General features: G+C 39.6%; 35 protein-coding genes, 1 tRNA gene and 1 pseudogene (2 of these 37 cut by a window edge). 12 read left to right on the top strand and 25 right to left on the bottom strand.

What is annotated here, in order from left to right; all coding sequences use genetic code 11:
• Nucleotides 1–1,005: the 3' portion of a hypothetical protein gene (locus LEP1GSC190_RS04420; protein WP_002745534.1), read on the top strand. It extends 963 nt beyond the left edge of the window; the window shows 1,005 of its 1,968 coding nt (coding positions 964–1,968); its start codon lies off the left edge, out of view; its stop codon occupies nucleotides 1,003–1,005.
• 323 nt (nucleotides 1,006–1,328) lie between these two features.
• On the opposite strand, the pseudogene LEP1GSC190_RS20700 reads toward LEP1GSC190_RS04420, so the two are convergent.
• The 6 genes and pseudogenes from LEP1GSC190_RS20700 to LEP1GSC190_RS04395 form a co-directional block, all read right to left on the bottom strand.
• Nucleotides 1,329–1,425 (bottom strand): annotated as a pseudogene (locus tag LEP1GSC190_RS20700) (histidine kinase); the annotation flags it as partial.
• A 197-nt stretch (nucleotides 1,426–1,622) separates the two neighbouring features.
• Entirely contained in the window at nucleotides 1,623–2,717 is a 1,095-nt protein-coding gene (locus LEP1GSC190_RS04415; RefSeq protein WP_002744987.1) for an IS110 family RNA-guided transposase, read from the bottom strand.
• A gap of 316 nt (nucleotides 2,718–3,033) precedes the next feature.
• Nucleotides 3,034–3,438, bottom strand: a complete 405-nt coding sequence (locus LEP1GSC190_RS04410; RefSeq protein WP_002745562.1) for a hypothetical protein — start codon at nucleotides 3,436–3,438, stop codon at nucleotides 3,034–3,036.
• Complete coding sequence (locus tag LEP1GSC190_RS04405; RefSeq protein WP_002745399.1) at nucleotides 3,408–5,609, bottom strand: LIC_12586 family protein; 2,202 nt, start codon at nucleotides 5,607–5,609, stop codon at nucleotides 3,408–3,410. Before LEP1GSC190_RS04405 ends, LEP1GSC190_RS04410 begins: the two co-directional genes overlap by 31 nt.
• 26 nt (nucleotides 5,610–5,635) lie before the next feature.
• The gene (locus LEP1GSC190_RS04400; RefSeq protein WP_036035792.1) at nucleotides 5,636–6,286 is read right to left on the bottom strand and encodes a tetratricopeptide repeat protein; all 651 of its coding nucleotides are present in this window, start codon (nucleotides 6,284–6,286) and stop codon (nucleotides 5,636–5,638) included.
• Between the two features lie 2 nt (nucleotides 6,287–6,288).
• On the bottom strand, nucleotides 6,289–8,313 hold the full coding sequence (locus LEP1GSC190_RS04395; protein ID WP_002745641.1) for an ATP-dependent helicase: 2,025 nt from the start codon (nucleotides 8,311–8,313) through the stop codon (nucleotides 6,289–6,291).
• A 558-nt stretch (nucleotides 8,314–8,871) separates the two neighbouring features.
• Between LEP1GSC190_RS04395 and LEP1GSC190_RS04390 the strand changes: the two genes are divergently transcribed.
• From LEP1GSC190_RS04390 to LEP1GSC190_RS04375, 3 genes are all read left to right on the top strand, one after another.
• On the top strand, nucleotides 8,872–9,450 hold the full coding sequence (locus tag LEP1GSC190_RS04390; protein WP_002745479.1) for an NUDIX hydrolase: 579 nt from the start codon (nucleotides 8,872–8,874) through the stop codon (nucleotides 9,448–9,450).
• Nucleotide 9,451: 1 nt separating this feature from the next.
• On the top strand, nucleotides 9,452–10,708 hold the full coding sequence (locus LEP1GSC190_RS04385) for an MFS transporter (protein ID WP_002745549.1): 1,257 nt from the start codon (nucleotides 9,452–9,454) through the stop codon (nucleotides 10,706–10,708).
• Nucleotides 10,709–11,167: 459 nt separating this feature from the next.
• On the top strand, nucleotides 11,168–13,783 hold the full coding sequence (locus tag LEP1GSC190_RS04375) for a M1 family aminopeptidase (RefSeq protein WP_002745555.1): 2,616 nt from the start codon (nucleotides 11,168–11,170) through the stop codon (nucleotides 13,781–13,783).
• 84 nt (nucleotides 13,784–13,867) lie between these two features.
• Here LEP1GSC190_RS04375 and LEP1GSC190_RS04370 read toward each other — a convergent pair.
• Together LEP1GSC190_RS04370 and LEP1GSC190_RS04365 are read right to left on the bottom strand one after the other, a co-directional pair.
• Nucleotides 13,868–13,949 (bottom strand) — tRNA-Leu (locus LEP1GSC190_RS04370).
• 191 nt (nucleotides 13,950–14,140) lie between these two features.
• Nucleotides 14,141–16,216: a thioredoxin domain-containing protein gene (locus tag LEP1GSC190_RS04365; protein ID WP_002745539.1), complete on the bottom strand. Its 2,076-nt coding sequence runs from the start codon at nucleotides 16,214–16,216 to the stop codon at nucleotides 14,141–14,143.
• 90 nt (nucleotides 16,217–16,306) lie between these two features.
• Between LEP1GSC190_RS04365 and LEP1GSC190_RS04360 the strand changes: the two genes are divergently transcribed.
• A complete protein-coding gene (locus LEP1GSC190_RS04360; RefSeq protein WP_002745621.1) occupies nucleotides 16,307–17,977 on the top strand; it encodes a TolC family protein in 1,671 nt (556 codons plus the stop codon).
• A gap of 600 nt (nucleotides 17,978–18,577) precedes the next feature.
• Here the strand turns inward: LEP1GSC190_RS04360 and LEP1GSC190_RS04350 are convergent.
• Nucleotides 18,578–19,201, bottom strand: coding sequence for an MORN repeat-containing protein (locus LEP1GSC190_RS04350; RefSeq protein WP_002745454.1), 624 nt, complete (start codon nucleotides 19,199–19,201; stop codon nucleotides 18,578–18,580).
• A gap of 56 nt (nucleotides 19,202–19,257) precedes the next feature.
• Nucleotides 19,258–20,463, bottom strand: a complete 1,206-nt coding sequence (locus tag LEP1GSC190_RS04345) for a metallophosphoesterase (protein WP_002745566.1) — start codon at nucleotides 20,461–20,463, stop codon at nucleotides 19,258–19,260.
• A gap of 151 nt (nucleotides 20,464–20,614) precedes the next feature.
• Here LEP1GSC190_RS04345 and LEP1GSC190_RS04340 point away from each other — a divergent pair, with 151 nt between their 5' ends.
• The 3 genes from LEP1GSC190_RS04340 to LEP1GSC190_RS04330 all read left to right on the top strand — a co-directional run bounded on the left by LEP1GSC190_RS04340 (nucleotide 20,615) and on the right by LEP1GSC190_RS04330 (nucleotide 24,749).
• Nucleotides 20,615–22,372 (top strand): GAF domain-containing SpoIIE family protein phosphatase, encoded by a 1,758-nt coding sequence (locus tag LEP1GSC190_RS04340; protein ID WP_002745592.1) that lies wholly within the window; start codon nucleotides 20,615–20,617, stop codon nucleotides 22,370–22,372.
• A 925-nt stretch (nucleotides 22,373–23,297) separates the two neighbouring features.
• Complete coding sequence (locus LEP1GSC190_RS04335) at nucleotides 23,298–23,582, top strand: LIC10816 family protein (protein WP_000991776.1); 285 nt, start codon at nucleotides 23,298–23,300, stop codon at nucleotides 23,580–23,582.
• 516 nt (nucleotides 23,583–24,098) lie between these two features.
• Complete coding sequence (locus LEP1GSC190_RS04330) at nucleotides 24,099–24,749, top strand: DsbA family protein (RefSeq protein WP_002745567.1); 651 nt, start codon at nucleotides 24,099–24,101, stop codon at nucleotides 24,747–24,749.
• A gap of 86 nt (nucleotides 24,750–24,835) precedes the next feature.
• Here LEP1GSC190_RS04330 and LEP1GSC190_RS04325 read toward each other — a convergent pair whose 3' ends face one another.
• The 3 genes from LEP1GSC190_RS04325 to LEP1GSC190_RS04315 all read right to left on the bottom strand — a co-directional run bounded on the left by LEP1GSC190_RS04325 (nucleotide 24,836) and on the right by LEP1GSC190_RS04315 (nucleotide 26,216).
• Complete coding sequence (locus LEP1GSC190_RS04325; RefSeq protein ID WP_002745497.1) at nucleotides 24,836–25,222, bottom strand: phage holin family protein; 387 nt, start codon at nucleotides 25,220–25,222, stop codon at nucleotides 24,836–24,838.
• A gap of 12 nt (nucleotides 25,223–25,234) precedes the next feature.
• Nucleotides 25,235–25,423 carry a hypothetical protein gene (locus LEP1GSC190_RS04320; protein WP_002745560.1) on the bottom strand — a complete coding sequence of 63 codons (189 nt, stop codon included), beginning with the start codon at nucleotides 25,421–25,423 and terminating at the stop codon, nucleotides 25,235–25,237.
• Between the two features lie 220 nt (nucleotides 25,424–25,643).
• Nucleotides 25,644–26,216: a leucine-rich repeat domain-containing protein gene (locus LEP1GSC190_RS04315; protein ID WP_002745564.1), complete on the bottom strand. Its 573-nt coding sequence runs from the start codon at nucleotides 26,214–26,216 to the stop codon at nucleotides 25,644–25,646.
• Nucleotides 26,217–26,482: 266 nt separating this feature from the next.
• Between LEP1GSC190_RS04315 and LEP1GSC190_RS04310 the strand changes: the two genes are divergently transcribed.
• Both LEP1GSC190_RS04310 and leuA2 read left to right on the top strand, forming a co-directional pair.
• A complete protein-coding gene (locus LEP1GSC190_RS04310; RefSeq protein ID WP_002745394.1) occupies nucleotides 26,483–26,740 on the top strand; it encodes a hypothetical protein in 258 nt (85 codons plus the stop codon).
• Between the two features lie 477 nt (nucleotides 26,741–27,217).
• Entirely contained in the window at nucleotides 27,218–28,525 is a 1,308-nt protein-coding gene (gene leuA2, locus LEP1GSC190_RS04305; protein ID WP_002745463.1) for a 2-isopropylmalate synthase LeuA2, read from the top strand.
• Between the two features lie 247 nt (nucleotides 28,526–28,772).
• Here the strand turns inward: leuA2 and LEP1GSC190_RS04300 are convergent, their stop codons facing one another.
• The 4 genes from LEP1GSC190_RS04300 to LEP1GSC190_RS04285 all read right to left on the bottom strand — a co-directional run bounded on the left by LEP1GSC190_RS04300 (nucleotide 28,773) and on the right by LEP1GSC190_RS04285 (nucleotide 32,778).
• Nucleotides 28,773–29,381, bottom strand: coding sequence for a TetR/AcrR family transcriptional regulator (locus tag LEP1GSC190_RS04300; RefSeq protein ID WP_002745495.1), 609 nt, complete (start codon nucleotides 29,379–29,381; stop codon nucleotides 28,773–28,775).
• A 547-nt stretch (nucleotides 29,382–29,928) separates the two neighbouring features.
• Nucleotides 29,929–30,627, bottom strand: a complete 699-nt coding sequence (locus tag LEP1GSC190_RS04295) for an Lcl C-terminal domain-containing protein (protein ID WP_002745528.1) — start codon at nucleotides 30,625–30,627, stop codon at nucleotides 29,929–29,931.
• 11 nt (nucleotides 30,628–30,638) lie between these two features.
• Nucleotides 30,639–31,391: an LIC_13076 family protein gene (locus LEP1GSC190_RS04290; protein WP_002745563.1), complete on the bottom strand. Its 753-nt coding sequence runs from the start codon at nucleotides 31,389–31,391 to the stop codon at nucleotides 30,639–30,641.
• A gap of 994 nt (nucleotides 31,392–32,385) precedes the next feature.
• Nucleotides 32,386–32,778 carry a hypothetical protein gene (locus LEP1GSC190_RS04285; protein ID WP_086004796.1) on the bottom strand — a complete coding sequence of 131 codons (393 nt, stop codon included), beginning with the start codon at nucleotides 32,776–32,778 and terminating at the stop codon, nucleotides 32,386–32,388.
• A 195-nt stretch (nucleotides 32,779–32,973) separates the two neighbouring features.
• Between LEP1GSC190_RS04285 and aroE the strand changes: the two genes are divergently transcribed.
• Together aroE and LEP1GSC190_RS04270 are read left to right on the top strand one after the other, a co-directional pair.
• The gene (aroE, locus tag LEP1GSC190_RS04275) at nucleotides 32,974–33,846 is read left to right on the top strand and encodes a shikimate dehydrogenase (protein WP_002745466.1); all 873 of its coding nucleotides are present in this window, start codon (nucleotides 32,974–32,976) and stop codon (nucleotides 33,844–33,846) included.
• Nucleotides 33,843–35,126 (top strand): folylpolyglutamate synthase/dihydrofolate synthase family protein, encoded by a 1,284-nt coding sequence (locus LEP1GSC190_RS04270; protein WP_002745638.1) that lies wholly within the window; start codon nucleotides 33,843–33,845, stop codon nucleotides 35,124–35,126. The genes aroE and LEP1GSC190_RS04270 overlap by 4 nt, the downstream gene beginning before the upstream one ends.
• A 412-nt stretch (nucleotides 35,127–35,538) precedes the next feature.
• On the opposite strand, the gene LEP1GSC190_RS04265 is transcribed toward LEP1GSC190_RS04270, so the two are convergent.
• From LEP1GSC190_RS04265 to LEP1GSC190_RS04230, 8 genes are all read right to left on the bottom strand, one after another.
• Nucleotides 35,539–37,122: a PEGA domain-containing protein gene (locus tag LEP1GSC190_RS04265; RefSeq protein WP_002745428.1), complete on the bottom strand. Its 1,584-nt coding sequence runs from the start codon at nucleotides 37,120–37,122 to the stop codon at nucleotides 35,539–35,541.
• Complete coding sequence (locus tag LEP1GSC190_RS04260) at nucleotides 37,119–37,880, bottom strand: ABC transporter permease subunit (RefSeq protein ID WP_002745583.1); 762 nt, start codon at nucleotides 37,878–37,880, stop codon at nucleotides 37,119–37,121. Before LEP1GSC190_RS04260 ends, LEP1GSC190_RS04265 begins: the two co-directional genes overlap by 4 nt.
• On the bottom strand, nucleotides 37,877–38,770 hold the full coding sequence (locus LEP1GSC190_RS04255) for an ABC transporter permease subunit (protein WP_002745661.1): 894 nt from the start codon (nucleotides 38,768–38,770) through the stop codon (nucleotides 37,877–37,879). The genes LEP1GSC190_RS04260 and LEP1GSC190_RS04255 overlap by 4 nt, the downstream gene beginning before the upstream one ends.
• A gap of 2 nt (nucleotides 38,771–38,772) precedes the next feature.
• Nucleotides 38,773–39,234: a PTS sugar transporter subunit IIA gene (locus tag LEP1GSC190_RS04250; protein ID WP_002745400.1), complete on the bottom strand. Its 462-nt coding sequence runs from the start codon at nucleotides 39,232–39,234 to the stop codon at nucleotides 38,773–38,775.
• A 79-nt stretch (nucleotides 39,235–39,313) separates the two neighbouring features.
• A complete protein-coding gene (locus LEP1GSC190_RS04245) occupies nucleotides 39,314–40,213 on the bottom strand; it encodes a hypothetical protein (protein WP_002745656.1) in 900 nt (299 codons plus the stop codon).
• Nucleotides 40,206–41,357: a hypothetical protein gene (locus LEP1GSC190_RS04240; protein ID WP_002745508.1), complete on the bottom strand. Its 1,152-nt coding sequence runs from the start codon at nucleotides 41,355–41,357 to the stop codon at nucleotides 40,206–40,208. Before LEP1GSC190_RS04240 ends, LEP1GSC190_RS04245 begins: the two co-directional genes overlap by 8 nt.
• Before the next feature lie 6 nt (nucleotides 41,358–41,363).
• Nucleotides 41,364–41,645, bottom strand: coding sequence for a hypothetical protein (locus LEP1GSC190_RS04235; protein ID WP_004459036.1), 282 nt, complete (start codon nucleotides 41,643–41,645; stop codon nucleotides 41,364–41,366).
• A 263-nt stretch (nucleotides 41,646–41,908) separates the two neighbouring features.
• On the bottom strand, nucleotides 41,909–42,329 hold the end of the coding sequence (locus tag LEP1GSC190_RS04230; protein ID WP_173380579.1) for a cellulose synthase family protein. It continues 1,133 nt past the right edge of the window; only the last 421 of its 1,554 coding nucleotides appear in the window; its start codon lies beyond the right edge, outside the window; the stop codon is at nucleotides 41,909–41,911.

Below are 42,329 nucleotides of genomic sequence, written 5' to 3'. Positions count from 1 at the left end.
TTCAATCTTTTTCTCTACAAAAAAAAGGAGGAATGGAAACGGATTACCCCCTCTTCGATTCGGGTAGTTTATCTGTATGCAATCGCTCCATCCTTGGTTTGGATTTTCGCCAACCCGGATAGAGTGATGAGTCTTATCAACGCACAGATGATCGTAAACGAATACGTGAAAAGTTTTACCTTCGCTTTATTCTCATCCCCGACGACTACGAGCCCAGTCAGCCACGTGTTTCAAGAACCTTGGATCTTTCGGTTCTTTTTTGTCGGGGTCATCGTTCTAATTTTCTCATTCTTCAGAAAAAGAATCAAGGCGGCCCCTGTTTCCTCGATCGCACAAACTCTCAAAGATCCGTTAGTTGCAGTGACAAGCATTCTATTTTTGCAGTACATTATCATCGACCTGACCACGGGCAACAAACAGTTACGACATGTGTTTCCTCCTTTGCCCGTTCTGTTTATGATTTTTTCCCTTTGGATCTTCCGTTTTATCGAAGACTCACTCAAATACGTTAGATACACCGCGATAGGATTTGGACTTTTCGTCTTTATATGGAGCGGAAGTCTTTATGTAAGGGAAGGAGGACTTTTAAGAGATAGCTTTGAAAAGGTTCAATACTTCTGCTTGAAGGGTTTTCAAACCGACCTATTTCAACCTGCAAGGGATTTAGCGGCTAAGATTTCTCCAGAGGGAAAATACATCGTGTTTAACGGATTTCATGAAGATTTCAATTTCGATAAAAAAGGAAGACTGATCGCTTCCGAAATCGACCTTCTCATGAGAATGAAAACTTTCATAAAAGGAAAATATCGAAACGACTCCAGACACAAATGGAAATCTTGGGACGAATTTTCATCCGCTCTTATTATCTCTCCTATCTGCGGTCAAAAAGAAATAATGAACAAGTTTGCAATTCGTTCCGCGGCGGTTGGGAAAAATACAACTTTCAAAAAAGAATACAAACACCCTTCCGGAAATTTTTGTCTAAGAGAGTATTCGATTCAGTAACAAAAACTAAGGCAGTTGTTTGGCCATCCCTACTATACGTTCGTATTTTTTTATATACTCAAATTCATCCGTTAAACTTCTACAACCAAATCGATATTGCAAAAGAAACCGGTCGATATTGGTTTTTCCTTTTTATCTGCGGTATATCAACCGTTTTACGATTTTTAAAAGCCTATCTTAAAAATCTCGGATATAGAGCCTCGACAAGAACTTAACAGTTATAAAATATGCTTGAACGCTCGTAAACTACCAAAGAAGCATAACTTGTGGGAACTTCTATATTTTATTACGAACTCACTGAATTATTGTAACTAAGGTTTTTAAGACAGGCTCTGATATGGCGCCCCCATCCGGAGCCGTAAATATTTTTTCGCATTTTTTTTTAATCACCCAATAATTTAACTCGTTAGAGAAAAGCATTCGCGACGATTGATCAGACTGATATTCGCGGGTTGGATACCGCAGGATAATCTATACATCGGGAGCTGTTCTTAGTCTTAAAACGAAGGTCAAATTTGAAATTCAAATTTGCTTCAACACTGAGCCAACAAGTATTCCTCCTTTATCGTACATCTTCTCTAACGAATTCAATTATTGGATGAAACATTACTCTAACTCTATGCAACCAGATTCATCGCCGCCCAAAGAAATCCGGATAACTCTCTTGAAACTGCCGTTATCATTACCTGAGGAGTTTTTCCTCTTTGCTGTAGATTACGAAACTTCTTGTGTAATCTGAGAGATGCTTTTTCCGCCAAAGCAACAACTAACGCAGGTTGTCCCGATCTACGTGCGGTTACAATCTTACTTCCCGTTCCAGGGAAACGATGTTGCCAAGCTGCTTCTGTCAAAATCCTTCGAAGTCTGGGACTTCCAGTTTTTGTTATCCCTGTTTGTTTTCTTTTGGAACCGCTGGAATATTCTCCCGGAACAAGTCCTAAAAAACTCATGAACGAACCGGCTGTTTTGAATCGTTTGAAGTCACAAACCTCACAAAGTAAAAACATTGCGGTTAGATAATCCACTCCTCGGAAACATCTTAATATTCCCACTTTCTCTCGATACGGTTCACTTTCCGCTATCTCTTGTATTCTCTTATCCATCGCTTTTAAATTCTCTTCTTGAACTCTTACCCGACTATAATAGTCGTTAAATGTCTCTTGAAGGATCTCATTGTTAAACTGTAGATTGTTCAACCATTTGTTATGACTGACTGTCCAATACTTTGTTGCTGAGTAAGTTATACCCTTTCTTAATAAGAATTTCATCAACCTCTGACGATTCCTTCCTAAATCCAAACGAAGGCTGTCACGGGATCTCAAATAATCCCTTACCGCTTCGTCCTCTTCACTCGGTACATGAATCGATTCTAATTCTCCACTTCGTAATAATTTTGCTAATTTGATCGCATCTCTTTTATCGGTTTTGATCTTATCCGAACTTTGTCTTGGTATCTTTCCGGGTGCTACAAGGATACAATTCACTCCCAAAGACTTTAGATATCTGTAAAGTGGATAACCGGTTACTCCCGCCTCGTAACAACTATGTATCTCGTTCCATTCTGATTTTAGTTTATTGACGAACTTTTTGATCTGAACCTCATTATGTTTTATCTGCTGTTCTTTTACTATTTCCTTTGTATTGTTCGTTAAACACGCAATTCTAATCGTTTCTTTGTGGACATCCATTCCTACATATATTTTTCTTTTCATTACGTTCCTTCTGTTGGTTTTCTTGTTTTGTGGTATATGCTTGCATCTAACCCACGGTTTTCAAGCCCAGAAGGGGCGCCATTTTGTCTTAGAGATTGTTTCAAAACCTGAAGAAAATTGGTTTTGATTATTCGACACATTGATAATACAACGCAGTAGTCCCCCTCCCGCACATTAAATCTCTTGGATAATTTATAGGTGTTTGAACATATTAAAAATCGTACGAGTTCCGACATTTCAAATTTTTTGGACGGTATCTTAATCAATTCTGATTTTTAATTTTATAAGAGCTTCTTTAGATATCAACTAACGTAAGTCAGTTTCCATCCGAAACCCTCTTTAAGACGACAAGGTCATCCCCCCAAAGACCCTGCCAAGCGCCTGCTTTCAATTCGCGAAACAAAAAATAACCGCTGGGAGTTTCTTCGCCTTTTTTTCTAAGCTGAAGACCTTCCGCATCTTCTGAAATGTATAATTTCGTTTCGGAGCTTTCTTCCAAAAGAATCGCCTCTCTTTCACTGATAAACCGGATATGAATCGTCGGAACAACCGGTGAAATTCTCCAGGTTCCAATAAGATCGATTTTTGTTTTCGAACCTGTACCGACTGGAACTTGGGAATCACCGAAAATAAAAAGATAAACACACCAAACGATTAAAACCGTTAAAAGAACTCCGGCCGTAATCAGAATTATCTGTCTCCGATCGATTCCAGTTTGCATTCGCCGGACTCCTCCTTAAACCTTCTACTGATAAAGGTATCGTTCAACTTCCCGTTCGCACTGATTCGAATCCGATTGTTTTCTACGGCTCCGTAACCGGTAAGATCTACGGTCTCATTTTTCCAAAAGACATTTCTATAATAAGACAATGTCGGTAAAAGATTGTGTTCGTATCCGAAATCAAAAGGTTCTCTAAGATTTAAAGGAAGAGATCTTTTATCTTGAAAACGGGAACGATTAAAACGCACGTTGTGCTGAACATTTAAAGAATTATGGAGCGCTAAAAAATCGTCTCCAAAAAGACGAATCGTGGTATCCGAAGTAATCGTTTCGGGAACAATCCAAGATCCGCAGAAACCATTTATAGGTTCTTCCCAAGGCATTTCAGTAACTTTCACTTTTAGATCCATATACGGATTGTCTTGCCCGAAAGTGAAGTTTGCAAACGCTTCCACGAATTGACTCTCATCTCGAAAACCTTTCATATCCAATTTGGAAAAGAATGGAACCACTCTTCCATCTAAAGTCACTCTTCCGAGATTTTTTTCTTTAAACCGAAACGATTTTAATTTCCAATGTAGAGTAAACGTCAAATATTCCATTAAATACTTGTAAAATGGAGTTCTCGTCCAACGGATTTCAGGAATCAATTTTTCCTGCCGGGTTTTGATATCGGTTCGGATCCAATTCCTCCAAGAATGATAAACCGGTAGAAAATCCCTTACTGAAACCCGATCCAATTCTAGATCCCATTTCCAATCGTTGTACAAAGGATAAAAAAACGCTCCGTTGGCTCTTGGAGATTTCTTCCAACCGGTCTTGCCGGTAATCCGAGTTACAATCGATTCTTGAAAAAGAGAACCTTTCGCATTAAAATTCAAAAAATTTCCGGGTGTGATATCAAGATTAGCCTGATCCAAATGAAAGTCGAAGAAAGGATCCTTCCAATGAAAACCAAGAACATTTAGAAATACGTTGCTCTTGATCCAATCTCCGTAATTACCGGATTCCTCCCATTTTCCCTTCAGACTCAATTGCCCTTCCAGAATTTCCAGATCGCCGGGAAACTGAAAGATGGACTTTAATTCTCGAATGTTTTTCCAATCCGCAAAAATCTCCCAAGTCGCAAGTTTCTTGGAATTCACATTGTATGTTAAACGAAATAGATTTTCCTCTTTTGAGAAGGTATGAATCTGTTTCTCACCGGTTTCGTCTAATGTTAAATCCATTTCATGAACGAGATCTGCGTCTTTAAGATCCGGAATTTTCAAACCCAAAGGTAGATCTTGAAGAATTTTTCCGGATACGTTCGTAAAACGGTTTTTTCCTTTTACGGAAACTTTTTTTCCGTTCAAAAGGATTTCGTATTCCCCTGAAATTTTACCAGAACCGGGAGCGATTTTTCCGAATAAGGAATAGATTCCCCGCACTTTCTCCGCTCTAACATTCTGAAAACGGAATATACTTATGGATTCCTCCGAATTAAATTTGGTTTCGAAAGTTCCTTGAATGAACCTGGAATACGGAAAAGGAAATAAGGAATCTCCGACCGCAACAATTACACCTTCGGGTCGTTTGGTGATGATAATGTCGACTCCCTTAAGGGCATTGAGAACCTCTTCTCCACCCCGAAAAACAGTAACCGTAGTGTTCATCAAACGGATTTCGGGAATATTGATCTTCTGAATGTAAGAAATAAGCTCGCCAGAAATCTGATCCTCTAGATCGATATTGATCGAAGAATCTTTTACGATAATTCCACGAACAAAAGGATGTCCCTTCCAGAGCCCGCCGAGCTGGAATCGGATTTTATTTGTTCGAAAGAGAATATGATTGAGTGCAAAGTCCTCATCGGAAGAAATCCGAAAATCCTCGAATACAACCGCGTTCGGAAAATCATATTCTACAACTCCGAGAGTCACCGCACGTCCGAGTTCTTTATTGATAAAATTTCTGGAAAGTTCCTTTAAACCTCGAAGATCCAAAAGATAATTCCGCACGTAATAACCGACGGATTCCACCACGATTGCATGGATCAAAATCGCCAAAAGAAGCAAGATCAATGCGATTTTTGTTTTTCGATTTCTTTTTAAAAAAAGGAAAAAGGATCCGAAAAAACGACCAAGATCGCCGGAAGTAAAAACGCCGAGCTTTTGTCGGACTCGGCGCAATTGATCGAATGTTCGATTGTGAGAAGTTATCTTGGAAGAACCTGAGAGAGTTGGTCTTGGATTTCTTTCAAAATCGGGCTTTCCGGAAATTTCTGAAGTCCCTCTTCCAGAACCATCTGACATCTTTTGAATTCCTTAATTCGCATAAAACTGTTGGCAACAGTTTCATAAAATAGAATATCCTTTTCAAAGTCTTTCTCTCTAGAAGCACGTCCTAAAATACCAAGTGCGAGACCATATTTCTCCTCTTGATAAAGAGCTTTTGCGTACATCTTCTTGCGAATTGTGGATTCGTAATTTTTATCGACGGACTCAGACTTTCTAAAATGAACGATTGCATTTTCGGTATCGTTGATCCCCAGATATGCAGTCCCTAAGTAGTGATCCAAGTGCTCTACGTCTTTTCCTTCTTTAGAATTTTGGATTTCCTTTAAAACGATGGTCGCTTCCTTATAAGCTTCAATTTGAAGCAGTAATTTCGCTTTTTCCATGAGTAAGGAAGAACGTTTTTTCTCATCCAAAGGAGAAGAGGAAAGTTGAAAATCGATTCCTTGAATTTTAGAACGGATCGCGGATTCCTGAGAAGGATCGGAATCCACGGATTTCTGACCGCTTATGCAGGCAGATAAAAGAAGGAAATTTATTGCTAAAGTAATTATTTTTATATTAAACGTCATGTCTAAGATCCAGTTTTCAATTTCTCAAGCTCGGCGAAGAAATCTTCAGTCTCTTGCTGTCGAACCTCGTCGTTAGAAACCCAATCCATAGTCTCCGGATCAATTTCCGCGAGGAATCGAGAAGCCTGGGTAGTCGTTTGCTCCCCAAATTTGCGTCGATTTGCGGCCCCTGTCAAGCATAAATGCTTCCTTGCGCGAGTCATAGCCACGTAGAGTAGACGCCTTTCCTCATCCACCGAAGATTCCTCCGTCAATACTCTGGAGTTAGGAAGAATTCCCTCTTCCATACCTGGGACATAAACCGATTCGAATTCCAGACCTTTCGATTGATGGATCGTGAGAAGTTGTATCCGATTGTCCTTCTTATCCTCATCGGAAGGACTCTCATCTTCCATGAGTAAATTCAGTCGGTTAATAAAATCGAACAGCGTCGGCTTTTCGGAAGAATCGTGATTCTCTTCGAAATAAGACATCATATTTACGAGTTCAGAAAGATTGAAAGACCGAGCCTTGGCGACCTTCTCGTCCTTTTCTTCGAGTAGAATTTCTTTTTCAATCCCTACTTCCTGAATGAACTCCCGGAATGCGAAATACATCTTAGGCGCCGTGGAAAATTTCTTTTTTGTCCTTTCAATGAGGTTTACAAAATTGTAAATTTCGGACTGAATCTTTTTTTGCAGACTCGGAATAAAATCGGGAGACTCACAAATTCGGAATAAAATCTCATATAAGGATTCCCCCATTTGGGAAGCCTTCTCGTGGATCAAAGAAACACTTCCCGGTCCGATTCCTCGTTTCGGATAATTCAAAATTCGGAGTAAAGAAGCGTTGTCCCTCGTATTCGCAATCAGCCGGATATAAGAGATCATATCCCGAACTTCCTTTCGATCGAAAAAGTTATATCCTCCCACAAGTTTATAAGGAATGGATCTACTTCTTAATTCTTCCTCAAAAGGTCGCGTTTGAAAATTGGTCCTGAATAAAATTGCAATCTGACTTCCAACTCTCGCATCCTTGATGACTTCCTCCCGAATACAATCCACAACGTAAGCTGCCTCGTCCTTTTCGTCCATTCTTTCCAAGTAACGGATCTTTTTTCCTCCGGGAATGGAAGAAAACAATTCTTTCGACCTTCGGGAAAGATTCTTTTTGATAAGCGAATTGGCTCCCTGAATGATCACTGAAGTCGATCTATAATTTTCCAATAGACGCACAACGTTAGCTTCGGGAAAATCTTTCTCAAAATTCAAGATAAGGCTGAGATCCGATCCCCGAAATGCGTAGATGGATTGATCGTCGTCTCCGACCACGCAAAGATTCCGATTATCTCCCATGAGAGCTCTTAAGAACACATATTGTGTTTGGTTCGTGTCTTGAAACTCATCCACCATGAAGTATTGAAACTTCTTATGGTATTCTTCACGGACTTCCGCAAAATCCTTAAGCAATATTCCCGGCAAAAGGATAAGGTCGTCGAAATCGAGCGAGTTCTGCTCCTTGAGCGTAACCTGATAACTGTCGTAAATCAGGTTAGCGATCTGATCGGATTCCAAAAGCGAAGAATCCAGATATTCTCTATACGTAGGACCCGAGTTTTTGATTCGAGATATCTTACCGAGAATTTCGGAAACTTTCGCTTTTTTTAGTTCGACTTTATTAGAAATCAATAATGTAGTTAAAAACCCTTCCTGATCGTTCTGATTCATCAATAGAAAAGGTTGTTTGTATCCCAATAATCCGATATGTTTCTTGAGCATATTCAAGCCCAGAGAATGAAACGTAGATAAAACAATCCCCTTGAGCTTTTGTTTCGGAATCATCTTTCGAACCCGTTCTTCCATTTCCCTGGCACTCTTATTCGTAAAAGAAAGGGCTACAATTTTACCTGCGGAAACCCCTACGTTTTCGATTAAATGCGCAATCCGATTCGAGATGACTCGAGTTTTCCCGGAACCAGCGCCAGCAAAAATGAGGATCGGTCCGTTTACGTGACAAACTGCTTTTTCCTGTTCAGGGCTTAGTTTCATGAGACATGTGACATAATTAGGGTAGGAAAGATTCTGTCAATCTTGTACGTCCGGAAATCCTCTCAAACCGCAACACAAAATACAATCCGTGTTCCTTGGATGCTCCCGTATCGCTCTGTATTTTGCTTTTGAGCACTGCTCTCGCTTTTTTTTAGTTCCCGAAAATGTGAGAACCTGATTTTTAGAAAAGATTCTTCAAATTCAAGAATTGGGAACTCATTCTTGAAGATTTAGAAACGCTTTTTCTAAGCCCCGAACGACCGATCTTTTAGCTTGCAATGAGGTTTTCAGTTTGCTGGAATTCTCTCTTGGAGAAAAAAACTACTTTGAAAGAATGGAATCTTTCCACGATGACTTAAAGAATAACCGAAATTTCGACGTCTTGCGTGATAGAAATTAGTCTCACCGGTATCGGAATTTCTGAAATAACCCAATGCCCCACCCTCTAAAAATCACTCTCGACAAAACTTTCTCTACTGAAAAAACCGAATCATGCAATCCCGTTCGAGTGCTACGACCGGACAATCATCAACCTATCCTTTTAAAAAAGGAGATCCAATGAAATCTTTTTATCCGGAAGAATACGATCCTCATTCGAATCTTTGGTCCAAAAGGGATCGAAGAGATCTAATCGCCACACCAATTTTCAACCTTGTCTCCTGGCATACCACCTCTCCCGACAAAAAAATTTCCAAAGACTTTTTTCATCTGGAATCCTTGGATTGGGTGAACGTAATCGCAACCACTCCGGAAAACAAGATTCTTCTTATCGATCAATACAGACATGGAATTCACCGTTTCAGCCTGGAGATTCCCGGAGGAATCGCAGAGAAAAAAACTCTTCTCGAATCCGCACAAGCCGAACTCGTGGAAGAAACAGGTTACGTGTCACAAGACTGGGAATATCTAGGTAAGGTCACGGGAAACCCTGCGATCCTAAACAACTGGTGTCATACTTTCATTGCCAGAAACGTTCGTAAGCTTTACGACCAGGATCTGGACGACAGCGAACAAATTGAAATTTTTGAAACCCCCATCCGGAACGTTCCCCGATTGATCGCCGATAACATTCTACATCACGGAATGATGGTCGCCGCTCTCGGAATGTATTTTATCAAAAACCCAATCCAGAACTAGAATGACTCAAGCCAAAACAAAACACGATCCTTTTCAAGCCTTGAAAATTTCCGATTACCGTTTCTTCCTTTTCGGTAAGTTTATGGTGACTCTTTCCATCAGCATCCAAACCACCGTCGTTGGTTGGCAAATGTATCATCTCACCGGAAGCAATTTGCACGTCGGTTTTATCGGTCTCGCGGAGGCGATTCCTTCCATCACGATGGCCTTGTTTTCCGGTCTTGTGATCGATTCCTTTCCGAGAAAAAGAATCGTCACGTCCGCTCTGGGTCTTTTATCAATCTGTTCGCTACTTCTACTAGCATTAGTATTCCCTAATATGTCTTGGATTCTTCGAGAATCCGGCGTATATCCGATTTACGGCGTGATCTTTCTTTCCGGAATCGCGAGAGGTTTTTTAAATCCGGCGACCGCCGCATTCCAAACCCAGCTCGTGGATAAGGAAACATTTCCAAACGCCGCGACCTGGAGTGGAATCGCCTGGCAGACCTCCTTGGTCCTCGGCCCCCTTATGGGAGGAATGTTGATCGTCCTTGGTCTTTACTTTGCATATTCGGTAGACCTTATTTTGATGAGTTTCGGTTTGATTTTGATGTTACTTGTAAAAGGAAAACCCGTTCCTGAAAAACCGGAATCAAGCGAAAACATCTGGGAAAGTTTAAGTTCCGGTTGGAAATTCGTTTCCACACACCAGATCATCCTCGGTGCAATCTCTTTGGATTTGTTTGCGGTCCTTTTCGGAGGAGCGGTTGCGCTTCTCCCTTCTTTTACGGAAAAAATTCTGGGACAAAGCCCCGAGATTTTCGGAATTCTTCGTTCGGCCCAAGGAGTCGGAGCTGTTTTATGTGCCTTTTTTATCGCCGCGAGGCCGCCTAAAAAACATTCCGGTTGGATCCTTCTGTCTTGTGTGTTTGGCTTCGGGATTTGTATCATTTTTTTCGGGCTTTCCAACGATTATAGAATTTCGTTTTTCTGTCTTGCAGCCGCAGGTGCGTTCGACATGGTCAGCGTAGTGATTCGTCACACAATTGTTCAGATGCACACTCCGGATCATATGAGAGGGAGAGTTTCCGCAGTAAATTATATCTTTATCGGTTCTTCGAACGAAATCGGAGAATTCGAATCAGGTGTTACCGCGGAATGGCTCGGAATCCGAAGATCAATCGTCGTAGGTGGAATTCTGACTCTCTTAACCGTGGGATTTGTAGGAACAATCGCTCCCCGGCTTCGAAAAATGCAGTTGAAGGATATTCTTTAAAGACCTAATATTAAAATCGGACAACCCAACAAACACAAACAACGGTTAGATGAAAGTTTTGTAAAAATTTTTATAAGTGGCTTTTCATTTGTAGACCCATGGTTCTTGTGACAGGAGAATTTGTCCGGAGATTTCATTCCGTAATAAAATTTACAGGGAGATGCCCACAGTTTTCGGAGAAAAACCCTTAAGAGGATCGTCATGGTCCCACTCTTTTGAAAGTAAAAATAAAAAAACGTTCAACAAAAAGTGTTTCATCGAGTTTAAAGAAGTTCGCCCGAGTCCACACTTAGAGTTTCTTTGCTTTACAAAGAGTCGTCCCATCGACTATGGTTATTTCATTCTCCGAATTCAAGCGCAACATTTTCTGCGGACCGCGTTGCAGCTGTTACAGAACGAGACCCAGAAACTAATTATATTTTAGAATATTCCTATTTTTGAATATTAAAGAAGGAACCGATGGATGCTCCCAATTTACTTACCCAAGCAGAAGCCGTCAAGAGGGCAGAGCTGATCGACCAGGTCAGTTACGAAATTCATTTAGACCTCGAAGCAGGTTCTTCCACATATCAGGGAGAAACTAAAATTTCATTTTTTTATACCGGAAAGGGGAAAGGAAAACTCAAAATAGACTTTGTCTCGAAGAAGATCGAAGTATTTTTGTTAAACGGAAAAGAATTGAAGGAGTTCTTCAATTACTCGAAAACCGATTCTTTCCTGGATCTTCCGCAAGAATCCTTAAAACCCGGAAAGAATGAAATTAGGATTCGTTATACAAACGACTACAACCACAGCGGTTCAGGATTTCATCAATTCCAAGATCCTTCCGACGGCTCCGAATATCTCCACACGGATTTCGAACCTTTCGAAGCACACCGAATGTTTCCGTGTTTCGATCAGCCCGACTTGAAAGCGACGTATGAGCTTTCCCTCGTCGGACCGAAAGAATGGAAATACGTTCACAACACTCTTCCTTCTAAAGAACAAATCGAAAAAGAAAAAATCGAAATTCGTTTTCAGAAAACCGCTCTGTTTTCCACGTATTTGTTCGCTTTAATCGCCGGTCCTTACGAGGTCTGGGAAGACCATTATAAAAACGTCCCATTAAGAATTCTGTGCAGAAAATCCCTCGCCAAGTATCTAGATGCGAAGAACCTTTTTGCGATCACAAAAGAATCCTTTGGATTTTTAGAATCTTACTTCGATCTTCCGTATCCGTACGGAAAATACGATCAGATTTTTGTTCCGGAGTTTAACATGGGCGCTATGGAAAACGTGGGAGCCGTTACCTTTTCGGAACATTACATTTTTAGAAGTCCCCGTATTTATTCCGAATATCTCGGAAGAGCCAATACAATCTATCACGAGATGGTTCATATGTGGTTTGGCAATTTGGTTACGATGAAATGGTGGAACGACCTTTGGTTAAACGAAAGTTTTGCCGATTATCTTTCCTATTACGCAATGTCTCACGGAAAATTATTTCCGGACGCTCTCGAACACTTTTATGTTCGAGAAGAATGGGCTTACAGAGAAGACCAACTCTCCACGACCCATCCCATAGCGGGAAACGCAGAAAACACGTTAGACGCAATAAGCAACTTTGACGGAATCTCCTATTCCAAAGGGGCTTCTGTACTTCGTCAGCTGATGTATTATATCGGGGAAGACACGTTTCGGAACGCGATGCGAAAATACTTTCGAAAATTCGCGAATTCGAACACAGTTCAAACAGACTTTTTAGATACGATGTCCGAAATTTCCGGAATCGATATCCGTGATTGGAGCAAGGAATGGCTCGATACGACCGGAGTGAACACGCTTCTTCCAGAATGGAGACAGGAACATTTGTTGATCCGACAATTACCCTCAGAAAAAAACGGTCTTTACAGAACACACGCTTTGGAAGTAACAATCTTTACCCTCAAAGGAGAATTTTTCGAAGCTGCCTGGAAAAGTAGGATCGATGTCAAAGGACAAGAAACTATTCTCCCTTATAGCTTGTTTCAAAATGCGGATTTTCATATAAGCAAAAACCCAAAGATGCAAAAATCCGTCGTAAAAACGACAAACCCCGACAAACATATATCTGGATCTTCCGAGATCGTAGTGTTAAATACAAACGACTACGCATATGCAAAGACCTATCTTTCGAAAGACGAAATTCTTCTCTTAAAAACTTCTTTGAATAAACTGAAGGACCGTTTTGCGAGAAGAATTCTCTGGGGCTCTCTGTGGCAGATGACGCGCGACGCGGAAATTTCTCCCAAGGATTTTTTGGAACTTGTGTTTCAACAGGGAATTCACGAAAAAGATCTTTCCGTTCGAAGCAGTCATATCTTGACCAAGGCCTCCTCCATCACCTCGAATTACCTGAAGAAGGAATACAAGGAAGAATGGTCCGCAAAGCTAAACGAACTAGCTAAGAACGGACTTGAAAATCCTTCCATCACGGAAGAGGAAAAAATCGTCTGGTATAGAATACTTGAAAGTACATCCAGAACTCCAAATCAACTTTCTTACTTAAAGGACCTTTTAGACGGAAAGATCATAATCTCCGGGATTAAAATCGACCAAGAAAGAAGATGGAGTATTTTAACGAGGCTTTCCGCATTTGGAGATAAGAACGCGTTAGACCTCATTGCAAAAGAGGAAAAAGCAGACACATCCGATCTTGGGGCGAAAAAAGCATACGGGGCTAGAGTCGCGTATCCCGATCCAAAATCGAAATCTGCCGCTTGGAAAGAATTTACCGATCCTAATACAAAACATTCCACGGATATGCTCCGCTATGGAATGAGGGGTTTTTATTGGGATCATCAGGAAGACATCCTAAAAGATTACGAGAATTTATACTTTGAATCCGTGATCAGAATTTATAAAGACCGCGATTCCCATTTTTCTTCCGCATTTGGAAATCTCTTATTTCCAAGTTTGGAACCGAATCAGACCCTCGTGGACAAAACGAATCGTTTTCTCAAAGAACAAAAAGAGATTCCCGCTCTTCTTAAAAAAGATCTCAAACAACATCGAGATGATTTGGAAAGAACCGTGAAAATTCTCGCCAAACAATGAATCCTTTTTAAATCGGAGAGTTTGTAAAGTTTCGACAAGGTTGAAGCGTATTCTTACAAAACGAAACAATTGAAAAAATAAAATTGCGAGTAGAGGGACTCGAACCCCCACACATTTCTGCACCAGAACCTAAATCTGGCGTGTCTACCAATTTCACCATACTCGCGCGTGGTCCTTCCAATGTTCGTGAATCTTCTTTGGAGTCAAGCGGTTTCGTCGGAAAGCTTTTTCAAAACGAGTCGCTTAGGTTATTCCGATACTTTGAACGTTTGTCAAAATGCCCGAGAGTTGTTGCCGTACATTGCCCGCAATTCGATGATTTCTTTCCAAATTTTTGAGACGATCCTAAATATCCAATCATTCGATCCACTTTTTCAGATCCGCAAGATGACTCACCGGGAGTTTACAGGAAAAATTCTCACAAATATAAACGAGTGCGTTTCCTCCGCTGTCTCTTGAGTCGAACAAAGTTGAAAGTTTTCTCGCCTCTTCCAACTCGTCCTCGTTTATAACAGCAAAAACCGAATCGGGTAAAAATTTGGTTTGAATCTCAGCTAAAAGATCCTTTCCGGAATCCGAATCCTTACGAATCAAAACGATTTCTTTGGAATGATGTCTGTAAGTCCAGTAAGCCGAAAGCAAATGTGGATAACTGAGAGAATTAGTGGATAATTCTTTCGTAAAATACAAAAAGATTGATTCGGCGAATTTACGATAACGAACCGAATCGATTCCGAACAAGGACAGTTTCACCAAAGAATAAGCAAGAGAACTGTTCGCGGAAGGTTCTACACCATCGTAACCGTCCACACTCCTCCGCAAAAGAACTTCGCCGTCGCTTCCTGCATCGAAGAACACACCCGCCGGGGAACGGAACAAACGAATCGCCTCTTCCATCCAAAGAACCGCGTTTTTCAAATAACGAATTCCACGCCCCGCTTCAAACAAAGCGATCGAAGAAGTGATCATCTCCGCGTAATCATTACTATATCCTAATATACCCGATTCTCCGTCCCTAAATCGACGTAACATTCTTCCGCTCGGATCGATCAGATTTCTTTCGATAAAAGAATACGTCTCTTCCGCGAGTCTCAAAAAGTCTTCCCTCTGAAACGCAACACCTGCCTTTGTAAGAGCTTTGATATAAAGTCCGTTCCAAGAAGTAAGAATTTTATCGTCTCGCAGAGGACGAACTCTTTTGTTTCTTCTTTCCAGAAGTTTGGCTCTACCTCTTTCCAAAACAGAATCGATCTGTTTCCATTCTTCTTCGGAAAGTTTTGTAGCTTCGCTACGATAACTTTCATACAGAATATTTTTTCCTTCGAAGTTTCCCTTTTCCGTTACATTCCAAAATTTCTCCAAAATTCGAGAATCCTCTCCGCAAACTTCCCGGAATTCTTCAAGACCCCAGATATAAAAAAGCCCTTCTTTGCCTTCGGAATCTGCATCCTCCGCACTACAGATTCCCCCGTCGACAATTCTCATATCCCGATGCAGATAGGAAATTACATCAAGTGCAAAGGATTTGGCAGAAATTTTTTTAGAAACCTGAGAACATTCCACTAGAGTTTCCAAAAAGAGAGAATTATCATAGAGCATCTTTTCAAAATGCGGAACCATCCAATAAAAATCCGTAGAATAACGACAAAGTCCACCTCCCACCTGATCGTAGATTCCTCCTTGTTTCATTGCAAGGAGCGTATTCTCCACCATCTCCAAAGCCCTTGGATTTCCGGAAGAACGATGATATCGAAGCAAAAACGAAAGTCCCATGCTTGGAGGAAACTTATTGACATGATTGGTTTTAAATCCTCCGAACTCGGCGTCATAATAACTTTCGTAAAGAGAAAATCCAGAATCAAAACAATTCTCCGAGGGTAGACTTCCTTCTTGCTTTTCTATGGTCCGTCTTTCTCCGGAATCTTTCAAATATTGAGATAGTTCGGAAGACGCTGCGATCAATTCCTGTCGTTTCTCATTCCAAACCTTTCTAAGAATATTCAAAACTTCTAAAAAACTTTTTCTTCCATACATGGGTTCGGGAGGAAAATAGGTTCCTCCAGTAATCGGCTTTCCATCCGGAGTCAAAAAAATATTAAGAGGCCAACCACCTTGTTGGTCCATAGCGTGTAACGCATCCATATAAATCCGGTCGATATCGGGTCGTTCTTCACGATCCACTTTGATTGATACAAAATGAGAATTGAGATAATCCGCGACCATTTGGTTCTCAAAGGATTCTTTTTCCATAACATGACACCAGTGGCAGGTCGCATAGCCTATGGATAAAAAAATGAGTTTGTCCTGTTCCTTTGCTTTGGTTAAGGCTTCCTCACCCCATGGAAACCAATCCACCGGATTATACGCATGTTGTTGGAGATAAGGACTTTTTTCTTTTGAAAGTCGATTCGGACTACGGGTGCTGAATTGCATTGAATTACTCTCTTTTAGACTCATAAAATCTATTTTTCGATTTCTAAAAATCTTCCTAATTCCAACCATGTCCATTAAGTGGGCGCTTACATGGAGCACAAAAAAGAAGGTACTTATGGAAAATTTGGAACTTTTCTTATTCTAGGAATCATTTTTTTTACAATAATTCAGCCTACATCTGGAGAAGATATCCTACCTAAGGAAGTCATTGTAGAAGAAAAAGGGAATCCCGGAGACTTCAAAAATGTACTTCGTCTGACTCTGAAAGACGCAGTCAATCATGTGCTCGAAAAGAACATTACGATTCAAAACGCAAAGATGGAGTACGTAAAAGCGGACGGAGGAGAGCTCAAAAACGAATCCCAATTTACTTGGAATCTGATCGGTGGAATCACTATCTTTAAAACAACTCTTCCCAACAATAGAAACAACATCTTTTTAGGAACTAAACAGAGCCAAGATAAGCTCAGCGTAGGTATCGAAAAAAATTTTAAAACAGGAACTTATGTGAAATTGGAAGCGAGCACCACTCGTTTCGATTCAAGCGCCTTCGAAGATCCTCGTACAACTCCTTCAAGCTTAGCTATACTCGCTATTCCCCCACAATATACGAGCGCTTTGACGATCACTCTTAGTCAGGAAATTTTAAAGTACAGCTTCGGAAAAACTCAGAAGGAAAGAGAGGCCATTTTAAGACAAAACACGGTGATCAAAAGAGAAGAGCTGATTTATATTCTTTCCCAACTCGTAGTTCAAACCTTAATTCAATACTGGAGTTTAAACATCTACGATTCGAACGTAAAAACTTTACAAGATCTAGAATCCAACACGAGAAACATACGCGATTTAACCACAAGAAAACGAAATTTAGGTCTTTCCGAAGGTTTTGAAGTCAACCTTTGGAACTCCATTCTTTCTCAAACTGCCGGAAATTTAGAAAAGGCGAAGGTTTCCCGTAAAGAAGCGGAAAGAAATTTGATTCGAATTTTAAACGCCGATCCCTCCTCTAAAATCGAAGGTGTTACCGACCTTCAAGAGAATGTTCCAACGGATTTTAACGTGGAAAAAGATTATATCTACGCTTTAGAACACAGAACCGATCTAAAAAACCTTAAGAAACAAAGGGAAATTGCGGAACTCAATTTGAAAATCAAAGAAGCCGAAGACATGCCTTCTTTGAAACTTTCAGGCGCCTATTCCACTAGAGGGCAAAACATCGTTTCTCCCCAGCAAAATGTCACGGATACAAATCGAGGAATTGCTTCCTTTAAATATCCGGAAGCATATGCGGCTTTTCAGTTTTCTTATCCGCTTTGGGATAAAGGCATCAAAGCAGATATTCGAAATGCGAAGTTGGATGTGGAAAATTTAGAAAAAAAAGAAGCGGAATTGAAACTTTCCATCAAAGAAGAATTAGAAAATCGTTATGCGGCGATCTTAGCAGGAAAAGATATTCTCGAAGGTACTAAAAAAAGAAAGGAAGAAGCCAATAAATTCTATAGAGGTCTTTCAGAACGTTTTCGTCAGGGAAGATTTACTGCAGTCGCAGTAAAAACCGCGTTGGATAACGTTATCCAATCCGAATTACAAGTAACTCAGGCTAAAATTCAACTGAACATAGATATTCTTCGTTACGAACTCGCAAAAAACCATATCTTCGAGAAATTTGGCGTGAACGTTAATGATATCATCGATCGATTGATGAAGATGACGGACACAAAACAAACAGACCTGAATACCGCTGCTTTAGAACAAAAATAGAACCCGGGTCTCAAAAATTTTCTACCTACTACTTAAAATCAAAGTTCAATTCTTCGAATTAAGAGCCTGTCTTAAAAACCTTAGTGACAATGATTCAGTAAGTTCGTAATAAAATATAGAAGTTGCCACCAATTTATGCTCCTTTGGTAATTTACGAGCTTTCGAGTATATTTTATAACTGTTAAGTTTTCGTCGAGGTTCCTATATTCTGAGGTTTTGAGACAGGCTATAAGTTCCATACAAAAGAGCTATTCAACACTTTAAGAAAAATCAGCTACAATCATTCGATAAATTTCGCAATAAAACTTCCCACAAATTACGTTCCTTTGGAAATTGATGGACTTTCTAACGGATTTGATTGTTGTTAAACTTTCTTAAGAGTTCTTACATTCTAAGGTCTTAGAACAAGCTCTAAAGTAAAAAAGTTGCATATATGATGCCAAAGTACAAAACAATCGATTAGAATACTTTGTTTTTCAATTTATCTGACAATCCATTTCAAAAACTGCGGTAGAGATCAAGCCGGATCAATCGACCGGAGGTGAGAGCAAACTCAAAAACCTCGCTTTTATAAATCGCTCGGTTAGGTTCGCCAAAAGTTTACCCGTGACAGTTTAGTTTGTTTCGGATAATGGAACATTCCTTCCTTTTCTTACCGATAGTTAAGTAACCTTCCGCACTTTCTCCATCGTCGTAGAATCTTCCGCTGAACACGGAACCGTTTGCAAACCAATACGTCCCCGTCCCCACCTTCTTATCGTTTTGAAAGTATCCAGAATATCTGTCTCCGTCTTGGTAGAGTATGTCTCCGTATCCATGTCGCTTATCATTTTTGAAACTTCCGGAATATACCTCTCCGGTATCATATACGTAAATACCTAGTCCGTTTTTACAATTCCCGTTCTTACATCCGGGAGTGGATCCGAGATAAGACGAAATCGATTTGGTTTCTTTCTTGGGAGATTGATAGGATTCCTTATACGATTTTTCCGGCTCCACGTACTTTTTAGGTTGGCCGAACGCGTCTTCTTGAAAGAATCTCCTTTCTTTCAGTTCAGGCTCCAAATCAAGATCACTCTTCTTTTGAGAGCTCGATGTTTTGGCATTTTCCTTTTTAGAAGTTACTTTGTTTTTCTTACCACAATCCGCTAAGACAAAGCATAAAAGCAGAATGACTCCTAACGTGAAAATTATCTTCCGATTGGATTCGAAGCCTTCCTCCATTTAAAGTCCCTTCTTTAAATATCGGAAATTGACTCCGGTTTCAAAAGATTTAGTTCTTAAGAATTTTTCTTCAATCGAATCAAACTGATTTCAGAAGGCGCCCCAAGTCGAATTGGAGGCCCCCAATACCCCGTTCCTCGGCTCACATAGATCCAAGTGTCCTTATGTTTATGGAGTCCCGCAACAAACTTCTGCGCGAGATAGATAAGTAGATTCCCCGGAAAATACTGTCCTCCATGTGTATGTCCCGACAACTGAAGATTGAATCCCGCATCGGCCCCTTCAAAGACGCTGTTCGGTTGATGTGCGAGTAGAATTTTGTAATCCGTTTTTTCTCCGCCCTTCATCGCCTGGTATGGATCTGTTTTATGCTCCACAAGGATAGATCCCGCTTTGAGATCGGTGACACCGGCGAGAGTTAGATTCGCTTTTCCATGTTTCAGAATTTGATTTTCGTTTAATAAAACCTGAATGTTATGTTTTTTCAATTCACGAATCCAAGAAAGAGCCCCTGAATAATACTCATGATTTCCGGTCACGAAAAAAGTTCCATGTTTGGATTTGAGATCGGCAAGAGGAGTGATATGATGAGCGAGTTTACTTACCGGACCATCGACCAGATCTCCCGTAATCGCAATCAAATCGGGCTTAAGTTCGTTCACGGCTTTTACGACAGATTCTAAAAAACGCTTTTTGATTGTAGGTCCGATATGAACGTCCGAAATTTGAACAATCCTGAACCCGTCCAAAGAAGAATGTAAGTTTTTCTCAAAGACATCCACCGAAATCACTTTTAGCTTTTTATGTGCCTGATAGAATCCAATTCCTGTAAGTCCTCCCGCAAGTCCAAGTACGGAGAAGCTCAGAAGTTGGTTTAAAAATTCCTTTCTTTGTACGAGTTCTCCCGCACCGCTATCGTTTGAATCGGAATCTGGAAAGAATTTTGTAAGCCCATACAAGGAGACCGCGGTGATGTCCTTCAACAAAACAAGACTGAATAAGATTGTAAAAAATCCTAACCCCGTGAACGCAAGATAGGAAAACGCGGTTTGAATCCCCTCGCGTTTGGAAGTCAAACTGATGTAATAGCTGACCGGAATACTTAAAGTACATAAAAAAATTAACGTCCATGCAAACCAAGAAATCCAATTTTGCGTGCTTAAACTTGGGATTAAACGAAAACCAGTATACACGTAACCCGATCCGATAATGAGGGTAAACACGGAAAGAAATACGAGAAAACGAGAAATTTGATTTTCCATGGCCTATATAAGACCGATGAAAATCCCCAAAGTTCCTTTTCGTATTAAATTTTTGATCTGTATAAGTTTTTCTTCGGTATTTTCAGTTTCTCGAATATTTCCCCAAACCCTTGACGAACCTTCGGTTTCTCTTAGCTTTGACAAAGTATCTATGCCTAAAAGTGTTTTAGAATCTCTAAAACTGAAAAGTATTCTCAGTACAAGCACGATTTTAAACGCAAATTTAGATCTCTATCAGCTATTACCCCTAATCATGCTCTACTCCAAAGATCTTCTGGAGGCAGAGGCGAGTTCCTTGTTCCTTCTCGATGAAGCGGAAGAATTTTTATACTGCGAAGTAGCACTTGGTGAAAAAGGTGAAATCATTCAAAAATATGGACGCCTTGATATAGGACAGGGGATCGCTGGTTGGGTGGCCAAAGAAAAAAAGCCGATCCTTTTAGAAGACGCGTATTCGGATTCTAGATTCAATCCATCCTGGGATCAAAAGACGGGTTATAGAACCCGTTCCTTGGTTTGTGTTCCTTTGTTCATCGAAAACAAGATTATCGGAACTCTTGAAATCCTCAATAAAACGCAAAACCGTTCGTTCGACGCCTGCGATTTGGACTATCTTACGTCCTTATCCGAAGTGGCCGCAATCGCGATCCAAAACGCGAAAATTCACGAAAATCTTAAAAAAAGAATTTTGGAACTTTCTCTCTTATACGAATTCGAAAAACTTATTGTTTCCGAAAAAAGCATTCATGAACTGGGCAATTGGGTACTGGAAAGGATTTTAGAATTCTTAGAAGCAAAAACCGGAACCATTTATCTCGCAGACCATACAAGCCAAACATTGAGAATTCTCGCAGCTAAAGGAATTCCGAAAGATGCGATTCATACGATCATAGTTCCTTTCGGTGAAGGCGTTGCCGGCTGGGTTGCTAAGGAAAGAAAAAATCTTCTCATACAAAACTTGGAAGAAGACAAACGTTATAATACGAAGTACAAGTTCGAAACAAACTCTCTTATTTCTTCCCCCTTGGTTTATAAAGACGAACTTTTAGGAGTTATCAGCGTCAATAACAAGAATTCCGGATTTGCGTTTCATAAAAACGATCTAGAAATATTGGGGGCAATTGCAAACCGACTTTCGATGACGATCAAGAATGCGGACCTCTCTCACAAAGTCGTAAATTCCGATCGGGAATTACAAAGAGCCAGAGAAGTCATGTCGAAAGTAATTCCGAATACGATCCCTTATATCAAAGGTCTGGAAATCGGAGCAGAACACATTCCTTACTCGAACGTGGGTGGTGATTTTTATAGTATATTCAAATTGGATCCGGAACGAACCGGATTTTTAGTCGCGGACGTTTCCGGCCACGGTCTTTCCGCATCGGTCATAGCGACAGTAATGAACACAATCATTTCCACGTATGATAGAGAAATTCTTTCTAGCCCATCCCAATTTTTTTCGGGACTCAATCACGCCCTCAATAACAAAATGGTCGGGAATTTCGTAACTGCATTCTACTGTGTGATCGACACGGAAAAAGATACGATTCTTTATTCCAATGCGGGACACAATCACCCTTTACTTTTACAAAATTCGACTGATAGTATGATCTCTCTGGAAACGAAAGGAAAACTAATCGGTGTTATTCCGGATCTTTTTTTCGAGGAGAAATCCATTCATTTCAGAACCGGTGATAGGTTGGTGCTTTATACAGACGGAATTTCAGAGCATTATTCCGACGACAGAACCAAACGTTACAGTGAAGAACTCATTTCTCTTTCGATCCATAAGTGCGCCTCTAAAAGCGCTCAGGAAACATCCGCACAAATCATCTCCGATAGTATTGAATATTGCAATTATTCCAAGTTCAGCGACGACGTAACCCTTCTCGTAATTGATCGTAAATAAATTCAACCTTATTTTTAAAGTATGATTTTGTTCGAAGTAAATAAGTGCATTTTATTCAAATCGACAACTACGAAAAATTAAAAACTTAATTTTATTTCCAACGCTAAAATTCATCCATTCAATACGGAATCAATTTGAAAAAATTTCAGATGATTGAATTCAACATAATTTCTTTTTTAGAATCGCATAAGAAAAGCCTGTTCCATTTTTTACGATTCTCCAACTGATTTTTAAAAGTCTGTCTTAAAAACCTCAGAATACAGGAGCCTCGACGGGAAGTTATCAGTTATAAAATATGTTCGAAAGCTCGTAAAATTACCAAAGGAATGTAACTTGTGGGAACTTCTATATTTTATTACGAACTTACTGAATCATTGTAACTGATTTCTTTTAAGGTTTTTAAGACAAGCTCTTACTGATCTCTATAAAATTAAGTACCGTAAATTTTAATTCCCAAGCCCTGTTTCAGTGTAAAATATGAGGCACTCTTTTATGCAGTTCTAAGTAATTGTTCAAAGATGAAATCAGAATTTGATTTTTCGATATCAAAAACGATATTATTCAATTTCCACATCTTGAAAAAAATGGCCGGTTACTTCTCTAAAAAAATCCTTTGCGGCTCTTTGATCAAAATAAATCAATTTCCGCCTCATTCAAATTCACTTCCTAAAATTTCATGTATGAAATTCATTTTTTACTTTATCAAAAAAGTCAGCTGCAAGGTTTTGTTTCGTGCAGGTTCCTATCTTGTTCGTTTGAAAGGCAACGTCATACGTCTTTATGATAAAATTCTTTAAACCAAAATCGCTATTCTTAAGTTGAACAAGCATTATATATAATCCCTTGAAATTAAAAATAAATTCCACTTTCCGAATGAAACAAAAAACTGTCGGAGTCTAACTAGATGAAATAAGGAGGATTCACAATGAATGCAATCACGATCTTTGCGCTTGCTTTGTTGGCAGTTCCTGTTTTTGCCCGTTTTGCTCGGGTGACGAAAGAAGCGATGGGTAGATATCACCTAATCGGCTTGGGAGGTTTGTTCTTGATTTTGGGAGAAGCGACCCGAATGACAGCAGACAAAATCTCTCCGATCGCGACACTCCTACCAGTCATCGACATCGTCACTGTGGTTTTAGCATATGCGGGGGTTCTCTTCGGGACACTGTGGTTATCAGTGTATTATATAAAGCACCCGAATGAAATTTGAAAATTCTTAAGCAAGAATGAGGAAAAAGGCGGGCTTGTTCCCGCCTTTTTTGCGTACAGAGAATCGATCGATACGGAAGAACCAACCGACTTTTTGAAAGTTTTATCGTGACATTAAAATTCTTACAGGTTGTCCTTTGATAATTTTACAAATTTTATGCGGGAACACTCTCATAGCTTCTTCTTAATCTAAGTCTCTGTGTGTTTGGTTTGATACTTTTGTATAAGATTCTCAGATTGCTCATTCAATAAATAGATTTGAACTATTTCTTTGTGCATATAGAATCAATCCTACACACCTATACTTTTCCTTTCGCTTTAGTTTCTTCTTGTCTTGTGGTTTTTCAAGTCCGAAAAAGGGAGACCATTCCTGCGCCGATTATTTTAATTCATTTACAAACTCAAACAACGTGACAAATTCCAAAGATCGGACAAAATCATCTTGCAAACCGAGAATGTAGGAACCCATACTATCTAAAAGGACCTTCGCAGGTAAAATGGAAAGACTTGAGACGGTATGAATCAAAGCGAACCAATCCGACATTCTATTCTTTACGCAGCCGATCCTCTTTGTCCCTGGTGTTACGGTTTTGGACCGGTCCTTCAAAAAATCCGGGAAGAATATAAAAACAAAATCCGATTTTCTTTGGTTTTAGGCGGCCTTCGCTTTGAGGACGGAGCCCAATTCCTAACGCCCGAATTATCAAGGATCTTAAAGCACGAATGGAAAGACGCAGAATTCATCACCAAACAACCATTTCAATCTAAGTTCCTAGATAAAAAGGATTTTCGATACGATTCTTTTCCCGCCTGTAAAGCGGTTATCAGTGTTCAAAAAATAAAACCGGAAATAGCATTCGATTATCTGAATATTCTTTCCAAATCCTTTTATTACGAAAATCAAGATCCGACCTCCTTCCAGACTTTTGTTTTTCTTGCGGAGAAGTTCGGTATTTCTTCCGAAAAATTTCAATCCGTATTCGAAGATAAGGACACCGATATGGAAACCAAAAACGACTTTTACTTCGGTTTTTCCTTGGGAGTAAGCGCTTTTCCGAGTTTAGTCTTTTCAGACGGATCTGAAAGTGGAATCCTAACAAGAGGCTATTACACGTACGAACAAGTGGATTCCATTCTTCAAGATTATTTCAGAGCGATAAGAGTCTAAAATCTATCTCATAGCCTTCCGCTTAGCTTCGCAACTTTGTTCCATGTCGTTACAAGTTATTTTAGAACAGGCTTTGATTTTAAATTTTAAGTATTCGTTCTTTCTTTCGTTCTTTCCTTGGCTTCCGTCTTGCCCACGTAATTTGCCAGAACCAAAAGTATTCCACCAAAAAACGCATACCAAAAACCTGGCACCGATAAGGTTTCCGGAAACCAATCCCCGATAATCAAGATTACCCAAGCATTGATGATCAACCCGATCAAACCTAAACTCAGATAATAGAATACGATTCCGATTCCAAGAGTCATGATTACCAATATAAGTCGTAAGATTGTGTTGATGATCACAAAAGCAATGACAACGATAATCGAATTGAGCCAGCCGCCTACTACATGAAAATCAGGATGAATCAAAGGAAAAACGAACTCCACGACGAGAGACATCAAAATCAGAGAAAATAAAAAATGGATCATTGCACTTCCAAGTTAAACATAAACGTCAATATTATTACCGACCGAAGGAGATAAGGCCCCCGGCACAACGACCTGCGTATCCGGATTTTCAACCTGATTGTCCTGAACCGCTACGACCTCCCTCGGAGAAGAACCAGTTGATGCGGGTGCAATCGAATCTGAAAATAAAATCTGTCTGGATCCTACCGCCATGTAAGACATAGTCTTTTGCTCCCAACCTGCAGATATTATAGTAAAATACACAAGATCTTCAAAGGAAATTTATTGAGCCGCTATAAAAAATTTCCGCGTCTTTCGGAAGCGCAGAATCACTCCGAATTGTTGGCCCCAGTTGCATAAAAGGAAAAACCATGTCCGGTTTTTCGGAGGAAGTTCGATACGATTTGTTAGCCTTAATCATCGTATTCGCCAAAAATAATATTTACCTTGGGAAGTAATTTTGTAATTCTCCGCTTTCATTCGGAAGAGTCATGAATTGATTGCCGTATAAATATAAATCTTCTAGGTTCTGCAATTCTCCGATTTCTTTCGGAAGCGTTTTGAGTTTGTTGTTGTCTAAAACTAATGATTTCAGCTTTTGTAAATTCCCGATTTCTTTCGGAAGCGCTTTGAGTTTGCCGCTTAAATGTAAATGTCGTAGGTTCTGCAATTGTCCGATTTCTTTCGGAAGAGTCATGAATTGATTGCCGGTTAAAGATAAATCTTCTAGGTTCTGCAATTGTCCGATTTCATTCGGAAGCGTTTTGAGTTGATTGCCGGTTAAAGATAAATCTTCTAGGTTCTGCAATTGTCCGATTTCTTTCGGAAGCGTTTTGAGTTGATTGCCCACTAAATTTAATACTCGAACATCCATTGGATTTTGAAGGGCCTCGGTTAGATTGCCGTAGATTCCTTTTTGTTTTTCTTTTTCGTATCTTTCATCTTCCCATACAATCAAAAAACAAAGAAGGATTAAAGTTAAAATTAAAATTAAAATTCCTATTTTTTTCATCATTTCAGAGCCATTTTAAAAATCTTTTCTGTTTTGTCATTCCTTGCATAACGTTATAACGTTATGCAAGCGTTCTTTCGGAAACGCAGAATCACTCCGAATTGTCGGGCACAATCATACAAAGGAAAACCATGTCCGGTTTTTCGGAGGAAGTTCCATGTGATTCGTTTCAATGGTGAGTATCGTTCTTTCCGAATCACTAAAAAACGGACTTGAACTGCGCACTATGGCAATTCTAGATTCTATTGTATTCCGAAGGAGAATGATCTATGAGTTTTTCGAAGATAGTCAAACGAGAATTGGAAGTCGCGTTTTCAAAAACCGGACAACCGCTCTGGTTCCGAATCGCTAAGTATTGCGTGTTACTGCTCCTTTTGTATTTGATCCGGGATTCCGAATATCTTTGGCATATTTTATTAAGCGTATTTGCAATTTCGTTTACGATCCATTTTTGGTTTAGATATAAAACGAAAGGATGGACGCGAAGTTACGGACCGTGGAAACACGATCAAAGTATAAAATCTTAAACTATCAATCCCAACGAGAACAACGACCGAGTCCGCTTCTACTTCGGGCCGTTTCCCCGACTTTTCCGTCAAACCAAAGAAACGAAGTGATTTTCCGGATACGATTCTCCTTTAATTTTTCAAAAACCCTAATATGCTTTTACCATAAACACGAATCGGTTCCATTTCAAAGCCATCGGCAAATTTTAAAACGAGATCGTATCCATAAAATTCGGACACTCGGCCGTTTTTGAAATTCGATTCCTAAGAAAAAAGTTCTTGAATTTTTTCAGAATCCTTACGAGCCTGATACTGCATGTTCCGCAATGTAACTCTACTACCTCTTCAGCTTCTTCTCCTCCTTAGTTAGGGGAGCCGGTAGAGTTGTAAAAAAATACACGAGCCCGCTCCTTTGAGTGGGCTTTTTTGTTTCCGGAAAATTCTCCTCACTCGGAAAAAAAAACCACTCCTGGAATCGGCCTCTAAAAGGAGAAAACAATGCAACAAAATTCGAAACAAGAAAACGAGTACGTCATTGAGGGCATTTCAATATCTGGAAATCAAAAATATATACAGTCCTTTTCGGAAATTCTTCAAAACCCTCTTCCCAAACATTCGCCCTTTTTTATGGACGTAACGTTGAGAGATGGCAATCAAGCTCTTCGTAAACCTTGGGATCTAGATCAAAAAGAAACAATCTTCAAACAACTTCTCAAACTCGGCGTTCAAGGAATCGAAGTAGGATTCGCGTCTTCTAATTCCCAAGAATTCAAAGCATGCAGTCACCTTTCTTCCATCGCGCCGGATAACGTTGTAATATCCTCTCTTTCCAGAGCGGTCGAAAAGGAAATAAAAACTTCTTGGAAAGCGGTTCGACACGCATCGAAGCCAAGGATTCATATCGTATATCCGATCTCCGCATTTACGATTCAAAACGTTTTGAAGTTAAGCCCTGAAAAAGTTTTAGAAAAAATTTCCGAATCCGTCTCTTTCGCAAAAAGCCTCGTCGGTTCTAAAGGTGAAATTCAATTTTCGGGAGAACATTTCGGAGATTCTCTGGAAAATTTGGATTTCGCCGTGGAAGCGTTTCGAACGGCGTTGCGCTACGGAGCCGATATCATCAATCTTCCGAACACGGTAGAACGTTATCGTCCTTGGCTTTTTGTTTCTATGGTACAAGCCGTTAGGAATATGCTCCCTGAAAACGCAAAAATTTCTGTGCATACACATAACGATTTGGGGATGGCAACCGCAACCACAGTTGAATCCTACTTTTCAGGCGCAGTTCAATTAGAGACCGCCTTAAACGGCCTCGGAGAAAGGGCCGGAAATACGAACACATACGAAGTTGCAATCGCTCTTCATAACTGCGGCGTCGACGTTCCACTGAACCTTTCGGCAATCTACGAAACATCTCGATTAGTCTCTTACCTTTCGGACGTTCCCATCTATGAAAAGGCTCCTTTGATCGGTGAAGACGTTATCTCTCACAGATCCGGAATTCATCAAGACGGTGTCGCAAAAACCCGACATCTCTCCAAAGGCGCCTATCGCGCGTTTGACGCAACTTTGATCGGAAGACCTGAAGGAGACCGAATCGAGTTTACAAGTCAATCCGGAAGAAGTGCGATTTTCTGTATTTTAAAAGACGCCGGAGAAGAGATCACCTTGGAACAAGCAGAAAAACTACAACCGATCTTAAAGAAGATTTCGGAAGATTCGGGAAAAGGGGAACTGACTCTGAGCGAAATTCGGCTCGTATGGAATCAGATGAAAGCGATTCCTCACAAAGCTTCTTCGGGATGAGTTTCCCGAAGAAGCTTTCATTCTAAAAATGATCGACTTTGAATTCAGATTCCGTCCCAAAACCTAGAAGTAGGAACTCTAACGAGAATTTAACAATTATAAAATTCGTTTGAAAGCTCGTAGGGACGCTCTGCGGGAATTCCTATTTTACTACGAAGTTACTCAATGATTGTAACTGATTTTTTTAAAATTTTGGAACAGAATCTTAGATCAAGTTCTATCGAAAGAAAGATAGATCTCGTTTCTTCTAGGATTGCCCGACAGGTTCGGAACTATTCATGATTCCGTAAAAAAGAATTCCATGAATTTCTCCCTGCAATTGCATCATCGAATATGAAGAATTTAAAAGAAGTTCCGGAGTCGCTGTCATTTCGATCGCAGAATTAAGAAGTGCGGCAAAAATCGTCGGGTCCAAATCTTTGCGAATCTCTCCCTTTTCGATTCCTTGTTCCACCAACGCCTGAACAGTTTTAGAAACAGACTCCATTTTTACTTCCTTTATATAAGCATAATGATCGGGAACCTGATCCCTGATTTCCATAATGAGCTCGTTTGCTCCCGCAGGAAACTGACTGAACTTGAATTCGCTGATCGCTTGGATTTTTTCATGCACTGGTAAAGAATCATCCTCGCTGATCTGTTCGAGTTTCGTATTCATCAAGTTATGTTTGTGAGAAAGAATTTCGTAAAGAAGGTGACTTTTATTTTCGAAATGTTTATACAAAGTTTTACGAGAGATTTTTAGAATCCTTGCGATTTCTTCCATTTTGGTTTTTGCGTAACCGTATTTTAGAAAAAGCTCAAGTGCCTTATCCATAATCCGATGTTTTACTTCATCTTGCTCCATCACTTTCATTTTTACGCACTTGCGCCATTTATGAAACTCTTTTTTTAAATTCGACAAGAATTCAAACTCAATCCGCTCAAATAAACCTCATTAAAAAAAATCTTTTATTTTCCGCTTCGTTCTCATTCAGAGAACTTTTTCCCACAATTCGTTTTAATTTTTCGACATAAGAAAACTTATCACCACTACCAAAGTAAAGTGTCTCTGGAAAAACCAATTTACCTACGATTAGTATTCACATACTCAGTCGATAGCGATAGATCTTGCGGATTTTTAAACGATCAAGAAAGGCGATTAAAGAACTTAAAGTACAAAAGACGACACGAGCATAATCAGAACGATGGAACCTTCTATCTGTCTCGATCTTAATATCAAGAGAAAACGAAAATTCCGTCGACTGATCTTTGCAACTTCTTCTATTCTGTACAATTTTAAATCAAACAAAAACATATAAAACATTCATTGTTTCCGATTTGGAAATAATTTTTTGATCAATTTATTCTCCGCCTGGTAGAGAACTCTATGACTTTAATATTTTATGATAAAACTACGAGCTTTAACGGGAACTCACACAGCGAAGATAACCCGAAGCATTTTTCGCTGCAGTCGTATTTGTGGATCCGGTAGTAAAATTGACTTTCCAAGCGGTGGTTGAATTTAAAGGATCGCTTGTACTAGTCCAAAATTCTATCAGGCTTCCGGTTGGATTTCCCGGAAACCAATCTTTTCGGATCGTAGGAATTTCAAAACTAGTACCCGCCGTTGTACAAGTTTTATCTTGAGAATTCGTCAGATCCGTTCCATTAGAACAATAAACGATCCCTTTTAATTCTACATGCGTGGGAACTCTCCACGTCATCGTCTTACCGGAAATATTGAAAGTAGAACAAGAATTAAAAACAGGTCCTGAAGTTAAAATCCCTCCCGGAGTTCCATTACATTGATTGTCCAAAGTGGAACAATATTGAGGAGAAACTAAAAATCCGGTACAAGAATCCGTGGCAACATCGTAGGTTTGACCGCGGGAACATCGCATCCAAGTAAGGCCGGTCGAAGGGAAAAAAATAGTTTCCCCCTGAATCACCGGAAGAACTCGGGTCCCTGCAATCAAAATAAGTAATAGTGAGACTAAAGAATCTTTTTCCTCATTAGGCGAGACAAAATCCCTGAAATAAGGATTTAAGTAACAAGCCGAGTTTAAAAGTAGAAAAAAAGAAAGAAAGATTCTAAAAAAAAGCATTCGAAAATTCGCCATAATTTATCGCCTTAATCTTGAAATCGAACTCTTTGAATATCCGAACGTCGGAAACTTCTTTCTTTGCTCTTATAAAACAACTTAACTCCATTTTCATCGATTCGGGTCACAGTCCCTTTCACGATTTCACCCGACTTCAAAAACAGGACAGAAAGATTCTTAGAATATTTCACTTCTTTGTTCCAGGAACTTTCCAGTTCCTCTTTTAAAGAAGAATGAATCTTCTCTTGGAACTCCTCTTTCCATTGTTTTTCATTCCGTTTAATAAACTCTTCCTTGGTTCCTGTCATATCAACTTTGGGAACTTCTTTTTCGGATTTTTCCGAATCACTCATAACAGCAGATTTTGCAAAAGTAGTTTCTTTAGAACCACAACTTTCAACATCAATAGTTTTACGCGTAACAGAAGCGGCAATTCCCAAAAACGTGCTGAGTATTCCATCCAACCAAGTTGTTTTAAGAATCACTCGATAAGTACGATTTTGATCGGGTAGAATCTCCGAATAATTCACTTTATTGATCGGAACCGAACCAAAAAGAACATACCATTGATACCTTTTACCATTCGATTTACAATTCGAAGAAGAATGATCCGAAATGTCAGAATTCTTTTGGGATTTTAGGATCGGTTTCGACAAGTCCTCTCCTCTTACGGAATTCAATTCTAAACTTGTACAAGAATATAAAAAAAATAACATCGGGACAAAGAGTCCGAACCAAGAATGAACCAAAAAGGAATACAAAAGAACGTATAGATTCTTCACTTTAAGACGAACTCCTAGATTCATAAAATTACGCGCTGTTCGCATATTTTTAGAAACTATTTTAAAGACCAGTTTTTTTTCTATCGAGATTCCGAGATAATTTATCGAGTTATAGTTAAACTTCTCTGGAAGGAATTCCTATAAAATTAAAAAGAATGAATATTGCCCGGATATTTTCCAGGTTTAGACGTTATTTCTCAAAGTTCAAATTTCAAAATGTTCAAGGCACAATTCCGGAGGCACCAATTCAAAAGCCTTCAAAATACAAAGACCTGTCGTATAAATATTATAGGAACTTAAATTTCGCAAAGAACCATCGAAAGGCCCAGTCAAACAAATCATCAGTATATTAAAATACTGTGGGAACCCAGCAATAATATCTATTTGCATTCATAAAAACAATAGATAGCTTCGAAGTCATTGAATTTTTCTCCCTAAACAATTATAACATAATGAACTTTGTATCTCCTTAATACGCTCATATACTTTAAGCCATTAGGTCAACCAAATCTGCCTGTTTTCGAGGTTTTTAAATTTAAAGCGAAAAAGACGATATGATAACTTATAATTAGTGTGCTTTTTAGACGATGTTTATAAAGCACACTAATCCATACGACACTCACACAAAACAAACCGATCTTATAATTTCCTATAAAAATCATAATGCGACAAGATAATTATTATGAGAAAATTCCGGAATCATGAAAATCAAAACGAGATAATACAAGTAAGAAAAGTCATTTCTTTATATCATATATACGGGTCGGAATTAGGAAATTTCCATACAGGCCTGTAGTCAAAAAGAACTTGGAGAATCAATAAAATCCCCTATAAATTCACAAACAACTACAGTACATTTTGACAGATATAAACTTTGTAATACGGGAAACTCGAACGTTTAATTCGTTTTTTATAGATCATGCATACGTAGGTCTTTGATCAAAAACTATAATTTCGGACGATCGATATCGACACAATCAATCCAGTCTAAGGATTAATCTCTTCTTTCTTTATTGTGATTGATACGGTTCATGATGTAAAGAGCGAGAAGACCGCCTAACAAAACCGCGAGTAAATTTACATTCGAGATTTGGTAGATCCCAAACTTAGGCGAAACCAGCCAAAGAACCACCGAACGAATAAAATCCTGAAGTAAGGAAAGAATAATAAGAGACCCGAGAAGTGCAACGATAAGAGCCCCCCAAAATCCTCCGAGAAGATCCTTACGCTTGTAATAGTAATAATACCAGGAAAGTCCGCCGGAAATCCCGACTACAAATAAAACGTCAAGAATGGTAGTCCACCACGGCGAACCTGAAAAAGAAGCAAGCGGCATCAAAAAGAGTTGTCCGCCTTGTCCATGTAAAAAAGAATCAGGTAAATTCAGTAGGCTCATTCCAATACAGCATTCTAGGAAATTGTCTTTTTAGTCGACTCATTTTACTACCTGTTCTAAAACTTGCTTCTTTTAGAGCAAAAAAGTCAAAAGTCTTGAGTTCATTTCATTTATTTAACAAGAAACGAATCAAGAAAACGAAATCCAAAAATCTGTTTGTAATGCTAAACAACGAGAAAACTAAATTTGAACAACAAAACAAATCAAACCGCTAAAATTTTCGGCATAGTCGGTTTTCCACTCTCACATTCTCTTTCCCCTCTTATTCACAATTCAATTTATAAAGATAGAGGAATTGACGCCTCTTATCTCGTTTTTGAAACCCCTGAATTGAATTCGAAAACGATTCAGGAATTCCGAAAATCTGGAGTACTCGGTCTTTCAGTGACTATCCCTCACAAGGAAAAAGCCTTTGCTCTCGCCGATAAAGCAGACAGCACGTCCACGATCATGAAAGCATCCAATACTTTATTGATCGGTCCAAATTCGGTTCATGCATACAATACGGACGGAGAAGGAGCCTATCGTTCCATTTTAGAATTATCTCCGGAGTCCTTAAACGCCGGTAAAACGGTTATTCTTGGAAGTGGAGGAAGTGCGAGAGGAATCGCATACAATTTAGCCGTTTCAGGTAAAATTCAAAACTTACTCCTTTGTTCGAGAAATGAAATAACTGCAAAAGAAATCTGCTCTTTGATTTCCAAGAACTCGAACGTCAGAACAGAATATATCACTCAAGATTCCCTTTTTTCTCGGAAGGAAGAAATTTCCCTAGTGATCCACACGACTCCACTTGGAATGAAAGACCAGGCTCCAGGTCCGTTCCTTCCTGAAACTTTTTTTAATCCGAACATGACTCTTTTTGATATCGTTTATAATCCTTTGGAGACCCCTCTGGTTAAGGTCGCCAAAAAGGCCGGAACGAAAATTATTCCCGGATCGGAGATGCTCTTATATCAGGCGATGAAACAGTTCGAACTTTTTACTGATATTTCGCCTAACGCGTACGACATTCTTAAAACCAGAGAACGTTTGTCTCAAACATTAACAAATCAATGAATGCAGATTCCGACTTTTTCAAATTTATCAGCCAACTTTCCAACTTAGAGAAGACCAGAAACTTTAACGTTTTTACCGGATATTCTCTTGAACCATTCGCAAAGGTTTTGAATCAATTCGACTTGAATAAAAGAAATCAATCCACTCTCTGTAGAATTTCCGTGGTAGGAACAAATGCGAAGGGTTCTATTACACATTTTTTAGGAGAATATTTCAGGCTTTTTGGTTTCAAAACAGGACTTTATACCTCTCCGCATTTGATCTCTCCTTTGGAAAGAATTAAAATCGGCACAAATGCGCAAGCCTTTCGGGACATTCAAACGAAAGAATTGGATCAATTGTTAAGCGAATGGAAATCCCTTGGAGCGGAAGAAGCTTTGAAATCCTTTTCTTTTTTCGAACTCTTTACCTGCGCCGCCTTCTTTTTTTTTGAAAAAGAATCCGCGGAAATCCAAATTTACGAAGCGGGACTCGGAGGTAGATTGGATGCAACCAAACTCTGTGACCCGGACGTAGTCGTTTTGGGAGTCATAGGTCTAGACCATAGGGAAATATTAGGAAATACGAAAGAAAAAATCTTACACGAAAAACTAGAGATCTGCACTCACAACACCAAAGTTTTGTTCGCAATCAATCAGAAGGAACCGGAATTGAACGAAAAAATCGCTTCCTGGTGTTCTCAGAATAAGATTCCTTGCAAAATATTACCTCAAGTTCCTCCCGAAGGAACGTATCTCTCCAGAAACAAACACTTCTCTTATGGAGTATTTCAGAATATTCTAAATTTAGAATGGTTTCTAAATTTGAATAAAAAAGCTTCGAGTTTCTTAGATAAAGGTACAAACTCCGAAACGTTTAGTTTTGACTTTTTCGAAAAGTACATCTCCAATCCGTTTGGGCGATTGACCGTTCTCCGAAATTCTCCCCTACTTGTTTTCGATCCAGCACACAATCCGGATGCTTTTAACGAAACTCTGCAAAGTTTATCCATTCTGTATCCTGCGCGAAAGTTTCGGGTTTATGCCGGTTTACTAAAGGATAAGGATGGAGACGGAATTTTGAAAATTCTGCGAAATGCTCTTAACAAATCAGATATTCTCGACTTTCGGTTTTTAAAGGAGAGCGGGTTCGCTTTTCCCGAAAGTTGTCGTTCCGAAGAGACGATTGACGACATCGAGTTCAAGTCCATGCTACGGAATTTAGACGATACACAAAAGTCGACCTTGATTCTCGGAAGCTTTCGTTTGTTTCCAATTGTTTCCGATTCGATTTGTCATTGAACCTATCTCAAAAATGTCTGAAACGCAAGATAACGCGCATCCAAACGCAATAATAAAAATCATAATCGGTATTGAATTTAAAGTCTTTATGATTGATTACTCTTTTTAAATCAAAATCATTTAGATAATATTTTTTTAATAAAATGGGGCTATTTAGAATTGCTTTAGTATTTGAATAAACTTCGATTAAGAACCTGTTCCAAAACTTCGGAATATAGGAACCTCGACGAAAACTTATCAGTTATAAAATACGCTCGCAAACTATCAAAGGAATGTAATTTGTGAAAACTTCTATATTTTATTACGAACTTACTGAATCATTGTAGGTGATTTCTTTAAGGTTTTTAAAACAGGCTCTTAGCTTTCGCAGAGAATGCGCATTGAAAAGTTTTGGAGGTAGATAACGAAGAATTTAAAATTTAAAGTTAAACTTCGCATAGGAATCGACCTCAACAAGTTGACCCGAAATCGCATAAGGGTTATGAATTCGTTTCGGTGCAACCCCTACGTCTAAAGTTTCTTCGTCCAAACCGAGCCAATAAAAAGTTACGGCTAAGATCAACATCGCAGCCATACCGTAAACCATCACACCTCCGGTGACACCTTCATGTCGTCCGAAGTTCCCGGAAAGCTTTTGATATTTGCCCGCGTCCGCGTTCGTTTCACGAATGATTCGTTCCTCATAGAAGTACAATCCGATAAACTGATCTTGCGGAGCAACGCTGGCCGCCAAAAGAAGATTGGTAAAACTGACCCGACTGCGAGCACGATCGTATAAGTCATTTGCTTTTAAATTGAAGTAATAATAACCAGCATAAAACAAAAGGATTCCGTACAAGGAATAGATCGAAAAATCATTATAAGAATGATCTAAAAAAACATTTTGTTTATTTTTATAATAACTAAGAGTATCTCCCGGTCTTAAAATAAGATCCAACTTTGTTTCCTCGTCCTTCTTAATCTCCACACCCTTTAAGAGGTCCACATGACCTTCCATAGAAAGTCGAAGACGGTTGTATCCGGTTTTAACACGAACGCTACTCAAGGGAGTTTTACCTAAAAATTCGGAACCTAGATAAACATTTGCACCCTCCGGATTCGAAGTGACGGAGATCGATCCTTCTTTTGGAATTTTGGAAAGAACGATTTCAAAACTTCCTCCGTCTCGAATTGAAACTTTTTTTTCTTCGCTTTGAAAACCGTCCTTATAGTATTTGATCCTATGACTTCCGGGAAGAATGTCCGATCTCTGCAAAGGGGTTTTACCGAGGAACTGCCCGTCCAAAAATACGAGAACACCATCCATGTTTCCTGATTTAAAGGAAAATGAAACCGTGTTATTCCCGATCAATTCCTTTTTGATCTCTCCGATCAAACCGTCTAATTCTTGATAAGAACGTCTAACGCTGGTCACAGCTCTGAATTCCTTTCGAGACCCATCTTTGGATGATCTCAAAACGAGTTTTAATTCCATTTGAGATTCGCTTTTTTTTTCGAATGTTCCCGCAAGATGATAAAAACATCCCGACTTATTTCCGGATAAAAACAGAGTGTTATTTTCGGGCGGAGTTTCCTCCGAGAGGAATTCCGTTTTTAAAAACAGAAAACGCGGATCTTTTCCGGGAGAAGTTTCCTTCGCTTTCCTCACTTGTTCCAAAATGTCTCCGTTCCATTCTCCCTTTTTAAAAATTACTTTTTCCGTAGGTTTTCCGAAAGCGTGTTGGATACTTTTCGGAATCACTTCCGGATCAAAAATTTGAAAAAGCCCTTTTAAACCGGAATATAAAACTCCACCGTAGCCCTTGCTTAGATAGTCCAGGTTCGGATCCGCGTTTTGATTTTTGAGGGAGAATACACATAGTTTTCTTTCCGTTTCAAAGGTGATTTTTCCGGGCATTCCACCTTCCGGAAAACGATAATAATCGTCAATTCCCTCCGCAGAAATCTCTATACTCAAAATCGCTAATATTAAAATAAATGCGGATATTCTAATCATCTTTTTCCCACGTTCAAAACGGCAACCAAACCTACGATCCCGAAAATAGGCATCGCCAAAGCCAAAGGAGCAGAATAAGCGTAATCCCTGGCAAAGGAGATTTGTTCTCCAAGACCGGGACCAAACCAATCGGAACCTGCACTTACACCGAGGTAACTAAAAAGCGCCAACGTCATCACAACTCCGGGTAATCCAGTAGTAAATAGAACTTTTAAGACCGGAAGAGCAGCAGGAAATATATGAGATCGAAATACATTCGACCTCGATGCTCCAAAGAAAACCGACGCAAGTACAAATCCGCTTCCATCCGTTTCCCTGATCTTACTCTGAAGAGTTTCGTAGGAGAAAGCCCAATCTCCTAACAAAACCGCGACGACCAAAACAAAAGGACTCTGCCCCAAAGCGTGAACCGTAAGAAGTGCGATAAGCAAGGAAGGAACGGAAACGAACACGGACGAGATCGGAGTAAAAAACCACCTTCCCGTAAACGGGACTGAATATTGAAACAGACAGATCAAAGAACTAAACGCCAAAGTAAGAAGTCGAGCAGGAAGCGAAAAAAGAAAAGTCGAAATGGTTCCGTATGAAAAAAGACCATAAACGTCCCTTCCCAAACGATCACAGCCGAAAGGGTGATCCCAAGTCACGGAACAAAAGCTGTCTTCCAAAAAAACGTCCGTAGGTGGACTTTTCCAAAAAACTCCGACCAAAACCAAAAACACAAAAAGAATTCTCAGAAAATTGCCGAACGAAATCAAGAAAGACTCTCCTTACCGGTAAGATTTTCCTGAAAACGAATAGAGATCCTACTGAAGATATAAAATGTAAGACCGCTGTAAAAGAGAAGCGCGCTAAGTAACTCCGAATCCATCGTCTGAATCGCGTAATACATGGATTTACCGATTCCGGGAAAGAAAAATATCTCCTCTACGATCATCGCACCGGAAAGCAGGGAACTAAAATCGAGAAGGATCAAAACAACGAGCAAAGGGAAGATTTTTAATAAAATATGATTCCATAATATTCTGCTTTTAGAATATCCTCTTGCTCTTAAAACTTTCGCATAAGGGGAATCCAATTCGATTTCTGTAAAACTCAAAGCGAATTGGTAAATTCTCGCCCAGACCCTAGAACCCAAAGCAACTCCAGGGAGGATCACATACGTGGTATTCCAAGGTTCGTATCCCCCCGGAGGAAGCCATTCCAATTGTACGAAAAAAATCAGAAGCAGAACGATAGCTACAACGAAAATCGGCGTCGAAAGAATCCAATTGCTCAAAAAGAGAAACCCTTTTTTAAAAGTATTTTTCTCATTTTTGGAAACGAGAAGTGCGAGAGAAATCGCAAAAAAACTTCCCCAGCCCACAGAAAAAATCGCGAGGTGTAAGGTCGGAAAAACTCTCGAAGAGATATGTTTCCAAACCGACTCTCCCGAAATGGTCTTACCGGATCGAAACGTTACGATTCCTTTTACAAAAGAGAGCATTTGAGACGAAAAGGTTTTTCGCTTCAGAAAAGATTCTTCCTTTGAAAAAGAGGAATCCGCATAAAGATACTCTTGGTTCAACGAACGAAGATGACCGAATAGAACGGAGAAAAAAATCAATGCAGTAAAAAATAAAGAGAACCTGGAGATTTCCCCCCTCACAGTTATACGTTCCGAGAAAAAGCTTTTTGGATTTCCTCGAAGGATCCGGAACGAATGAGTTTTTCCCTATCTTCTTTTACGTTTAATGCTTTTGCGATCTGTGCAAGAGTTTTGATGTGTTCTTGAAATTTGGTTTTCGGGACGATGAGAAGGATAAAGATATGAACCAGTTGATGATCAATCGAATCGAAATCGATTCCACTTGGATTGAGTCCCATTACACATTTGAGTTCGTCCACAAGATTGACCGAGCAGTGAGGAATCGCCACCCCGCTTCCGATCCCTGTGGACATTGACTTTTCGCGGGCAAGAAGAGACTCCAAAATTTCTCCTTTATTTTCGGCGTCGATCTGACGCGTATCGACCGCTTTCTGCAAAAGCCTGGAAATAACTTCTTCTTTGGTTCCGGATTCCAAATTAAAAATAACTGTCTCGGGACGAAGAAGAGTTAATAGTTGATTCATACTCCCAATTCTCCGTGAATTTGGTATTTCCGTCTACATTTGTTACGATACGCAATCATCATTCTAATTACAATTCGAGTTATTTCAATTGCCCGAAATTATCGACTCTGCTTCCCAGAAATATACGGATCAAACTGGCTTCAATGAAAAAATAGAAAACGGAAAAGGTGAAAAGTGGTAAAGAGATACCGACTAAAACTTGAATGACATAAAAAAGGACCACAGTCACAAAAATTCCGATCAGGGAATAAGTCCAAGCAGTATATAGATTTCTTCCCGGCGCGGCAAAAAGAATTGCAAACGAAACCCAAGCGGACAAAAGAACGGGAGCATATTCCAAAGAGAGATTTCCGATTCCTAAAACCAAACCGACTCCGAAGATTAAGGGAATCGTAAAAGAATTCGGCCTTTTTAAAAATACCGGAATCAGGAAAAGAATTGAATACGCCCCCATCGTTTCCAAAGAAGAAAATCTCCAAGGAGAATAACCATCCTGCGAAAAAGAAAGAACGCTGAAAAGATCCGAGATAAATTCGTTCCTAAAAGACAAACTCGGCTTATCCGCAATTCCGGAAAAGACATCTACCGCCGGAAATAAAAGATAAAATAACAAAAAAATCAGAAGCTGAATCAAAGAAAGAGGCGCTTGAATCCTCAAGAAGTTTTCCAAGGGAGAATATAAAAAAACACCGGCAATTCCCGCAAGAACGGCCCAAACGACCGTTCCGGGATGAATCGGCAAAAGAAGAACGAAGATCCCCGTATGAACGATCCACTTCAGAGAATACACCGAACGTTTTACGATCGCAAATTGATAAACGAAACAAGTAGCAAGAACTATTACATAACAAATCCATAATGGAGCGGTTCCGAACAAAACGATTCCAACGATTGAAAAAAATCCGATCAAAATATCCGGAAAAAATGGATCCGATTTACGAAAAAAACCAGTCTTCGTGACAAGTAGAGAATCAGACATTCCGATTCTCCGTTTTTGCGTTTCGAATCCGATCTCTGAGTGAAATTCGGGAAGGACATAGAAACGTACAAATCCCGCATTCGATACAAGCGTTTGCAAAAAATCGTCCCTGACCGGTAACAAGGGAAACCGGATTGCACTCCAGAGGACAGTTGTAAGTACATTCTCCGCATTCGATACAAGGAAATTCTTTCTGCTCCCTGATCTTATCCGAAACGAATATGATGGAATGATGTTTGTAAATATCTAAAAAATATTCCTCGGAAGAAGAATGAAATTCCCCTCCGTCAAAAAAGGAATTGAAAGTAAAACTTGGATATTCCTTCCTTTTTTCGAGAAGAAGAAAGCTAAGGCTCTGTCCATCTCTAAACTTAATCGGAGATTCTTCTTTTCTGAGATCGCCGTTTTTCCCGACGTAATATATACTGATATGCCTTTCAATGTAAGGGATTTTTCTGAACAAAGCTCTGTAAAGATGATAGAGGGTTTCCGGTCCGAAATAAAGAATCCTCTCTTTTTGGAATACCTTTTCGGAAAGCGCCTTTTTTACGAAATATTGGGGGAAACCAGCCGGGTATTCGTATTTTCGAAAAGGAACGGGAGACAAGATATGATCCTTGATTACGGCTCCCGGGAACCAAGCAGCAATATATTCCAAAAACTGAATATGCAACTCCCTACATTCTTCCAAAAGAATTTTTCGGAAGTCGACAGATTGGGTTTTTGTATATGGAGAAAGAACGATTAAAGACGACTGAAACGATTTTAAAAGAGAGGATAACGTAGTGTCCGGGAAGTCGAGAGAAATAAGTCCAAGCTCATCCATCCTTTCCAAAGCTTCTTCTAATTTCAAAGAAGGATCAATTTGAATCTCACCCGACAATTGAAAACTCCCATCTTGAACGATTCGAATCTTTGTGGAATGTTCCCCTTGGATGAGACTTGCGATTCCGTCTACCGGAGATAAAAGTGTTCCGACAGATTGCCTGACGAGAGCTTCTCCCGCACGCACACGAGTAGGGAATTCTTTTAGATAGAAGGCCCCCGGTTCGGGAAACAATGTAAAGGGTTCTTCCAGGACGGTTTTACGGGAAAATTTTCCGTGGACCAATCCTGGTTTGAGAGTAAAAGCGGAAGGCTTCAAAACTCTTTAGGTGAGAGTTTTCACCATGTAGATTTCGTCTTTGATCGGGAGTTCTTTCTTAAGATTCTTGATATAAGGAAGAATTTCACCCATTGGCTCATAAAATTCACAGTTCACTTGCATACGGCGAGCAACGGTAAAATATTTATAGAGCTTTTCTTCTCCGGATCTTTTAGACCATTTTTTCTTGGTGCATTTTACGCGGAGAATATATTTGTCCGCCTCGGATTCATACTGCCTTACGGTCACGCAGTGTAGGCAATTAGCGCAGTAAACTTTCTCACTCATCGGGATTCCTATAAAAGTAACGATTTTTTGTCAATTTTTCAGAAAAAAGCGCGAAGTCAAGCATAAGCGCTTGAACTTCCAAACAAAGCTTGAGGATCCTCACCTTCTAGTTAGACAGGTCCAGCCATAGCTTCCCCATAAACGTGCTAAAGCATATCCTTCAATTAGGGATCAGATGTTAGCTTGTTATTGGTTAGAGGACGTTCCTATATAACCAATACAACGACTCCTAATACTTTCCGGTCCGTTTTCGCGGCCCGGTTTTAGGCCTGCGCGGGAAGTTCTTCCGTCGACCCTTGCTGTTTAGAAGCTCCGAGTTTCCAAGCAGCTTCCTTCAAAGATAAATATCCTACGTAAAAGAATCCGAGTGCATAAATTGCCAAAAATCCTACGATCTGCGGCTTTCCGAGAACAAAGGAAAGAAACACGGTTCCCAAACAATAGAATCCCATTAGAAATTCAAGCACCACGTGAAAATCCAACGGAACCGTATATTTTAGTCTTTCTTTCAAAACATCTGTACTTTTCTCGATTTTGAGCTTCGGCGTACGTTTGAAAGAAGATTGAATTCCAAGAATGGCCTCAAGCCAAGCTCTTGTGTTTACAATCGCAATTCCGGTCCCAATCATGATAAGAACAGGAAGATAAACCATTCTTTTCTTCCAATCTTTGTGGAGAATTTTC

This window comes from Leptospira mayottensis 200901116, assembly GCF_000306675.2.
In the GTDB taxonomy this organism is placed as follows: Bacteria; Spirochaetota; Leptospiria; order Leptospirales; family Leptospiraceae; genus Leptospira; species Leptospira mayottensis.
Note: the sequence above shows the minus strand (reverse complement) of the source record. Positions and strands in the feature narration are given on the sequence as shown.

Bases quoted from the DNA above. Each gene is read 5' to 3' on its own strand.
- LEP1GSC190_RS04415 (WP_002744987.1), bottom strand. From the start codon at position 2,717: ATGAAAAGAAAAATATATGTAGGAATGGATGTCCACAAAGAAACGATT.
- LEP1GSC190_RS04410 (WP_002745562.1), bottom strand. From the start codon at position 3,438: ATGCAAACTGGAATCGATCGGAGACAGATAATTCTGATTACGGCCGGA.
- LEP1GSC190_RS04400 (WP_036035792.1), bottom strand. From the start codon at position 6,286: ATGACGTTTAATATAAAAATAATTACTTTAGCAATAAATTTCCTTCTT.
- LEP1GSC190_RS04395 (WP_002745641.1), bottom strand. From the start codon at position 8,313: ATGAAACTAAGCCCTGAACAGGAAAAAGCAGTTTGTCACGTAAACGGA.
- LEP1GSC190_RS04390 (WP_002745479.1), top strand. From the start codon at position 8,872: ATGAAATCTTTTTATCCGGAAGAATACGATCCTCATTCGAATCTTTGG.
- LEP1GSC190_RS04385 (WP_002745549.1), top strand. From the start codon at position 9,452: ATGACTCAAGCCAAAACAAAACACGATCCTTTTCAAGCCTTGAAAATT.
- LEP1GSC190_RS04375 (WP_002745555.1), top strand. From the start codon at position 11,168: ATGGATGCTCCCAATTTACTTACCCAAGCAGAAGCCGTCAAGAGGGCA.
- LEP1GSC190_RS04365 (WP_002745539.1), bottom strand. From the start codon at position 16,216: ATGCAATTCAGCACCCGTAGTCCGAATCGACTTTCAAAAGAAAAAAGT.
- LEP1GSC190_RS04360 (WP_002745621.1), top strand. From the start codon at position 16,307: ATGGAGCACAAAAAAGAAGGTACTTATGGAAAATTTGGAACTTTTCTT.
- LEP1GSC190_RS04350 (WP_002745454.1), bottom strand. From the start codon at position 19,201: ATGGAGGAAGGCTTCGAATCCAATCGGAAGATAATTTTCACGTTAGGA.
- LEP1GSC190_RS04345 (WP_002745566.1), bottom strand. From the start codon at position 20,463: ATGGAAAATCAAATTTCTCGTTTTCTCGTATTTCTTTCCGTGTTTACC.
- LEP1GSC190_RS04340 (WP_002745592.1), top strand. From the start codon at position 20,615: ATGCCTAAAAGTGTTTTAGAATCTCTAAAACTGAAAAGTATTCTCAGT.
- LEP1GSC190_RS04335 (WP_000991776.1), top strand. From the start codon at position 23,298: ATGAATGCAATCACGATCTTTGCGCTTGCTTTGTTGGCAGTTCCTGTT.
- LEP1GSC190_RS04330 (WP_002745567.1), top strand. From the start codon at position 24,099: ATGAATCAAAGCGAACCAATCCGACATTCTATTCTTTACGCAGCCGAT.
- LEP1GSC190_RS04325 (WP_002745497.1), bottom strand. From the start codon at position 25,222: ATGATCCATTTTTTATTTTCTCTGATTTTGATGTCTCTCGTCGTGGAG.
- LEP1GSC190_RS04320 (WP_002745560.1), bottom strand. From the start codon at position 25,423: ATGTCTTACATGGCGGTAGGATCCAGACAGATTTTATTTTCAGATTCG.
- LEP1GSC190_RS04315 (WP_002745564.1), bottom strand. From the start codon at position 26,216: ATGATGAAAAAAATAGGAATTTTAATTTTAATTTTAACTTTAATCCTT.
- LEP1GSC190_RS04310 (WP_002745394.1), top strand. From the start codon at position 26,483: ATGAGTTTTTCGAAGATAGTCAAACGAGAATTGGAAGTCGCGTTTTCA.
- leuA2 (WP_002745463.1), top strand. From the start codon at position 27,218: ATGCAACAAAATTCGAAACAAGAAAACGAGTACGTCATTGAGGGCATT.
- LEP1GSC190_RS04300 (WP_002745495.1), bottom strand. From the start codon at position 29,381: ATGAAAGTGATGGAGCAAGATGAAGTAAAACATCGGATTATGGATAAG.
- LEP1GSC190_RS04295 (WP_002745528.1), bottom strand. From the start codon at position 30,627: ATGGCGAATTTTCGAATGCTTTTTTTTAGAATCTTTCTTTCTTTTTTT.
- LEP1GSC190_RS04270 (WP_002745638.1), top strand. From the start codon at position 33,843: ATGAATGCAGATTCCGACTTTTTCAAATTTATCAGCCAACTTTCCAAC.
- LEP1GSC190_RS04265 (WP_002745428.1), bottom strand. From the start codon at position 37,122: ATGATTAGAATATCCGCATTTATTTTAATATTAGCGATTTTGAGTATA.
- LEP1GSC190_RS04250 (WP_002745400.1), bottom strand. From the start codon at position 39,234: ATGAATCAACTATTAACTCTTCTTCGTCCCGAGACAGTTATTTTTAAT.
- LEP1GSC190_RS04245 (WP_002745656.1), bottom strand. From the start codon at position 40,213: ATGTCTGATTCTCTACTTGTCACGAAGACTGGTTTTTTTCGTAAATCG.
- LEP1GSC190_RS04235 (WP_004459036.1), bottom strand. From the start codon at position 41,645: ATGAGTGAGAAAGTTTACTGCGCTAATTGCCTACACTGCGTGACCGTA.